The 55313-nt window shown below is 42.3% G+C and carries 59 protein-coding genes and 2 tRNA genes; 1 reads left to right on the top strand and 60 read right to left on the bottom strand.

The window, feature by feature from the left end; all coding sequences use genetic code 11:
• Positions 1 to 406: 406 nt before the first annotated feature.
• From lysS to metG, 47 genes are all read right to left on the bottom strand, one after another.
• Complete coding sequence (lysS, locus tag BTW01_RS12705) at positions 407 to 1906, bottom strand: lysine--tRNA ligase (protein WP_162103327.1); 1500 nt, start codon at positions 1904 to 1906, stop codon at positions 407 to 409.
• A 91-nt stretch (positions 1907 to 1997) separates the two neighbouring features.
• Positions 1998 to 2999 carry a tRNA dihydrouridine synthase DusB gene (gene dusB / locus BTW01_RS12700; protein ID WP_162103326.1) on the bottom strand — a complete coding sequence of 334 codons (1002 nt, stop codon included), beginning with the start codon at positions 2997 to 2999 and terminating at the stop codon, positions 1998 to 2000.
• A 13-nt stretch (positions 3000 to 3012) separates the two neighbouring features.
• The gene (locus BTW01_RS12695) at positions 3013 to 3231 is read right to left on the bottom strand and encodes a helix-turn-helix domain-containing protein (protein WP_162103325.1); all 219 of its coding nucleotides are present in this window, start codon (positions 3229 to 3231) and stop codon (positions 3013 to 3015) included.
• Positions 3183 to 3686 carry a 2-amino-4-hydroxy-6-hydroxymethyldihydropteridine diphosphokinase gene (gene folK / locus BTW01_RS12690; RefSeq protein WP_162103324.1) on the bottom strand — a complete coding sequence of 168 codons (504 nt, stop codon included), beginning with the start codon at positions 3684 to 3686 and terminating at the stop codon, positions 3183 to 3185. The genes BTW01_RS12695 and folK overlap by 49 nt, the downstream gene beginning before the upstream one ends.
• Positions 3683 to 4045 (bottom strand): dihydroneopterin aldolase, encoded by a 363-nt coding sequence (gene folB / locus BTW01_RS12685; protein WP_003242079.1) that lies wholly within the window; start codon positions 4043 to 4045, stop codon positions 3683 to 3685. Before folB ends, folK begins: the two co-directional genes overlap by 4 nt.
• Positions 4038 to 4895, bottom strand: coding sequence for a dihydropteroate synthase (folP, locus tag BTW01_RS12680; RefSeq protein ID WP_162103323.1), 858 nt, complete (start codon positions 4893 to 4895; stop codon positions 4038 to 4040). The genes folB and folP overlap by 8 nt, the downstream gene beginning before the upstream one ends.
• On the bottom strand, positions 4877 to 5758 hold the full coding sequence (gene pabC, locus BTW01_RS12675; protein ID WP_162103329.1) for an aminodeoxychorismate lyase: 882 nt from the start codon (positions 5756 to 5758) through the stop codon (positions 4877 to 4879). The genes folP and pabC overlap by 19 nt, the downstream gene beginning before the upstream one ends.
• Positions 5758 to 6342: an aminodeoxychorismate/anthranilate synthase component II gene (gene pabA / locus BTW01_RS12670; RefSeq protein WP_162103322.1), complete on the bottom strand. Its 585-nt coding sequence runs from the start codon at positions 6340 to 6342 to the stop codon at positions 5758 to 5760. Before pabA ends, pabC begins: the two co-directional genes overlap by 1 nt.
• A 13-nt stretch (positions 6343 to 6355) precedes the next feature.
• Positions 6356 to 7768, bottom strand: coding sequence for an anthranilate synthase component I family protein (locus tag BTW01_RS12665; protein ID WP_162103321.1), 1413 nt, complete (start codon positions 7766 to 7768; stop codon positions 6356 to 6358).
• Positions 7769 to 7928: 160 nt separating this feature from the next.
• Positions 7929 to 8855, bottom strand: a complete 927-nt coding sequence (gene cysK, locus BTW01_RS12660; RefSeq protein ID WP_162103320.1) for a cysteine synthase A — start codon at positions 8853 to 8855, stop codon at positions 7929 to 7931.
• Between the two features lie 75 nt (positions 8856 to 8930).
• The gene (locus tag BTW01_RS12655) at positions 8931 to 9824 is read right to left on the bottom strand and encodes a peptidyl-prolyl cis-trans isomerase (RefSeq protein ID WP_162103319.1); all 894 of its coding nucleotides are present in this window, start codon (positions 9822 to 9824) and stop codon (positions 8931 to 8933) included.
• Between the two features lie 49 nt (positions 9825 to 9873).
• Positions 9874 to 10749, bottom strand: coding sequence for a redox-regulated molecular chaperone HslO (gene hslO / locus BTW01_RS12650; RefSeq protein WP_162103318.1), 876 nt, complete (start codon positions 10747 to 10749; stop codon positions 9874 to 9876).
• Positions 10750 to 10760: 11 nt separating this feature from the next.
• A complete protein-coding gene (locus BTW01_RS12645; protein ID WP_162103317.1) occupies positions 10761 to 11537 on the bottom strand; it encodes a type III pantothenate kinase in 777 nt (258 codons plus the stop codon).
• Between the two features lie 191 nt (positions 11538 to 11728).
• Complete coding sequence (gene ftsH / locus BTW01_RS12640; RefSeq protein ID WP_162103316.1) at positions 11729 to 13642, bottom strand: ATP-dependent zinc metalloprotease FtsH; 1914 nt, start codon at positions 13640 to 13642, stop codon at positions 11729 to 11731.
• 97 nt (positions 13643 to 13739) lie between these two features.
• Complete coding sequence (gene hpt / locus BTW01_RS12635) at positions 13740 to 14282, bottom strand: hypoxanthine phosphoribosyltransferase (protein ID WP_003218388.1); 543 nt, start codon at positions 14280 to 14282, stop codon at positions 13740 to 13742.
• Complete coding sequence (tilS, locus tag BTW01_RS12630) at positions 14279 to 15697, bottom strand: tRNA lysidine(34) synthetase TilS (RefSeq protein WP_162103315.1); 1419 nt, start codon at positions 15695 to 15697, stop codon at positions 14279 to 14281. Before tilS ends, hpt begins: the two co-directional genes overlap by 4 nt.
• A 103-nt stretch (positions 15698 to 15800) precedes the next feature.
• The gene (locus BTW01_RS12625; protein ID WP_162103314.1) at positions 15801 to 16817 is read right to left on the bottom strand and encodes a protein kinase domain-containing protein; all 1017 of its coding nucleotides are present in this window, start codon (positions 16815 to 16817) and stop codon (positions 15801 to 15803) included.
• Positions 16783 to 17520, bottom strand: coding sequence for a VWA domain-containing protein (locus BTW01_RS12620; protein ID WP_162103313.1), 738 nt, complete (start codon positions 17518 to 17520; stop codon positions 16783 to 16785). Before BTW01_RS12620 ends, BTW01_RS12625 begins: the two co-directional genes overlap by 35 nt.
• An 84-nt stretch (positions 17521 to 17604) precedes the next feature.
• Positions 17605 to 20088 carry a stage II sporulation protein E gene (gene spoIIE / locus BTW01_RS12615; RefSeq protein WP_162103312.1) on the bottom strand — a complete coding sequence of 828 codons (2484 nt, stop codon included), beginning with the start codon at positions 20086 to 20088 and terminating at the stop codon, positions 17605 to 17607.
• Positions 20089 to 20287: 199 nt separating this feature from the next.
• Positions 20288 to 20359: transfer RNA gene (locus tag BTW01_RS12610), tRNA-Glu, on the bottom strand.
• A 9-nt stretch (positions 20360 to 20368) separates the two neighbouring features.
• Positions 20369 to 20445 (bottom strand) — tRNA-Met (locus tag BTW01_RS12605).
• A 168-nt stretch (positions 20446 to 20613) separates the two neighbouring features.
• Positions 20614 to 21000: a S1 domain-containing RNA-binding protein gene (locus BTW01_RS12600; protein WP_003218379.1), complete on the bottom strand. Its 387-nt coding sequence runs from the start codon at positions 20998 to 21000 to the stop codon at positions 20614 to 20616.
• Between the two features lie 80 nt (positions 21001 to 21080).
• Positions 21081 to 21458: a cell division protein DivIC gene (gene divIC / locus BTW01_RS12595; RefSeq protein WP_162103311.1), complete on the bottom strand. Its 378-nt coding sequence runs from the start codon at positions 21456 to 21458 to the stop codon at positions 21081 to 21083.
• A 17-nt stretch (positions 21459 to 21475) separates the two neighbouring features.
• Complete coding sequence (gene yabQ, locus BTW01_RS12590; protein WP_162103310.1) at positions 21476 to 22111, bottom strand: spore cortex biosynthesis protein YabQ; 636 nt, start codon at positions 22109 to 22111, stop codon at positions 21476 to 21478.
• A complete protein-coding gene (gene yabP / locus BTW01_RS12585) occupies positions 22108 to 22410 on the bottom strand; it encodes a sporulation protein YabP (RefSeq protein ID WP_162103309.1) in 303 nt (100 codons plus the stop codon). The genes yabQ and yabP overlap by 4 nt, the downstream gene beginning before the upstream one ends.
• Before the next feature lie 78 nt (positions 22411 to 22488).
• Positions 22489 to 22749, bottom strand: coding sequence for an RNA-binding S4 domain-containing protein (locus tag BTW01_RS12580; RefSeq protein ID WP_003218370.1), 261 nt, complete (start codon positions 22747 to 22749; stop codon positions 22489 to 22491).
• On the bottom strand, positions 22746 to 24221 hold the full coding sequence (gene mazG / locus BTW01_RS12575; RefSeq protein WP_162103308.1) for a nucleoside triphosphate pyrophosphohydrolase: 1476 nt from the start codon (positions 24219 to 24221) through the stop codon (positions 22746 to 22748). The genes BTW01_RS12580 and mazG overlap by 4 nt, the downstream gene beginning before the upstream one ends.
• The gene (locus tag BTW01_RS12570; RefSeq protein ID WP_162103307.1) at positions 24211 to 25809 is read right to left on the bottom strand and encodes a putative polysaccharide biosynthesis protein; all 1599 of its coding nucleotides are present in this window, start codon (positions 25807 to 25809) and stop codon (positions 24211 to 24213) included. The genes mazG and BTW01_RS12570 overlap by 11 nt, the downstream gene beginning before the upstream one ends.
• Positions 25810 to 25990: 181 nt before the next feature.
• Complete coding sequence (gene spoVT, locus BTW01_RS12565; protein ID WP_162103306.1) at positions 25991 to 26527, bottom strand: stage V sporulation protein T; 537 nt, start codon at positions 26525 to 26527, stop codon at positions 25991 to 25993.
• Between the two features lie 135 nt (positions 26528 to 26662).
• Complete coding sequence (gene mfd / locus BTW01_RS12560; protein WP_162103305.1) at positions 26663 to 30196, bottom strand: transcription-repair coupling factor; 3534 nt, start codon at positions 30194 to 30196, stop codon at positions 26663 to 26665.
• A gap of 70 nt (positions 30197 to 30266) precedes the next feature.
• Positions 30267 to 30497 carry an anti-sigma-F factor Fin gene (fin, locus tag BTW01_RS12555; RefSeq protein ID WP_162103304.1) on the bottom strand — a complete coding sequence of 77 codons (231 nt, stop codon included), beginning with the start codon at positions 30495 to 30497 and terminating at the stop codon, positions 30267 to 30269.
• A gap of 58 nt (positions 30498 to 30555) precedes the next feature.
• On the bottom strand, positions 30556 to 31122 hold the full coding sequence (gene pth / locus BTW01_RS12550; protein ID WP_162103303.1) for an aminoacyl-tRNA hydrolase: 567 nt from the start codon (positions 31120 to 31122) through the stop codon (positions 30556 to 30558).
• A 122-nt stretch (positions 31123 to 31244) separates the two neighbouring features.
• On the bottom strand, positions 31245 to 31847 hold the full coding sequence (locus BTW01_RS12545; RefSeq protein WP_162103302.1) for a 50S ribosomal protein L25/general stress protein Ctc: 603 nt from the start codon (positions 31845 to 31847) through the stop codon (positions 31245 to 31247).
• 83 nt (positions 31848 to 31930) lie between these two features.
• Positions 31931 to 32884 carry a ribose-phosphate diphosphokinase gene (locus tag BTW01_RS12540; RefSeq protein WP_162103301.1) on the bottom strand — a complete coding sequence of 318 codons (954 nt, stop codon included), beginning with the start codon at positions 32882 to 32884 and terminating at the stop codon, positions 31931 to 31933.
• A gap of 22 nt (positions 32885 to 32906) precedes the next feature.
• Positions 32907 to 34277: a bifunctional UDP-N-acetylglucosamine diphosphorylase/glucosamine-1-phosphate N-acetyltransferase GlmU gene (gene glmU, locus BTW01_RS12535; protein ID WP_162103300.1), complete on the bottom strand. Its 1371-nt coding sequence runs from the start codon at positions 34275 to 34277 to the stop codon at positions 32907 to 32909.
• Between the two features lie 192 nt (positions 34278 to 34469).
• A complete protein-coding gene (gene spoVG / locus BTW01_RS12530; protein ID WP_003218346.1) occupies positions 34470 to 34763 on the bottom strand; it encodes a septation regulator SpoVG in 294 nt (97 codons plus the stop codon).
• A 195-nt stretch (positions 34764 to 34958) separates the two neighbouring features.
• Positions 34959 to 35336 carry a 2-iminobutanoate/2-iminopropanoate deaminase gene (ridA, locus tag BTW01_RS12525; RefSeq protein ID WP_003226738.1) on the bottom strand — a complete coding sequence of 126 codons (378 nt, stop codon included), beginning with the start codon at positions 35334 to 35336 and terminating at the stop codon, positions 34959 to 34961.
• A complete protein-coding gene (purR, locus tag BTW01_RS12520) occupies positions 35333 to 36190 on the bottom strand; it encodes a pur operon repressor (RefSeq protein ID WP_162103299.1) in 858 nt (285 codons plus the stop codon). The genes ridA and purR overlap by 4 nt, the downstream gene beginning before the upstream one ends.
• A 55-nt stretch (positions 36191 to 36245) precedes the next feature.
• Positions 36246 to 37115, bottom strand: coding sequence for a 4-(cytidine 5'-diphospho)-2-C-methyl-D-erythritol kinase (gene ispE / locus BTW01_RS12515; RefSeq protein WP_162103298.1), 870 nt, complete (start codon positions 37113 to 37115; stop codon positions 36246 to 36248).
• A gap of 142 nt (positions 37116 to 37257) precedes the next feature.
• Entirely contained in the window at positions 37258 to 37443 is a 186-nt protein-coding gene (locus tag BTW01_RS12510; RefSeq protein ID WP_162103297.1) for a small, acid-soluble spore protein, alpha/beta type, read from the bottom strand.
• A 158-nt stretch (positions 37444 to 37601) separates the two neighbouring features.
• On the bottom strand, positions 37602 to 37862 hold the full coding sequence (gene veg, locus BTW01_RS12505; RefSeq protein ID WP_007615173.1) for a biofilm formation stimulator Veg: 261 nt from the start codon (positions 37860 to 37862) through the stop codon (positions 37602 to 37604).
• 211 nt (positions 37863 to 38073) lie between these two features.
• Entirely contained in the window at positions 38074 to 38946 is an 873-nt protein-coding gene (gene prtG / locus BTW01_RS12500) for a sporulation-specific protease PrtG (protein ID WP_162103296.1), read from the bottom strand.
• Positions 38947 to 39157: 211 nt separating this feature from the next.
• Positions 39158 to 40036, bottom strand: a complete 879-nt coding sequence (gene rsmA, locus BTW01_RS12495) for a 16S rRNA (adenine(1518)-N(6)/adenine(1519)-N(6))-dimethyltransferase RsmA (protein ID WP_162103295.1) — start codon at positions 40034 to 40036, stop codon at positions 39158 to 39160.
• Entirely contained in the window at positions 40029 to 40589 is a 561-nt protein-coding gene (gene rnmV / locus BTW01_RS12490; protein WP_162103294.1) for a ribonuclease M5, read from the bottom strand. The genes rsmA and rnmV overlap by 8 nt, the downstream gene beginning before the upstream one ends.
• 145 nt (positions 40590 to 40734) lie before the next feature.
• Complete coding sequence (locus BTW01_RS12485) at positions 40735 to 42048, bottom strand: ubiquitin-like domain-containing protein (RefSeq protein ID WP_162103328.1); 1314 nt, start codon at positions 42046 to 42048, stop codon at positions 40735 to 40737.
• 156 nt (positions 42049 to 42204) lie between these two features.
• Positions 42205 to 42972: a TatD family hydrolase gene (locus BTW01_RS12480; RefSeq protein ID WP_162103293.1), complete on the bottom strand. Its 768-nt coding sequence runs from the start codon at positions 42970 to 42972 to the stop codon at positions 42205 to 42207.
• Positions 42973 to 43050: 78 nt separating this feature from the next.
• Positions 43051 to 45045: a methionine--tRNA ligase gene (gene metG / locus BTW01_RS12475; RefSeq protein ID WP_162103292.1), complete on the bottom strand. Its 1995-nt coding sequence runs from the start codon at positions 45043 to 45045 to the stop codon at positions 43051 to 43053.
• A 499-nt stretch (positions 45046 to 45544) separates the two neighbouring features.
• Between metG and abrB the strand changes: the two genes are divergently transcribed.
• Positions 45545 to 45829: a transition state genes transcriptional regulator AbrB gene (gene abrB / locus BTW01_RS12470; protein WP_162103291.1), complete on the top strand. Its 285-nt coding sequence runs from the start codon at positions 45545 to 45547 to the stop codon at positions 45827 to 45829.
• Positions 45830 to 45877: 48 nt separating this feature from the next.
• On the opposite strand, the gene rsmI is transcribed toward abrB, so the two are convergent.
• The 13 genes from rsmI to csfB form a co-directional block, all read right to left on the bottom strand.
• Entirely contained in the window at positions 45878 to 46756 is an 879-nt protein-coding gene (gene rsmI / locus BTW01_RS12465; protein ID WP_162103290.1) for a 16S rRNA (cytidine(1402)-2'-O)-methyltransferase, read from the bottom strand.
• On the bottom strand, positions 46731 to 47030 hold the full coding sequence (locus BTW01_RS12460) for a GIY-YIG nuclease family protein (protein ID WP_162103289.1): 300 nt from the start codon (positions 47028 to 47030) through the stop codon (positions 46731 to 46733). The genes rsmI and BTW01_RS12460 overlap by 26 nt, the downstream gene beginning before the upstream one ends.
• Entirely contained in the window at positions 47017 to 47760 is a 744-nt protein-coding gene (locus tag BTW01_RS12455) for a tRNA1(Val) (adenine(37)-N6)-methyltransferase (protein WP_162103288.1), read from the bottom strand. Before BTW01_RS12455 ends, BTW01_RS12460 begins: the two co-directional genes overlap by 14 nt.
• 59 nt (positions 47761 to 47819) lie before the next feature.
• Entirely contained in the window at positions 47820 to 48179 is a 360-nt protein-coding gene (yabA, locus tag BTW01_RS12450; RefSeq protein WP_162103287.1) for a replication initiation-control protein YabA, read from the bottom strand.
• A gap of 14 nt (positions 48180 to 48193) precedes the next feature.
• Positions 48194 to 49021 (bottom strand): competence/sporulation regulator complex protein RicT, encoded by an 828-nt coding sequence (ricT, locus tag BTW01_RS12445; protein ID WP_162103286.1) that lies wholly within the window; start codon positions 49019 to 49021, stop codon positions 48194 to 48196.
• Positions 49022 to 49023: 2 nt separating this feature from the next.
• Positions 49024 to 50013 (bottom strand): DNA polymerase III subunit delta', encoded by a 990-nt coding sequence (holB, locus tag BTW01_RS12440; protein WP_162103285.1) that lies wholly within the window; start codon positions 50011 to 50013, stop codon positions 49024 to 49026.
• Positions 50014 to 50024: 11 nt separating this feature from the next.
• Positions 50025 to 50465: a YaaR family protein gene (locus tag BTW01_RS12435; protein WP_162103284.1), complete on the bottom strand. Its 441-nt coding sequence runs from the start codon at positions 50463 to 50465 to the stop codon at positions 50025 to 50027.
• A gap of 12 nt (positions 50466 to 50477) precedes the next feature.
• Positions 50478 to 50807: a cyclic di-AMP receptor DarA gene (darA, locus tag BTW01_RS12430; RefSeq protein WP_003218295.1), complete on the bottom strand. Its 330-nt coding sequence runs from the start codon at positions 50805 to 50807 to the stop codon at positions 50478 to 50480.
• A gap of 74 nt (positions 50808 to 50881) precedes the next feature.
• Positions 50882 to 51520, bottom strand: a complete 639-nt coding sequence (gene tmk, locus BTW01_RS12425) for a dTMP kinase (RefSeq protein ID WP_162103283.1) — start codon at positions 51518 to 51520, stop codon at positions 50882 to 50884.
• Entirely contained in the window at positions 51517 to 52959 is a 1443-nt protein-coding gene (locus BTW01_RS12420; protein WP_162103282.1) for an aminotransferase class I/II-fold pyridoxal phosphate-dependent enzyme, read from the bottom strand. Before BTW01_RS12420 ends, tmk begins: the two co-directional genes overlap by 4 nt.
• A gap of 70 nt (positions 52960 to 53029) precedes the next feature.
• Positions 53030 to 54193 (bottom strand): toxic anion resistance protein, encoded by a 1164-nt coding sequence (locus tag BTW01_RS12415; protein WP_162103281.1) that lies wholly within the window; start codon positions 54191 to 54193, stop codon positions 53030 to 53032.
• 18 nt (positions 54194 to 54211) lie between these two features.
• A complete protein-coding gene (locus BTW01_RS12410) occupies positions 54212 to 54826 on the bottom strand; it encodes a 5-bromo-4-chloroindolyl phosphate hydrolysis family protein (protein WP_162103280.1) in 615 nt (204 codons plus the stop codon).
• A 132-nt stretch (positions 54827 to 54958) separates the two neighbouring features.
• On the bottom strand, positions 54959 to 55153 hold the full coding sequence (gene csfB / locus BTW01_RS12405) for an anti-sigma-G factor (protein WP_162103279.1): 195 nt from the start codon (positions 55151 to 55153) through the stop codon (positions 54959 to 54961).
• Positions 55154 to 55313 lie beyond the last annotated feature (160 nt).

Below are 55313 nucleotides of genomic sequence, written 5' to 3'. Positions count from 1 at the left end.
GAGCCAGGATCAAACTCTCCGATAAGTGGATCACAGGTTAAGTCCACCGCATCATGCGGCGACGCCTGTGTGACCTACATCATGCAGGCCTAGTTTGACTGACTACGCACATCGCTGTGCGATTTGTTTAAAACTGAATTAACAGGTACGTTTTGTCTTGTTTAGTTTTCAAAGATCATTTTGTTTCGTTTGCCGACTTCGTTTGAGCGACTTTATTATTATAACTCGATGCCTAAGTGAAGTCAACAACTTTTTTGAATTTCTTTTTTTCGTTATCGCCTTGTTTAGCGGCAACGAATAATAATATACCACCTTATAAATAATAGTGCAATAGTTTTTCAAAAGAAACATTTAGAAATTTAAAAAGAGCGGATCCCTTCATTGAGAAAGGATCCGCTCTTCTTTATTAGCGTTGTCTCATTTGCGGGAATAACAGCACGTCGCGAATAGAAGGAGCGTTCGTCAGCAGCATAACCAGTCGGTCGATACCGATACCTAAGCCTCCTGTTGGCGGCATTCCGTATTCCAGTGCTTCAACAAAGTCTTCGTCCATTAGATGAGCTTCATCATTACCGGCTTCACGCTCTTTCAATTGCTCTTCAAAGCGTTCTCTTTGATCAATAGGATCATTTAGCTCTGTAAATGCATTTGCATGTTCACGGCCAACGATAAACAGTTCAAAACGGTCTGTAAAACGCGGGTCCTCTGGGTTTTTCTTCGCTAGAGGAGAAATTTCTACAGGGTGACCATAAATAAATGTCGGCTGAATAAGCGTTTCTTCAATTTTTTGTTCGAAGAATTCATTGATAATATGACCTACTGTCATAGAGTCTTTAATCTCGACGCCATGCTCCTTTGCATAGCCACGCGCCTGTTCAACCGTAACCTCTTCCCAGAAATCCACACCGGTTGCTTCTTTAACTGCGTCAACCATATGCATTCTTTTCCACTCAGGTTTAAGGTTGATTTGTTCTTCACCATATTGGATTGTAGTTGTTCCAAGAACTTCTTGGGCGATATGAGCAACAAGATTTTCAGTTAAGCTCATAATATCTTTATAGTCCGCATATGCTTCATATAACTCAATCATCGTGAATTCAGGGTTATGGCGTGTAGAGACACCCTCATTACGGAAAACACGGCCGATTTCATAAACTTTTTCTAAGCCGCCGACGATCAGGCGCTTTAGGTGCAATTCGATTGCAATACGCATGTAGAGCGGAATATCTAACGCATTGTGGTGCGTAATAAATGGACGCGCAGAAGCTCCCCCAGGAATGCTGTGCATAGTCGGTGTTTCTACTTCTAAGTATCCATGATCATCAAGGTATCTTCTCATAGCTTGAATAATCTTGCTTCGTGTGATGAACGTATGTTTGCTCTCCGGATTTACGATAAGATCCAGATAACGCTGACGATAGCGCTGCTCAACGTCTTTTAGACCATGGTATTTATCAGGGAGCGGACGAAGTGCTTTTGTCAGCAATTCAAAAGAAGTTGCTTTAACAGACAATTCGCCTACATTTGTTTTGAAGACTTTTCCAGTCACTCCAATAAGATCGCCGAGGTCTGAAGACTTGAAGATTTCGTATTGTTCGTCACCAACACTGTCTTTTCTTACATAGATTTGGATTTGACCCTCTAAATCTTGAAGATGCGCAAAGCCAGCTTTTCCCTTGCCGCGTTTTGTCATCATACGGCCTGCGATTGTGACTTCAATCGCTTTTTCTTCTAACTCTTCTTTTGTTAGCTCTTGATATGCTGAAATAACTTCCTGAGACTGGTGAGTTCTTTCAAAACGCGCGCCGAATGGATCGATGCCGTTATCTCTCAGCTGATTCATTTTTTCTCGTCTGACTTGCAGCTGGTCGTTTAATTCTTCATGGTTATGCTCTTCTTGACTCATTATTATCACTCCATTACAGATATTGTACATAAAAAAAGCAGAAAAACTGCCAGCGCAAAAACTGGCAGTGAGCAGCAAACAGAGATGAGTATTAACCTACTTTTGCTTCTTGAAGCTCTTTTGCCTCAGCTTCAACCACAAATGCATCTAATAGCTGTACAAGCTCTTCTCTTGTCTCGCAATGATTGATTCCATTACGAACCTCCGCATTGCCTCTAACGCCTTTCAGATACCATGCAGCATGCTTTCTCATTTCTCTTACCGCTACGTTTTCACCTTTTAAGTTAATCAGGCGGTCAAGGTGCAGTTTACATACCGCCATTTTTTCGCGTACTTGCGGCTCTTCTTTTAATTCACCTGTTTCCAGGTATTGAACCGTACGGTAAATCATCCACGGGTTGCCCAGTGCGGCGCGTCCGATCATGACACCGTCTACTCCTGTTTCATCGAGCATACGTTTAGCATCCTGCGGCGTCTTGACATCGCCGTTTCCGATAACCGGAATCGATACTGATTGTTTTACTTCTTTAATAATGTCCCAGTTTGCCGTTCCTTCGTACATCTGAACTCTTGTACGGCCGTGAAGCGCCACTGCTTTTCCGCCCGCGCGCTCTACAGCCTGTGCATTTTTCACTGCGAAAACATGGTCTTCGTCCCAACCCATTCTCATTTTCACTGTAACTGGTTTATCAACGGCATCCACTACTGCAGAAACCATTTCGTAAATTTTATCAGGATCGAGAAGCCATCTGGCACCCGCGTCACATTTTGTAATCTTCGGCACAGGACATCCCATATTAATATCAATAATATCAGCAGTTGTGTTTTGATCTACAAACTTGGCCGCTTCCACAAGGGTATCTTTCTTCCCTCCAAAAATTTGAAGGCTGAGCGGTTTTTCACGTTCATCAATGTAAAGCATGCCCATGGTTTTTGCATTGTTGTAAAGGATTGCTTTATCACTGACCATTTCAGCGCATACCAATCCGGCTCCAAATTCCTTTACAGTCAATCTGAGTGCTGAATTGCAGACACCAGCCATAGGGGCAAGCACAACCCTGTTTTTCAATTGAATATCCCCGATTTTAAACATCTTTGACCTCCCTTCATTTATTATCTTTTTCTGGCGGCGCAAATTCGTCCGCGCTTATATTTAAAACATCTGCTGCACCTTGAATGATGGCAGCTGACGGCAATCGGTTTCCGCGTTCAATTTCGCCGAGAATAGAAACTGATATACCTAACGCTTTTGCAAATCCTTCTTGAGTATAACCTTTCAGCTTTCTGAATGCACGAATTCGTCTACCCCAGATTTCTGCCTCCATACTCTTACACCTTCTTGGTTTGTTTCCGCGCTCGTTGCCTCTGCTTCAACCTGCGGGCATATCTCCGCAAGCGGCGCAAGGACAAACAAACGCTCATACATTCTCGGATGCGGAACTATTAGTTGCTCTGTTTCAATATTTTCACGATTAAACAGCAAAATGTCAAGGTCTGCCGTCCGCGGTCCCCATCTTACTTCTCTTGTTCTGCCTAGTTCATTTTCTATATGCTGGGTCAGTTCAAGAAGTTCAAAAGGGTTCAGCGATGTCTTGATTTCAACAGCCATATTTAAGAATTCATCTTGGTCTTCGTATCCGACCGGGTCAGTTTCGTAAATGGACGACACTTTAGTGACTGTCACTGCATCATGCTGATGCAGCAATGCCACCGCTTGCCTTAAATACGTTTCTCTATTTCCAATGTTGGATCCAAGTGCAATATAAGCTATGTTGTTCATGATTTTTTTCTCGTGATTTCAATTGCTACTGATTTATAGTGTCCGGGAATCGGCGGGTCTGGCTTAATCACTTTCACAGTACATTGCTGCACTGGCTGAAATTTTTTGAGCACCGTGTCTGCAATGCGTTCTGCCAGCGTTTCTACTAATTTTACAGGCTCCCCTTCTACGATATCCTTACATACGTGATAGAGCTCAGCGTAGTTAATTGTTTGTTCAAGGTCATCTGTTTGTCCGGCTTTGCTTAAATCCAGCTCAGCAGTTAAATCCACTTTAAATCGCTGCCCTAGCTTATTTTCTTCTTTGAATACACCGTGGTATCCGTAAAACTCCATGCCTTCTACGTAGACTTTATCCATGGTGCACCCCTCCCTTATTCAGCATTACGTCCATCATTTTCGCCATTCTGGCAATTTGTTTCACGTCATGGACCCTGACAATGTCGCAGCCTTTTTGAATGCCGAGACACACAGTTGCACCCGTTCCCTCAGCCCTCTCCTCGGGCGGAAGATCAAGAACATGCCCAATGAACCTTTTTCGGGAGGTTGCCAGAAGAACTGGATACCCCAGTCCGCTCAAAATCTCGAGCTTGTTCATCACTGCCAGGTTATCATGATAGGTTTTCGCAAACCCAATGCCCGGATCAAGGATAATGTTTTTCTCCTCTACTCCCGCCTCAACAGCGATTTTTACACTCTCCATTAAGTCCGACAGCATATCCGGTAATAAGTCATCGTAATTTCTTTTAGGGCGGTTATGCATGAGTACAATGGGAACATTGTGTGCGGCTGCAACGGAAGCCATTTTCGGATCATGTTTCGCACCCCAAATATCATTGATGATGGATGCGCCGGCTTTCACAGCTTCATCTGCGACAGAAGCCTTGTACGTATCTATAGAAATCGGCACGCCCAGTTCTTTTGTGATCCGCTCAATCACCGGGATGACTCTGGACATCTCTTCATCCTCAGTCACGAATTCAGCGCCAGGCCTTGTCGACTCTCCTCCAATATCAATAATATGAGCACCGTCATCGATCATCTCTTGCGCGTGCAAGACTGCCTTGTCCAAGCTGTCATATTTTCCGCCGTCCGAGAAAGAGTCAGGCGTTACGTTTAAAATCCCCATCACCAGTGTCTTCTCTTTATATGATAAAGCGCTGGGTCTTGTCTGGATTACTTGTGTTTGGTCTATCGTTTGCTGCGCCATTCTCTTCCTCCCTTTTCATAAATCATGTTCTTTATTTCTTTTTTATATAGCGTTTGAAGAGCAGAGACTGCTTCTCCGCTTTGGCCCGCATAATTTGCTTCGTCTATTTTAGTGAACGGGATGATTTCAAGAACCGAGTTCGTCACCCACGCTTCATCAGCTGCCAAAAGAGATTCTTGCTCATATCGTCCCGTTTTGAGATCGAGCCCTATCTTCTTAGCATTTCCCATAACAAAACGTCTTGTGACACCGTCCAGAATACCTGTATCAAGTGACGGGGTATAAATACAGCTGTCTTTCCGCCAGAAAACATTTGATATGATGCCCTCGGCAACAGCTCCATCCTCCGTTAAGAAAATCCCTTCAATACGAGGATCATTTCCGATTTCTCTTTTCGCATACATATTATTTAAATAATGATGAGATTTTAACCGAAATGGCCCCTCTGGTGTGTTTCTCCGTAACGATAAAATCTTTCCTTCTTTTTGCGAAGGAAGGCTTTCTGGTTTCAGCTGGTTCATAAAGCATAAAACGGTGGGCTTATCATATGTCTGGGAGACAAAGCCTTTGTCACTGATCCCGGCTGATATGTCCAGTCTTACGCGGGCATTGCCATCCTTGATATCATTCAGTCGAAGCAGCTTGTCCAGCATCTCATGAATCTCATGCTTCGAAACAGTATATTCAATTTGCAGATCGTTAAGCGCCCGCTCAAGCCTTTTTATATGCCAATCAAATAAAAATGGACAGCCCTCGTAGAGCCTGAAGGTTTCGAAAACACCGATCCCATATAAAAATCCATGGTCAAAAGGAGAAAGAACTGCATCTTTCTCCTCTATATACCGGCCGTTCATATATATCATCACGCAATAACATCCTTGCGGTATGTCTCAATGAAATTTCTGAGCATTTCTTTCCCAAAAGAAGTCATAATAGACTCCGGGTGAAATTGCACACCCTCAATCGGGAGATCATTGTGGCGAATCGCCATAATTTCTCCTTCTTTCGTTTCGGCTGTTACTGTAAAGCAGCTTGGCAGGGTCTCAGGTTTTACGATCAGCGAGTGATAGCGAGTCGCGACAAGAGGGTTTTTTAAACCTTCAAAAATCGTCTTGCCATCATGCTTAATATCAGAGGTTTTCCCGTGCATAAGCCGTTCTGCCCTAATCACGTCACCGCCAAACACTTGGGCGATGGACTGATGTCCGAGGCATACACCAAAAACGGGAATTTTCCCTGCAAAGTGTTTAATAGCTTCAAGGCTGATCCCCGCCTCATCAGGACTGCACGGACCAGGTGAAATCATTAGAAAGTCCGGAGACAGTTCTTCAATTTCTTCGATTGTGATTTCGTCATTGCGTTTCACAATCAATTCTTCCCCGAGCTCGCCCAAATACTGTACCAAGTTGTACGTGAATGAATCGTAGTTATCAATCATTAAAATCATTTCTCCGCTCACCTCATCTAATTTTTGTCTCTTCTTTGCTCAGCTCTAACGCCTTTTGCATCGCAAAAGCTTTTTTGAACGATTCTCTGTATTCATGCTTTGGAACGGAATCAATCACTACTCCTGCGCCGGACTGCATAAAAGCCTTTCCTCCGGTTGCGTAAATGGTTCGAATGACGATATTAAACTGCAAATCATGATTATATCCGAACCACCCTATAGATCCAGTATAAAGCCCTCGGCGTGTCGGCTCAAGTTCTTCTATAATTTCCATCGTTCTTACTTTGGGAGCACCTGTAATGGTCCCGCCGGGAAATACGGCGTGAATAATGTCTACAGCATCGTATCCGTCCTGCAGTTCGCCTTGGACGTTAGATACAATGTGCATCACATGCGAATATTTTTCAATCGCCATGAACTCGTTCACACGCACAGACCCGTAACGTGATACTCGTCCCAAATCATTTCGCTCAAGATCAACCAGCATGACATGTTCAGCACGTTCTTTTTCATTATGAATTAATTCATTTGCCAGTGCTTCATCTTCTTCATCCGTTACCCCTCTGGAACGGGTGCCTGCAATCGGCCTCGTCTCTAATAGCTTGTCTTTTTTGCTGACAAGCAGTTCAGGCGATCCGCAAATAATTTGGAAATCAGGTGTTTCTAAATAGGCCATGTAAGGAGAAGGGTTTACTGCTCGCAGGGTCTTGTAAATTTGATATGGATGGGCAGACAGTGACTGGGACTGCCTTATTGATAAATTGACTTGAAAGACATCTCCGCTGGCAATGTACTGTTTGATTTTCTCTACAGCTTGTGAAAATCCTTCCTCAGTAAATGGCGCTGCAAAGGAGCCATCTATTTCATTGTTCCTCTCTCGCGAAGAGACAGCAGGAATCTCAGACAGCCACATTCGTTCCAACTCGTTTAACTTCACATCAGCAGAGTTGTTATCAGTGCCATTCATATGAGTAATCAGCCATAGAGTCTCTTCTTGATGGTCATAAACTGCTATATCATCAAAAACAAGAAAATAAATATCGGGTGTTTCAAGATCATCTAATGAAAGCATTTTAAAATTTTCAATGTAACGCGCGTAATCATAGCTGAGAAACCCGATTGCCCCGCCTTGAAAATCCGGAAGCTCGTGATCTGTTTCTGTTTCCAGCGTTTGAAACCATTTGTGGAAGGCGCGTAATGGATCACCTTCTTCAAAAAGCACTTCGCCTCCATGCTTAATAGTGGTCATTCCATCTTTACCTTTTACAGTTGCAATTGGATCAAGACCGGCTATGCTGTATCTGCCGCCTCTTGCGCTTTCAAGAAGCACATGCTGTTTTCTGGATTGTGCAAGTTTTTCAAATTGTTGTAAGAATGAGTCTTTTTGAAAGGTAATTTTTTTACCTGCCGGTCTGCGTTGTGCCATTTATATCATTCCTCTATTTTCTTTTTTCTTGTTTTTTATTGTAAAGCAATCTTGTTAGTGAAAAAAGTGAATTTCTCTTCCAAGAATAACATTCGTCGCAAACAGGACATATTTGATGCACAAATATAAAAAAACTCCCGGCGGGCCGGGAGTTTGCTTTTTAATCGAATTGATACAGCGGCGTGCTTAGATAACGTTCGCCGTTACTTGGAAGGATGGCTAAAACCTTTTTGCCTTTTCCGAGTTTTTTCGCTACTTGAAGAGCCGCATAAATTGCTGCACCTGATGAGATGCCTCCGAGAATTCCTTCTTCACGTGCAGCTCTGCGTGCATACTCGAATGCTTCTTCATTTTTCACAGGGAAGATTTCATCATATACTTCAGTGTTTAAGATGTCCGGCACAAATCCAGCTCCGATTCCCTGAATTTTATGAGGGCCCGGCTTTCCTCCTGAAAGCACTGGCGAGTCTGACGGTTCAACAGCGTAAATTTTGATGGAAGGATATGCTTCCTTGAGAACTTCGCCCGCTCCCGTAATCGTTCCGCCTGTGCCGATACCGGCCACAAATGCGTCAAGCTGGTCATCACCGAATTGCTCAACGATTTCTTTACCTGTGGTTTGGCGGTGAACTTCTGGGTTAGAAGGGTTATTAAACTGCTGAGGCACAAAGTATCCGTGCTTTTCAGCAAGCTCTTCAGCTTTCTGAATCGCGCCTTTCATGCCTTCCGCTCCAGGAGTCAGCACAAGCTCGGCACCGTATGCGCGAAGAAGGTTGCGGCGCTCCATGCTCATTGTATCAGGCATAACCAAAATGGCTTTTAATCCTTTAGCAGCAGCAACCATCGCAAGCCCAATTCCTGTATTTCCGCTTGTCGGTTCAATGATTGTATCACCGGCTTTTAATTTTCCTTCTTTTTCAGCGGCTTCAATCATAGCTAATCCGATACGGTCTTTTACGCTGCTTCCAGGGTTCATGTATTCAAGCTTTAGGTATACATCCGCACTGTTTTCGTCTGCTAGGCGATTTAATTTAACGATTGGTGTATTCCCAATTAATTCAGTAATGGAGTTTGCTACACGTACCATTCTCGACACCTCAATTTCCGACTATTTGTATTGGTATTATGTATATAATCTATCAATTTCAAAATTTTTTGTCAATCACTTAGTACTTTTTTCCCCATAAAACCATGATACATCGGCTTCTTTCCAAAGAGTTTTGACGGTCGCCTTATCGCCTAGCTGATCCATTGCGATTTGCCTTCTAATCTGATCCTTTACTTCATCATATGAGAATGTTCTTGCCTTTAGTTTTTCTTTCAGCTGAATCACAGCATATCCGTTACTGACTTTTATCGGTTTTTCGGACCATTCATCCGCTTTGAGTGTTTTTGCTTCTTCAATATATGCTGATGGAATGTTGTCTGATGCTTCTGTGACAAAGCCTAAGTCTCCGCCGTATGATGAGGTATACCTATCTGTAGACCTTTCTGCCGCGATAGCTTCAAAGCTTGATCCGCCTTTCAGCTCTTTCAAAACCTCACTCGCTTCTTCTTCATTTTTCACAACAATATGCCGAATTCGATACGAATCATCAAACTGATACAGTTCTTTATTTTTATTATAGAATGATTTCAATTCTTTGTTTGAGATATCAATATCCCTTGTTAACAATTCTTCAAGGAGGATATTATAACGAATTTGGTCTTTCCACTCTTTTCCGGTTGTGTGTTCGTCTTCGTAAAAGGAATTGTTGACTGCTTTAACCAACAAAAACTCACGATCAATTTCATTTTTAGATACTTTAAGGTTGTTCTTTTTGGCTAGCTGCTCAACGACTCGGACATTAATCATATCTTCAAGCGTCGACTTTCCATATTGGTCTTCCATTTCTTTCAGCCATTCTTCTCTTGTCACACTTTTGTCTCCGATCATCGCAATAGACTCACCGGACGGCGATGCGCCAGCTTGGGATTTCGTCAGCGTGTATGCAACTGAAATACAGCAAACTAACAGCACCCCTAAAATAATGGTCCAGATTGTTCTTGATTTCAAACCTGCTCTCAGCCCCTTCTCTTCATTTCAAAAAAACCCGCTAATGAGCTTAGCGGGTAGTTTGGTCACAAAGCCCTTCCAGCTCTTCTTTTGTAAATAAGTACTTTTCATTACAAAAATGGCATACTGCTTCGGCTTGTCCATCTTCTTCTATCATATCTTGAATTTCTTTTTTGCCTAGTCCTAAAATGGCTGTTTCGAAACGTTCTTTTGAACAAGGACAATGGAATGAAACAGGCATCGTTTCCAAAATCTCAGGCTTCTCGCCTAGAACCTCTTCTAAAATTTCTTCCGGTGTCAGCCCTTTTTGGATGAGCTTTGAAATTGGCTCTACTTGAGATAGGCGCTGTTCAATTCTTGTGATGGTTTCATCGTCAGTTCCCGGCATAAGCTGAATAATAAAGCCTCCTGCCGCAAGAATCGAGTTATCAGGATTTACGAGCACACCTACACCCACTGATGAAGGAACCTGTTCAGATGACACAAGATAGTAAGTGAAATCATCTCCTAGTTCTCCTGAAACGATTTCTACCTGTCCTGTGAAGAACTCGCGCAAGCCTAAATCTTTTACAACGCTTAATGTGCCGCTAGTTCCAACTGCACGTCTGACATCAAGCTTACCCTGTTCATTTAAATCAAAATGAACTTGCGGGTTAGAGACGTATGCTCTGACTTCCCCTTTTGCATTGGCATCAGCTACAATGGCTCCGATCGGTCCTCCGCCCTCGATTTTCACTGTCAGCTTATCTTCGCCCTTCAGCATAGCACCGAGCATAAGTGAAGCTGTCATTGTCCGTCCCAAAGCAGCGGATGCTGTCGGCCACGTACCGTGGCGTCTTTGTCCCTCATTTACCATATCTGTTGTTTTCGCTGCATAAGCGCGGATTTTTCCGTCATACGCAAGTGCTTTTACTAAATAATCCATTACAAAACCTCCTATACACTTCCTACGCGGTTTCGTTCGTAAATCAATTCCAGCCCTTTTAGGGTTAAGAAAGGATCCACGATGTCTATACAATCTGATTCGTTTGAAATAAGCGGCGCAAGTCCTCCCGTCGCAATAACCTTTGGTTCCTGCTTTACCTGCCATTTCATCCGCTTGACGATTCCTTCTACTTGACCGACATAGCCAAATAAAATCCCAGATTGCATCGCGCTTACAGTGTTTTTTCCGATAATATTGTCAGGCCGGGTGATTTCGATGCGCGGAAGCTTTGCCGCACGTGAATAAAGCGCCTCTGTCGAAATCGTAATCCCAGGAGCAATCGCCCCGCCCATGTATTGTTTGTTTTCATCAATATAGCAGTACGTTGTGGCAGTTCCGAAATCGACAACAATTAACGGATTGCCGTATAAGTGTATCGCCGCAACTGCATTTACGATTCTGTCCGCTCCCACTTCTTTGGGATTATCATATTTTATGTTTAAACCTGTTTTCACACCCGGACCGACAATTTGCGGTTCGATATGAAAGTATTTTGTGCACATTCTTTCTAAAGCAAACATAATCGGCGGCACTACTGATGAAATGATAATGCCATCTATCTGTTCAAACATAAGTCCGGAATGCTCAAATAAGGAGCGCAAAACCATTCCAAACTCGTCCTCTGTTTTATGCCTGCTTGTTTCTATACGCCAGTGATATTCTAATTTTCCATCATGATATACACCAAGTACAGTATTGGTGTTCCCCACATCGATAACCAGCAACAATCTCTATCACCACTTTTGAATAGTTTCTCTCTTTACTTTTTACAAACATTCTACAATACAATACACGATCAGCGGCTCTTTTGTAAACAAATCGATACCAGAATTGGATGATTGTAAAAGGCGCAGCCAAACGCATAATTCGCATAAAAAAACTGCCAGCGTCAGCCGGCAGTTTTTACAAGGAAAACAGATTACTCTTTTGTATCTTCTTTCTTTTCTTCTGTTTTTGTCAGAATGTTTACTTTTACCTCATCGTTCTTTTCATCATCAGAGAAATTGCGTTCAGGCAATGCTCCATGATCGACAAGGTGTTTGATTTGTTCAGCGTCAAGCGTTTCAACTTTTAGTAGCGTTTGAGCAATCAATTCAAGCTTATCACGATTTTCAGTCAGAATTTGTTTCGCACGCACATAACATTCTTTAATGATACGCTGAATTTCCTGATCAATTTCGTAAGCGATTTGATCACTGTAATTTTGCTCGTTGTTGAAATCACGGCCTAAGAATACCTGACCGCCCTGAGACTGTCCAAATTGAAGAGGTCCCAGTTTTTCTGACATACCGAATTCTGTAACCATTCGTCTAGCAATATTCGTCGCACGCTGGAAGTCATTGTGCGCTCCTGTGCTGACTTCACCAAAGATAATTTCTTCAGCGACACGTCCGCCCAAGAGACCGACAATTTTATCAAGCAGCTCCGGCTTTGTCTGGAAGTAACGATCTTCTCTTGGAAGCATAACCGCATAACCGCCAGCTTGACCCCGAGGAACAATCGTCACTTTATGAACCATATCAGCCTCATCTAAAACGAGTCCGATCACGGTGTGTCCGCCTTCGTGATAAGCCACGATATTGCGTTCTTTCTTGGAGATGACACGGCTCTTCTTAGCAGGTCCGGCAATGACACGGTCCGTCGCTTCGTCAATATCACGCGCATCGATTTTTTTCTTGTTTTGACGAGCCGCCACAAGTGCAGCTTCATTCAATAGATTTTCTAAATCTGCGCCTGAGAAACCTGGTGTTCTCATAGCAATTGATTTCAAGTTAACCGTTTCATCCAGCGGTTTATTTCTCGCATGGACTTTCAATACAGCTTCACGGCCAATAACATCTGGTCGATCTACTGTAATCTGACGGTCAAAACGTCCCGGACGGAGTAAGGCTGGGTCCAAGATGTCCGCACGGTTCGTCGCGGCAATGATGATGATTCCTTCATTGGCGCTGAATCCGTCCATCTCAACAAGCAATTGGTTAAGCGTTTGTTCACGTTCATCGTGTCCTCCGCCAAGGCCCGCGCCACGTTGGCGTCCGACCGCGTCAATTTCATCGATGAAAATCAAACAAGGCGCATTCTTCTTCGCATTTTCAAACAAATCACGCACACGGGAAGCACCGACACCTACAAACATTTCAACGAAATCAGATCCGCTGATGCTGAAGAAAGGTACGCCAGCTTCACCCGCACAAGCTTTTGCAAGCAATGTTTTACCGGTACCCGGAGGTCCGACTAAAAGTACACCTTTTGGAATTCTTGCACCAAGCTCAGCAAACTTGCGAGGGTCTTTTAGAAAATCAACAACTTCAACGAGCTCTTGTTTTTCTTCGTCAGCCCCTGCAACGTCTTTAAATTTGACGCGTTTCTTTTCCTCTGTATACAGCTTCGCCTTGCTCTTACCAAAGTTCATGACACGGCTGCCGCCGCCTTGAGCCTGATTAAGCAGGAAGAAAAACAGAATGAAGATAATGACAAACGGGATAATGGTCGTCAGGAATGTCACCCATCCGCTTGTTTCTTGAGCGGGCTCAACCTTTACGTCTGTCTTTTTCAAAGCATCAAAAATCTGGTCTGACCCCTTTCCTTCAGGAACATGAGTCAAAAAGTATTGATCTTTGTCGTATTTTTTCAGCTGTCCTTTTACCTCATAAACACCTCTGACAGGCTGAACCGATACGCTATCAACTTTCCCGTCATCCAGGTTTTTGATAAACGTACTGTACGACATATTTTCTGTTTTCGGATTTGAGGTCTGGAAGTAGCTCACAACCCCGATTACTACTAATAAAATAAGTAAATAAAAAATGGTATTACGGAAGACCCGATTCATTCCTTACCTCCTCCCACAGTAAGCACAACTATGTTCAATAGTACCATAGAAAATCATTCCAATACAAACAATAACCATCTCGGAAGCAGGTTGCCGATCAGCTTTCATAAACTGCCGGTTTTAACACTCCGATGTAAGGCAGATTGCGATAGCGCTCAGCATAATCAAGTCCGTAACCCACTACAAACGCGTCGGGAACTTCAAAACCTACAAAGTCTGCTTTGATGTCCGCTTTTCTTCCGCTCGGTTTATCCAAAAGGGTAACAATCTTAATTGATTTTGCTTTACGGTATCGGAAGAGCTCTACTAGATAACTTAAGGTTAACCCACTGTCGATAATATCTTCAATAATTAAGATGTCCCGGCCCTCTACAGATGTATCCAAATCTTTAATGATTTTTACTTCTCCAGAAGAAACCGTAGAATTTCCGTAGCTTGATACATCCATGAAATCCATTTCCAAATATGTATCAATATGCTTGATAAGATCCGCCATAAAAGGAAGCGCTCCTTTTAACACACCGATTGCCAACGGAAATGTATCTTGATACTCGCTCGTTAACTCTGTGCCTAACTCTTTTACTTTCTCCTGTATCTCTTCCTCTGAGATCAGTACTTTCTCGATATCATGTTTCATCATGATTTTGCTTGCCCCCTACACTTTTCATGCTGTCTATATTGTAATACAATGCGGTCGCTGTTTGGAATCACAAGATCTTCAAAAATTGATTTTTTCAAGCCCGGTATCCAGATAATTTCACCGCTTGCATCCGTTACAATCGGCCAGTTGTCTCTTTCTCGGAGAGGCACTTTCTTATCAATAAATATATCCTTTACCTTTTTTGAGCCGTTCATCCCTTTTAGTTTGATCCGGTCTCCAGCTTTTCTCTTCCGGATCGTTAAGGGAAATCGCACCTTTTTTTCACTTGTAATAAAAACAGCATTCCCATGTTCTTCAGGCGGATCCGCATAACGCTTAGCCTCTATAAGAAATCCATTGGGGAGCACTGCCGTTTCATCAGCAGCTCCGCTTAATTGGTATTCAAAGGGAACATTTTCACACTGCCATTGTTCAAATGTAAACAAACATGTCTGATATGATTTGACCACCTTCAGTCCTTTCGGAAAGTCTAATACTCCTGAAGGACCGCCTTTTTCCGCCCAATCGAGAAACTGCTGAATGTGATGAGCCGAAAAGGATGATGGAATGTTTTCATAAAGATAGTTTAATATTAGTTGAACTCCTCTTCTTTGTAAAGGCATCGGGAGGGCAAGCAATTGAGAGGAATTGATTTCAACTGATGTATTAGACTGGCTTGTGATTACTTTATTCATTTCATCTTTCGTTAATGACTGTAAGAATTGCTCATCTTCCGTCAGTGCTTCACTCACTTTTTGAAACCTTTTATGCACATCCGGCGATTCCTGTTTTAAAAACGGGAGCACGGTTTTTCTGAATCTGTTTCTTGTGTAGTCATCTTTGGCGTTGCTTTCGTCTGTCCGGTAGCTCAAGCCGTTAACACGGCAGTAGTGGAGGATTTCTTCTTTTGTAATGGTTAAGAACGGCCTCATGATCTGCCCCGGCCCAAAACGTCTGACAGGCTGCATTCCCGCAAGCCCTGCTCCAAGCGTGCCCTTAGCCACTCTCATAAGCATCGTTTCAACCTGGTCATCACCATGATGCGCAAGCGCCAGATAGTCGGCTTGATGCATCAACATGATGTCCTCAAAAAACTGATAGCGGCAATCACGTGCCGCCGCCTGCTTATTGAGGCCTTTTTCCCGCGCGTATTCGGTTACATTGATTTGAGCCGTTTCGCACTTGAGCTGTTCAGCCTTACAATAAGCTTGTACGAAACGCATGTCTTCCTCGGATTCTGCGCCCCTGAACCGGTGGTCGACATGAGCCGCAATGATATTTGTTGAATCGCCGCATAACGTATGCAGTACGTGAAGAAGAGCCATGGAGTCCGGACCGCCGGAAACGCCTACAATAATTGTCGCCCCTTTTAACGTAAGATTGTGTTTGTTTAAAAAATCTTTGACACTTTTCACAATGTCCTCCTCACAATGAGCAGGTTTTTTAAAGATATTCATATCCTATCACTTTCAATCCTTCCAAGCAAAGAAGAAGCATAGGTCTTGCAGATTGCGCGATTCAGATTAAGAAAAAGATAATATAGGCAAAATAAAGCGCCAAAACGCTGATTACGATAAGTGTTGTTTCAAATAATCCCCCCGATTTAACCTGCTTCTGTTTAGGGATGTATCGCGTCTTCGCTGCTTTCCCTTGGCGCGGCTTTTGCGGCCTGTGTCTTGTGACGGACTGCGGGGCTGCTTTTACACCTTGTTTTCTCCGTGCTGGCATTTGTCCCGCATCAAGCATATCCTTCTTCATTTCATCCGCGGATTGATAATCTCCCTTCAGTGCTAAAAAAAGCACTTTTTTATACTTTTTCAGAAGCGGGTGTCCTTCGATTAGGGAGCTAAGTTGTTCCTTAGGCTGGTTTGTTTTCTTGAATTCTTTTTTATACACACTGTTAATCATAATCATGGCAACTGCAAACAGATCGTAGGAAGGCGCTGCTTTTCTTGTTCCATACCCCCAATAGCCTCTGTCGTAAAACTCGGTGTACTCTTTTATCGCTCGGCCTTCCTTTGTCGTCCCGCCTACATCAACACAGCGAATTCTTGCGGGCGGCCCGGTTACGATCAGATTATCAGGTTTAAGATCACCAAATATCCATCCTTGCTGGTGAAGCACCGATAAGCTGGACAACAGCTGAACCATCAATACCGGTATCCATTCTGCTCCTTTCTCATTCACATAATCCAAAAGCAGCGGTCCTTTTATGTATTCCATTGCATAAAATGAAACTTTTATATTGGCACTCGGGATATAAGCATCATCCGTATCAAAAAAAGAAGGCCCCATCGTGACAGACTGGGCCTTCGAGAAAGATTTCAAGACATTCACTTCAGACGTAATAGACAAGCTGTCATCACTCACCTTTAAGGCAACATGTCCATCTGATGCTTCTGCCAAATACACAATTCCATTGGCCCCTTTTCCAAGCTGTTTACGCAATGTATATGTGTTACCGTTCCATTTGCCTTTGAGTGTCACACCCGGCTTGAGGCTATATGCCAAACTCGTCAAAGCTTCGTTCATCATCTGCCAGCATGCTCCTTCTTGAGCGAATTTTTTCAAATTGCATTGTCGCTTCACGTATCGCCGGACCTGTTGGTGTGATGCCGCCTGTCGAAAGCTTTGCAAAGAGTGTGGAAAGAGATTGCAGCTTCGGTGTCCAGTTCAGCACAAGTTCAACTTCTTGTTTTTTCCCGGGAAATATACACATCGCAAATTCGTTATTCCCGATTCGGGAATTGAGACTGACAGACAAATCAATCAGTGCCTCTTTTACTGTAGGAAGCTTAGGCGCCATACTTGCACTTGTATCAACAAGAACTAAAACCTGAAGATGCACCGTTTCTCCAAGCTCATCTACCACTTCCATGACTTCACCGCGTTTTTCTGGAGAAAGCTCTTCCATTTCCACATTCTTTCCAAGAATTTGTTTCAGTTCTTGATTGACTACACCTTGCAAGGTTTGCGTCATCGCTTTTTTTGTTACCATTTGAACGGTTTGCGAGAGCTGAGATGCATACACGACCTGATGCACGCCGCCTCCTGCCAGGGCAATCCCTTCGACTTCCTTGATTGCTTCAGAGTCAATTTGGTTTTCTTCCATTATCCCTATGACATTTACCGTAATCCCCTGCTCTTTAGCAAAAGCAGCCATTGCAAGAGGGTCTTCCCCATGGTTCGAGCAGCCATCCGTTATCAGTAAAATTTGATTTAAATGTCCGTTATTCACATTCATTCCTCCTGGAGAATACGAGGATTCTCAGATTCATATATTCCCATCTTCGCCAGAAGGAATTTGATTTATACGAATGCGTTATGAAATTTCTTGTTTGTTTTGAAAGATGGCTGGAACAGGAATGGATGCCCACTTTGGTGTATTATGGTCAATCCGGACGGCAACCACTGTCATATCATCCTCAATTTGGCCCGATCTTGTGCGAATGACTTCCTCCATGAGCAAATCAGCAATCTCCTGCGGGTCATTTGTTTTTAACCCTTTCATTTTGCGTTTCATCCATAAATCATGATTTTCTACATGCTTAGGACCCTCAAAAATGCCGTCACTCATCATAATCAAAAGATCGCCCGCTTTCAGCTGCTCGCTCACAACCTCCACATCAAACTCATTAATAATACCGATCGGCAGATTGCTCGCCTGAACTTTCATTATCTGATCGCCCCGCTTGATAAAGCTTGGCGTCGATCCGACCTTCAAAAATTTACAGCTGGCATCTTGAAGATCGATAATAGATAGGTCAAGTGTGGAATATATCTCGTCAGTTGTCCTCAAGGACAGTATGCTGTTGATCGTTTTAATAGCTATTTTTTCATCAATGCCGGATTCAAGGATTTTTTCAAGAAGCTTGATCGTTTCATTGCTTTCAAAATGCGCTCTTGCGCCATTACCCATTCCGTCACTGATTGCCGCTGCATATTTTCTGGCTCCTAGCTCCATCATGCTGTAGCTGTCGCCGGAGACAAGGCCGCCGCCCTTCGCAGCGTGGGCCGCACCTGTAGATACCCTGTATGATTTTGTTGATCCAAAAGCGACATGACTGTATCCATTCGGATGCGGAGAGTGCTGTTCGGCTTTCACAAGAATTTGCTCCTCCAAAATATCAGAAAGCATAGGCGCAATGATTTTTTCACTTTCTCCATGTCCGCTAAATGGTATGGTCATTTCGATATCGATATTTCCTTGTTCAAGACTATAGATCTCCACGTGCTGAATCTCGATTCCAAAATGCTGAAGCGCCTCTATGATTTGTTCTTCTTGAAGAAAGTGCTGTTCACGCTCTCTTTTTATTTCCCGAGAAAAGTCTGCCATGACCTCAGAAACACCTAAAAGCTGTTCAGCTACCAGACGCCTGCTGTCCTGCACTTTTTTCTTAAGCGTCAAATGGGCATGGTGATGCGCGAGTTCATCCTCAATCAGCTCTTCAACCTGCTTTGATTTAGAGCAATGCTGATGAAACTCTTTTTTCAGCCTTCGGTTTGATGCATATCCTTTTTCTTCTGTTTCAAGCATAACTTGTTTCATTAAGTCATATGTTTTATCAAAGTTCTGTACCCAGCACTTGTTTTTCTTGTAGCACGTCTGACAGGAGTGCTCCGTGATCTTGCTTAAAAACAAATCAACTTCACTATCACCTGTCTGTTCGTCTGATGCTTGATAAAAGGTTGCAAAGCTTTCAGACAACGCGTGGAATACATTGGAGAACTGATCTACCTTTTGAGCAGTAACGTCTCTGATTTTTCTAGCATATTGCTGCTGCTCTTGAAGATGTTCCACAGTTCCCGGGATATATCTCGCCACTTTTTTTGTGATTGATTGAGGTGTAAGCAAAAACAGGCCGACTGCGATTAATGACTCATAAAGTGTGGTCATCAAACCGGCAGAGCCTTCACCATATAAGGAAATAAGAAGTGATCCAACGATCAGCCCGATTGCCGCGCCCGCTTTTTTCCCTTCCTTCAGCAATCCGCCTAATAAACCGGAGAAAGCAAGGAGGCTCATTTGATAGAGGTTTCCGATATTTGCCAAACCAAGAATTAGACCAGTCACGACACCAACCGTACAGCCAATGCTCGCTCCGCCAATAAAGGAAAAACTCAATACAACATAACGCGCCAGTATGTGTTCTGCCTGCATTCCTTGGTAGGACAAGCCGGCAAGCCCTGTCAAAACGGAAGCAATAAGGATCATAAAGCAAATGATTTCTTCTATTTTTAATGACTGTTTTACCTTTTTGACAGTGAAAATCGGAAGACTCTGAAGAAAAATAAGCGTTAAAATAAAGGATAATCCAGCTTCAACGACAGCCATCACATAGTCATATGTAGTAAACGCGCCATTTTGAGCGTAAACAAACCCAGCTCTTGCTGCTGTCATGGAGAAGAATACGACAATCGGAAGTGCCTTCACGCGATCGTCGGTGATGAAGGCGGCTACTTTGGAAAATATGAAGAATGCCAACAATGCCGCTAATATGAGCAATGAGTGTTTAGGAGAAATAGTAAGTGCACCTGTAAGCACAGCCAGCACTGCATAAAGCGCCTTATCTCTTCTGATTAGAAGCATCGCGCCAAAGAAAGGCAGCGCAAAAGGAAGCACCTCGGATAGTATGAATGCCCGTCCAAGCAAAAAACCGATGACAACATAAATGAACCCTTTATAGAAAAACAGCGAATGCGAATATTGAGTCACCAGCTTCGCGCTCCTGTTGAAAAACGATTGGAGTTTTTCCAAAGCTTGTCCCGCCATTGGCCCGTTCACTCTTCTTTCTGCTTTTTCCATTCCTCTCATCTCCTACCTGTTATATTCGTTGCCTGTCATTATAGCGAAAGTACAGATAGGATTTTGTCAAAAGAAGGTAACAATACTAAAGAAATCTTCGACGGTTTCTGCCTAGATATTCATTTATCAAAAGAATTTCTGGAATACTGTCTAAAAATGAAAAAATCGGTTTCTGCAAGAGAAACCGATTTTTTCTAGATGACCCGTACGGGATTCGAACCCGTGTTACCGCCGTGAAAGGGCGGTGTCTTAACCGCTTGACCAACGGGCCAAACAAATATGGTAGCGGCGGAGGGGATCGAACCCCCGACCTCACGGGTATGAACCGTACGCTCTAGCCAGCTGAGCTACACCGCCATAATGTTTGGTGCTTTTAAGCACAAGATATATAATACAAAGGTTTGTCCCTTTCGTCAACAGAAACTTAAATGTTATAATATTCTGATTTTTTAACTGGGTGAGGATAATAAAAAAAGCACCCGTCGGGATGAGCGGATGCTTCATTTATTTATAGAAAGCAGCAAGTTATCCTCTTCTTGCTCCGCGCCCTCCACGTTTTGATTCCGTATTGCGTTTTAAAGATGACAAGCGATCTTCGCTGTCTTTTAAAAACTTATTCATTTTCTGTTCAAAAGATTCTTTCGGACGGAAATCATTTCTAGGTCTGGCTTGCGGACGGTCTTTAGCTTTTTTAATTGATAAACCAATTTTCCCGTCTTTTTCAACGTTGATGACTTTCACTTCAACTTGGTCGCCGACTTTTAAGTGATCGTTAATGTCTTTGACATAGTTATCAGCTACCTCACTGATGTGAACGAGACCGGTTGAGCCTCCAGGCAATTCAACAAATGCTCCAAAATTTGTAATACCTGTAATTTTCCCTTGCAACTTGCTGCCAACTTCAATCGACATAAAAAAAGTGCTCCTCCTTAGGCTTATAAAAAGATCGTTTGCTTAATTATACCTAAATAAAAATTTAAGTGTCAACAAGGCTACTTGCTCTTCTTCTCCACATTGAAGATAATTTCCCCATCTCCAGACATGAATAAGTCTCTTCTGGCAAGCTCTGTGACGTAATCTTCATCTTTCAATTTGGATATTTCTTCTTTTAAATCTATTTGTTTTGTCTTTACATTTTTCAGCTCTTTTTCAAGCTTTTCTTTCTTTTCTTCTTTTGCGCTAAGGGAAGATGTTTGGGACCATACAGAGCTTGCGAGCACAATTGCCGTCAGGAATACTAGAGCGCCGAATACGGTCAACCGTCTGTACAGCCCTTTTCGTCTTCTTTTCTTCAGCTGATTCTGCCGCTCTACTTGTTCTTTATAGTCGTTTTGTATTTCAGTTATCGTTCGTTCTCTGGAAAAATTCAAACTAGACGGTCCTCCTTTCATCTCTTCAAAAAACGTGTAATGGTCGTTCTTATGGTTACCAATACTTTCTTCTTCTTTTTGAGAAATCCTGCACCTTTTTCAAAATAACGTCTGAATATTAGACGCAATCTCACAGGAAGAAGTTTCAGACACTGTTTTACGATAAACAGAATTGGAAAACACAGAATCTTGGCTATTTTATATAGACACAACAGGAGAAAAACGATTAGGCGGTTTGTTTTCTTTAATACAAATAACGTCAGCCACATGATCACTCCGCATGTCCACACAATAGGACGAAATAACACGTGCTGAATGAGTTTTTTAAAGAATTGATAAACAGAAACAGCAAGGTAAATGACGAATTTAAGTATTTTTATATAGATTCGTTTGCAAAGACTCTGATACGTCGCAACGCCCAGCAGAACTGCCAAAAAGATATACAGCCTAAATTCTCCCTCATTTACATGAAGCAAGACATAAAAGAAAAGCAGCCCCTGCACAATCCAGAAAAGAATATCATGAATGAATAATAGCCATCTGGCTGTCTTGGCACGAATGACAAAGAGCCGGTATGTATCCAGCGATGCCCCAAGCCAGAGGCCCATACCGGACATCGCCAGCATTGTATAGAATTGTGTCGTCAGCGTCATTTAAACAACTTGCTAAAAAACCCTTTAGCTTTATCCCCTTGTTGTTCGTCTAAGTACACTAAATCAAATACCCTGCCTTTAATAGAAACATGCCCTTTTTCTACATCTAGATTTTTCATCTGAAGATTTTGGCCTCTGACTGAGAGCATTCCCATCACCGTTTCGAGCAGGAATTCTTCATTATCAAAGCTCTCCACATGCTTCACTCCAGAAATATCTAAATGCTTCCGGCCTTTCATTGTCACATCATGCTGTTCCGGAACAGACGAAGAACCTTTTTGATCATAGTTTGAATTCATCTATTCAGCCCCCATATCCTCGATACTTTTAGCATTATTACTGCATTGTATGAGGCGGGGGATTTTTTTAGAACAAGCCTATTCGCCGAGTTTCTCTTCTTTTAGGATTGTATACATATTTGCTGCTTCTTCTTTTTTTGTCGTGTCTTTCAACTCATTTACTTGAACCGTTACAAGCTTTTGGCCGAAACGGACCGTTAATTCATCACCCGGTTTTACGTCAGAGCTTGCTTTTGCCTGGTTACCGTTAATAGCGATGCGTCCCTGATCAGCTACTTCTTTTGCTAGTGTACGTCTCTTAATCAGCCGTGATACTTTCAAAAATTTATCTAATCTCATATTGATGATCTCCTCTCAGTTTCTTTTGCTTCATTCCACAGGTTGTCCATGTCCTCAAGAGACATATCAGCCAGCTCGATTCCCTTTTCCTTCGCTGTTTCCTCAATGTATGAGAAGCGCCTCCGGAATTTGTCATTGGTCATGGTCAGCGCTTCCTCAGGTTCTATTTTATAGAAGCGGGCCACATTAACCAATGCGAACAAAATGTCGCCAAACTCAGCCTTGAGATTGTGTCCATGAGGATCTTCAGAAATCTCAGATGAAAACTCCTTCATTTCCTCGCTTACCTTTTCCCAAATATCGCTGACGTCTTCCCAATCAAAACCAACCTTTGCGGCTTTTTTCTGCAGTTTAGCAGCTTTTGAAAGAGCTGGGAGGGTTTTCGGCACGCTGTCTAACAAGGATGCTTCGGATGTGTTTTTTTCGGTCTTTTTTATATCTTCCCAATTCGTCAAAACATCGTTTTCATCCTGAACCTTAACATCTTTAAACACATGGGGATGTCTTCGGACCATTTTTTCACTGATTCCTTTTATGACATCATCGATTGTGAAATAACCTTCATCTTCACCGATTTGCGCGTGAAGCAAGACCTGAAGCAAAACGTCACCAAGCTCTTCGATCACATGATCTGTGTCTTCTTCGTCAATTGCTTCGAGAAGTTCGTAACATTCTTCAATCATGTATTGTTTTAATGATTGATGTGTCTGCTTTTTATCCCACGGACATCCATTAGGCCCGCGAAGCTCTCTAATGATGCTTCGGAACGCGGAAAATTCGTGATAAAGCAGCTTCTCTTCTTTAATCGGCGGAATATACACACTTGTTAAGTTATTCAAGGCGACATTGCGGTCCAGCTCAAATAAAGGCACTGTCCGGATGTCCTCGTCACGGCTTCCGGCCGCAGTTACAATCACAACTTCATACTCATCAGGCAGCTTCTCCATCAACGTCAGCTTGACTTCAGAGGCGGTCATTTGGTCGTAAACCTGACAAATGATCAGATGATGTCTGAGCTCAAGCTCATCCACGGTCAAAGTGCCGGCATCCACAAATTGAAAACCTTCTATCGGATCGATTTGCAAGGCATTAAATGTGGCATCAAGAAAGCTTTGGCCTCCCACAACTTTTACGTGAATGTTTTTCTCTTTCTGCCGCTCCGTCAGCAGCTGTACTGTTTTTTCCGCGACAAAAGGGTGTCCCGGCACAGCATAAACCACGTCCTCATGCTGCGCCTCTTCAAAGAGAATCTCAGCAATTTCTTCATATACGGCGTCAAACTGGTCATGCTTTTCATATATATCGTCAAAGAAACGGATAGCCTTCGTCTCTTTCTCAAGCTCTTGAATTAAAGGATGATCCTTTGTTCTGACGTACAACATATCTGCTTTTGTCAGCAGCTTGTGTATACCGATTGTCAACTGGTCCATGTCTCCGGCACCAAGTCCCACGACTGTAATATTACCCGCCATTTTTTTCTCCCCTTCTCATGATTTTGCTTAATTTGCTGCCAAATGGCACACTGTCCAGCTCCTCGTCTGTAAATATCTCCAATTTTATCACACAATAAATAAACACAGCACCGCCAATGGCGACTGCGGAAAGACTTTCAATCGCAGCCGCTCCTCTTCCTGTTTCAGGAAACAAGAAAGTCCAGAGACGCATATACGCAAACAAGACAGCTGACATTAAAAGAGAAGATCCAATAATTGGAGCCAAAATGACACTCAGCTTATCGAGCCAATTCTTTTTCCAAAGCCGATAAAAGTTAAGCCCGGCGACAGCCGCAAAAGAAGCAGCTGTTGCAAGCGATGCACCTTCAATTCCATAGCGCGGAACCAAAAGAGTATTTAACACCCATTTCATCACAACACCGGCGCCTACCGCTATCGCAGGAAAAATGGTGTATCCCGCGCCCTGCAAAACTGCAGCTGCTGTAACTGCCAAGGATACAAACAAAATGGAGCAGCTGAATACTTGTAAAGCAGCTGTCCCTTCGCCATTTTGGAACAGCATGATATTGACCGGCTCAAGAATGCAAATCAACCCAGTCGACGCCCCCGCCCCTAATACAAGGCATAGTTTTAAAGAAGATGTGACTTTTTCTTTCATGATCTTCAGCTCATTATTTTTTACGGCCTTAGAAATATACGGAACGAGTGACGTCGCAATGCTTACCGCGAAAACTGAACCGAGCTGCAGCAAGGGCTGTCCTCGATCATAAATCCCCTTTAGGCGTTTCGCTTCTTCGCTTGCCTCACCGTCTGAAAGCAAAGCATATAAATTCAAAGCATCAACAAGCTGCATAAACAAAAGCAGCAAACTGCTTACACAAATGGTAACCGAATAGAGAAGCAGTTTTTTCATCAATTCTTTTATTGTAATGACATTTTCATTTTTCCAGTCTGTTTGATTGCCTCTTTTCACTTTGAACCAAAAAAACCCGAGTATCATCAACGCAGCGAAGCCCCCGGCAAGAGACCCAGAAGCGGCTGCAGCACCTGCAGTATAAAGTGAGGCTCCCTTTTTGACGAGCCAAAGCGATAAGCCCAAGAGGACTGCAACACGCAGAAGCTGCTCTGTCATCTGTGATAAGGCTGACGGGAGCATATTTTGCCGCCCTTGAAAACCGCCTCTAAGCAACGCGATAAACGGGAACAGCAGAAATGCAAACGCAGTCACTTGAATTAACACAGAGAGGTGAGAATCCCCCATAAAAAGTGCGATTGGAGCAGCACCCACGTATAAAGAAAGAAATAAAAAAACACCGATCAAAGATAAGAACAACGCTGATATTTTTAATATGGTATGATGGCTTTTTTCACTATAATCATTCATCAGTTTTGAAATAATGACCGGAAATCCCGATGTGGACAGCATGACGGCAATACCTAGAAAGGGATACACCTGCTGATATATATAAAATCCAACATCGCCAACAATGTTTTGAAACGGGACCCTGTAAACGGCGCTTAATATTTTAGAGATGATGCCTGCCAGGATTAAAACAAAAGCCCCCTGCCAAGCCCAATGCCGTTTAACGCCTATTGAATCATCCATCCAAGAGCTCCTTCCGAACGCTAGAGGCAATACAGTTCGTATTACCGCGGCACAAATAAAAACGAGGTTATTATACCACATCCCAGCCCTTGGATTCCTTTTTGGGCATGCATGAAAAAAGAACAGCATCCCAAGGAGAGCTGTTCTTTTTCGCACCTATTTTCAATAAAAGAAATAAGACCTATTGTTCCATTTGACGAGCCAAAAATCCAGCTGCTGTCTCAACGGCTTTATGCTCTACTTCGCCCATTGTCTGATCCTTAGAAAAAATCACCACAGCGCCTATCGGATCGCCATTCGCCACAATCGGCCCTACAGTATAAGAATTCATGTCCTCATCTATGCCATTCACAAGCTGTACTGATTTCACATCACTCTCAAGCGCGGAGCTGCGTTGATCCATTGTTTTTTCAAGCATTTCGCTGATCGGCTTGTTTAAGTAGTCTTTTTTCGAACTGCCAGATACGGCGATATATACATCACGATCACAAATCAGAACGGAATGACCGAGACTGTCGTAAAGCGCGTCTGCATACTCCTTTGCAAAGTCTCCAAGCTCACTGATCGGAGAGTACTTTTTCAAAATCACTTCTCCGTCACGATCCACAAAAATCTCAAGCGGATCGCCTTCCCTGATTCTAAGAGTTCTGCGAATTTCTTTAGGAATTACGACCCGACCTAAGTCATCAATACGACGTACGATACCGGTTGCTTTCATCTCTGGTGCCTCTCTTTCATTTGATGGTATATACATGTAGGAAAGACCTAAAGCAGTTACTTTATGTACCTTCCGCCTCGCTTGAAATTAGTATCCGTCACATCAAATGTAATATACACCAGAGAGTAACAAAAATTAGGTTGATGAAATGGTTTGCTTTTTCACATCTTTTAAGCCCTTCAGCATGCCCAGCACGGTGTCGAGCCATTCATCAGCACTGCGGCCTTTCGTCTGTATGGAAATTTTGAGCTTTTTCCCTTCCATTCCCAGTCCGATTTGTCTGCCGTATTTATTGCCAAGCTCAAATAGCTTTTGGCCGTCAATTTCTGCACTTGCTTCTTCAGAAATTGTTAATCTGACCGCATCTTTATCCTGTTTAATCAGCTCAACACGCTCATGTTTCGCATAAACTTTCATTTCAGCAACAATAAATAAGTACTCAACTTCTTTTGGATAGTTTCCAAATCGGTCAATCATTTCGTCTTGAAGTTCATTCTTTTCTTCGATTGTAGCCACAGACCTGAAGCGTTTATACATATCAATTTTCTGTTTGCCGTCTTGAATATAGGTTTCAGGAATATACGCATCAAGCTCGACATCAATTTCTGTTTCAAACTGGACTGTCGTCGCTGTATCTCCTTTACGCTCTTCAATGGCCTCCTTCAGCATTTGTGAATAGAGGTCAAACCCGACCGAATCGATGAAGCCGTGTTGCTGGGCGCCAAGAAGATTCCCAGCCCCGCGAATCGTTAAGTCGCGCATTGCGATTTTAAACCCGGAACCAAGCTCTGTGAACTCTTTAATAGCCTGCAGCCTTTTTTCAGCCACTTCTGTCAGCACTTTATCCCGGCGATACGAAAAGTATGCATACGCTACACGGTTAGAACGGCCGACACGCCCCCGAAGCTGGTAAAGCTGTGATAGACCCATCTTGTCGGCGTCAAATACAATCAGCGTATTGACGTTCGGAATGTCTACGCCTGTTTCAATAATGGTTGTACTGACGAGAACGTCTGATTCTCCTTCAAGGAAATTCAGCATGACGGATTCTAATTCATTTTCTGTCATTTTCCCGTGCGCATACGCTACCTTCGCGTCAGGGACAAGCATTGAGATCTCATCCGCTTTTCTCTCGATATCCTCTACCCGGTTGTACAAGAAATAGACCTGTCCTCCGCGTGCAAGCTCACGTTCAATCGCCTCCCTGACAAGGGCGCCGTTGTATTCCACCACATACGTCTGTACGGGGAAGCGATTTTCCGGCGGAGTCTCGATAACTGAAAGATCCCTTACGCCAAGCATGGACATGTGCAGCGTACGCGGAATAGGTGTTGCTGTTAATGTTAATACATCAACATTGGCTTTGATTTGCTTGATCTTTTCTTTATGAGTGACACCAAAACGCTGCTCTTCATCAATGATAAGAAGTCCTAAGTCTTTATATACGACATCTTTTGATAGCAGCCTGTGCGTTCCGATGACGATATCAACAGTGCCGTTTTTCAACCCTTTGATCGTTTCGTTCGCTTCTTTTCTCGTTCTGAATCTGCTAAGAAGTCCGATATTAATCGGATAGTCTTGAAAGCGTTCGGTAATGGTTTCATAGTGCTGCTGTGCCAAAATAGTTGTCGGTACGAGCAGCGCTACCTGCTTTCCGTCACCGATCGCCTTAAATGCGGCACGTATGGCAACCTCTGTTTTCCCATAGCCTACATCTCCGCACAGTAAGCGGTCCATCGGTCGTTCTCTTTCCATGTCCTTTTTGATTTCGTGAATGGAACGGAGCTGATCCTCAGTCTCTTGATACGGGAACGCCGACTCGAATTCACGCTGCATCTCATGGTCAGGAGAAAACGCATAGCCCTTGCTTGCTTCCCTTTCGGCATACAGCTTAATCAAATCATCAGCAATATCCTGAACGGATGTTTCTACTTTTTTCTTGACCCGCTTCCATTCGCTTCCGCCTAATTTATACAGCTTCGGCTCTTTTCCTTCGGAGCCGACATATTTTTGCACCTGATCAATTTGTTCTACAGGGACGTACAGCTTGTCGCTTCCCTGATAATGAATATTTAAATAGTCTTTATGGATTCCATTGATTTCAAGAGTTTCGATCCCTAAGTACTTCCCGATCCCGTGATTAATATGAACGACATAATCACCGATTTGAAGCTCGGAATAGCTCTTAATACGCTCTGCATTCGTAAGCTTCTGTTTTCGAGGCTTCTTTTTCACACGATTTTTGAACAACTCTTCTTCCGTAATAACGGCGATCTTCATTAACGGAAGCTCGAATCCCGATTGAAGTTCACCTTCCATGATGTAGACCTGTCCTTGCACAAGCGCTTTTTTGCTGTCTGTCATGGCGGCTTCAATTTCATAATCAGCCAGAACTGAAGACAGTCTCTGCGTGCGTTCCTTATTTGCTCCTAAGAATACAACGGTGAAGTTGGATTTTTTAAAACGCTCTATTTCACCTGCAAGTACATTCATTTGGCCATGGAAACTTTGCATTTGTCTGCTTGATACATTAACGATATTTTGCGGGCTCGTATGGTGTACATGCCGCAAAAATAAAGAATAGTACAGCAGAGGACGTTTTTGTTCAACCACTATTTTTTGGAAGCTGAATGACAAACTGATGTCATGCAAAATCTTCCCTTCCTCAAGAAGGTTTGTTATGAACTCCGCTTCTTCTTTTTGAAGCTGTTCTTCCATCTCATGAATTCGGCTCACTTCGTCCAAAATCAGAAGTGTATCCTCAGGTGTATAATCTAGTAAACTAGCAGGTTTTTCATAGAAATAGGAGAGGTACTTCACCAGCTCCTGATCTGTTTGACCTTCAGACAAGCGTTCTTTATCGTGAGAAATATTCGCATGCAGAATTTCTTTTTGCTTATCAGCCTTTAATTTCTTCAGGCTTGCGGCAAGACCTTTGTCGATTTTCTCCATCGCCCGCGCTTTTTCTTCAGGTCTGATAATTAATTCTTTTGCAGGACCGATATTAATCGATGTAAGTGTCTCAATTGACCGCTGATCATCTGAGTTAAAGCTGCGGATTGAATCCACTTCAGTATCAAAAAGCTCAATTCTCACCGGATGCTCTGAAGTCAGCGGATAAACGTCAATGATTCCTCCGCGAATGCTGAATTCCCCGGGTGATGAAACCATATCAGTCCGCTCATAGCCTACCTCTACCAGCCGTGATGCAAGCTGGTCAGGTTCGATGTCATGGCCTACTTGAATGGACATTTGGCTGTTTTTCCAGATCGCTACGGGCGGCAGCATTCTTCTGATTGCCGCTACTGGAGCAACAACAATTGGTGCTTCTCCATTCGTTAATCTATTAATGACATCTAATCGCTGCGCCCTCAACTCCGGGCTTGCGACTGCGATTTCTGATGAAATGAGTTCATTGACGGGGTACAAAAGGACAGACCGATCCTCAAGAAGTGAAGTCAGGTCATCCGTTACTTTTTGGGCTTGATATAAGTTATGGGTGATGAGAAAGATTGGCTTATTCGTTTCATTAGCCAGGGCAGAAGTAAAAACAGAACGTGCAGAACCCGACAGACCCGCAAGCAGCTGTTCCTTCAGTCCCTCGTGTAAACCATTGATGATGGATTTAAAGTCATCACTTTCTTTTATAAAGGTTTGAATGTTGTCCATACGGCCCCCTCCTCTCTGTTTCCTGTAAGAACAGAAAAACGCTTTGGTCTAGTCTCTACACCAAAGCTTTTTATTGAATAAATGTGTGATGTTCGTGGTAATGCGGATTTCGGTCAAGCGCCTCTTGGCAATCTTCACATATCGTCGAAACATGGACATCTCCATTTTCTTTATAAGAAATCATATCGTTTCTTTCCTCGTTTGTTAAGTGCTGAAATCCAAGTGAACCAGTCGATACCGCAGAAGATTCGAGACTGCCTACTTTCACTCCGCAATGACGACAATAATAATGTAAAGCCATACAAGGGACCTCCTGATGAAAAAGTCTTTTGGTGTAGTATGGACTTTGTTGATTCATTTTATACCTTCGCGTTAAATTCGTTCATGACTTCTAAAAACGGCTTGCTCAGAGAAGCTTCACAAGCTTTCACAGATTTATCGATCGCTCCGCTAATGTCTGGCGCTTCCTCCTTGGTGAATGAACCCAGTACATAATCAACGACCTTCATGCCGTTTACAGGCCGGCCGATTCCGATGCGGATGCGGTCAAACTCGGATGTTCCAAGATGCTGAATCAGCGATTTGATGCCATTATGCCCTCCAGCGCTTCCTTTCGTTCTTAAACGGATCTTTCCAGTCGGAAGATCAAGATCGTCGTAAATGACGGTTAAATCTTCGTTATCGATATCATAATAGTCCATTAAAGGCCGCAAACATTCTCCTGATAAATTCATATATGTAAGCGGTTTAACTAGTAGAACCTTTTTGCCGGAAACAAATCCGGTTCCGTATAATCCGTTAAATTTATTTTGGTTCAGCTCAATATTCCATTCCTTTGCAAGCTGATCTATCACCATAAACCCGACATTATGCCGTGTATTTTCATAGTTCTTCCCCGGGTTTCCGAGACCGGCGATCACAAGCATGGCGAATCCTCCCTTAGTTACAATAACTCCCGCCTGCGTATGCGGGCTATAATTCTTCTCATTCTAGCACAAAAGACGTAACCGCGGGAGGGTTACGTCTTAAGCTATTATCGTTCTTTGTTTTAACCTTCAGGCTGAGCATCGGCAGATTCTTCTTCATCCACCTCAGCTTCTTTCTGCTGCTGCGGAGGAAGGATAGAAGCTACGACCTCATCTGACTCATGATTAAAGGAGTAGTCACCGCCAGCAGGCAAATCCGCAATCGTCAGCACTTCATTTACATCAAGGTTTGATATATCTGCCTCAATCGTTTGCGGAATGGCTTTTGGCTTAGCCTTTACAGTAAGTTCATACAGCGGCTGCTGCAATACGCCTCCGTTTTTCACTCCTATGGCTTCTCCGGTCAGATGAATCGGAACTTCCGCTTCAATGTCTTCGCTCATATTGACTACTTGAAAGTCAGCATGAGTGATTTCATTTTTCAGCGGATCCGTTTGCAGGTCCGTTACCATGACAGAATGCTGCTCCCCGCCAATATCAAGCGTGAGGACTGTATTTTTCCCTTCGTCTCTCAGCGTTTTGATCAGCTCCACACTGTCTAATGATACAGGTTTATTTTCCGTGTCTTTCCCATAAATGATACCTGGAACATGTCCTGAAGTACGGATATTCCGAAGAGACGAACGAGTAAAGTCCGTTCTTTCTTTTGCCGTTAAAGTTGCCATATTCAGCACCATCCTATTATCGTTTTATCGTCCTATTACAAACAATACCCATAACGATAAGGATTTAAACCTCAAAAATCGATTTAGCTGAACAAATAGCTGACTGATTGCTGCTCATGAACGCGAATAATCGCTTCAGCCAAAAGCGGTCCGACAGAAAGCTGCTTGAACCGATCAATTTTCTTTTCTTCAGGAAGCTTGATGCTGTTTGTCACAACAAGCTCTTTAATTTTAGAATTATTAATACGATCAACTGCTGGTCCTGAAAGCACAGGATGTGTACAGCATGCATATACTTCTTTCGCTCCATTTTCAACTAGCGCATTAGCAGCAAGAGTAATGGTGCCTGCAGTATCGATAATGTCATCGATAAGGATAGCGGTCTTCCCTTCAATATTACCTACAATATTCATGACTTCCGCCACGTTTGGACGCGGACGGCGTTTGTCGATAATGGCAATCGGTGCTTTTAGTCGGTCAGCCAATTTGCGGGCGCGTGTTACACCGCCGTGGTCTGGCGAAACAATGACGATATCTTCAAGGTTTTTGCCTTCAAAATATTCTCCTAAAATCGGAACACCCATTAAATGGTCAATCGGTATATCAAAGAATCCTTGAATTTGAGGCGCATGCAGATCAAGCGCAATCACACGAGTTGCACCGGCTGTTTCAAGCAGGTTAGCGAAGAGCTTTGCTGTAATCGGCTCACGGGATCTTGCTTTTCTGTCTTGCCGCGCATAACCGTAATAAGGAATCACAATGTTAATCGTTTTTGCAGAAGCGCGTTTTAACGCATCTACCATAATCAGCAGCTCCATAATATGCTCGTTAACAGGATCACTTGTAGACTGGATGATATAACAGTCACATCCGCGAATACTTTCTTCGATATTAATTTGGACTTCCCCGTCACTAAACCTTGTGACTGAACATTTCCCTAATTGAACTCCAACTATATCTGCGATTTCTTTTGCAAGCTCTGGATTCGAATTCAAAGAAAAAATCTTTAAATTCTTATCTCCGTATTGATTAGACATGGATAAACCTCCGAATTTAGGATTATTTTTTATGAATGTTTTTCACATAATCGTCTTTATTTACTTGTCTCGCTCTGGCAATAGCAAGCGCTTTTCCAGGTACATCTTCTGTAACAGTTGAACCTGCAGCTACATAAGCGCCTTCTCCGACTGTGACAGGCGCAACCAAGTTGGAATTGCAGCCGATAAACGCACCGTCTTCAATTTTCGTCAAATATTTATTCTTTCCATCATAATTGACAGTTATTGAACCGCAGCCCAGGTTTACATCTGTACCTACCTCAGCATCACCGACATAGCTTAAATGAGAAGCCTTGCTTCGGTCTCCGAATTGAGTCTTTTTGATTTCAACAAAATTTCCGATCTTCACTTCATTCCCGATGACAGAATCAGGTCTGATGTGAGCAAAAGGTCCTATGTTTACATCATTCCCCACTTCACTGTGATTGACTACCGATTGTTTAATAACCGTACGGCTGCCAATGGAACTATTCATAATCTCTGTATGAGGGCCGATAATCGTATCTTCTCCGATTTGCACCTCACCTTTCAACACAGTTCCAGGATAAATCACAGTATCGCTTCCGATAACAGCGTCAGGAGATATATATGTGTTCATCGGATCAATCAGCGTTACGCCATTTTGCATATGCCGTTTATTAATACGCTCCTTCATAAATCGTTCTGCCTGAGAAAGAGCAACTCTATCATTAACTCCGAGCGTTTCTTGGAAATTACCAGTCTGGTAAGCGGCAACAGTTTCGCCTTCGTTTTTAAGTATTTCTATGACATCCGGCAAATAATACTCGCCCTGCACATTATCATTGGACACCTGATCAATAGCCCGGAACAGCGCTTCGTTGTCAAAACAATACGTGCCGGTATTAATTTCAGTTACAAGACGTTCTTCTTCCGAGGCGTCCTTATGCTCAACGATTTTTTGAACCGCTCCGTTACCGCCGCGAATAATACGGCCGTATCCGGTTGGATCTTCTGCAACCGCAGTTAAAATCGTAGCTTTCGCTTCTCTCTGTGTATGTTCTTTCAGCATCTGTTCCATTGTCTCTGCTGTTAAAAGCGGCGTATCTCCGCAAATGACGATTGTGACACCTTTTTCGTCAGCAAGAAATGGCTGTGCTTGTTTTACAGCATGAGCAGTGCCAAGCTGTTCAGCTTGAAGCGCGTACTCACTTTTATCACCAAGTTGCTTTTTCACTTCTTCCGCACCATGTCCGACAATCGTGACAAGCTTTGATAAAGTTAACTTTAAGGCTTCGTCTACGACGTGCTCTACCATAGGCTTACCGCAAACTGGATGAAGGACTTTATAAAGCTTTGATTTCATTCTCGTTCCTTGTCCAGCTGCTAAAACAACTGCAAACCGCTTATCCATTTATTGGCCTCCAATATCCCTTTTATCCATAGAAAAATATATCCTAAATATCTTCTGATTTCAAGGAGACTTGATCAAGTGCAAGAATTTTCTATTGAGTACAATTAAGTTTGAAAAATCAGAATTAAAAAAGGACTGCCGGCAAAAGGCTTGTGTCAGCCCTTCCAGCAGTCCTTGCTCTTTGGTTATTTTTTAAGAAGCCCCAGCTTCTTCAAATTCTAATGCTTCAGTGTCACCCAAACGATGATACTCATTTAACACGGCATCTTGAATCTTTCCTCGTGTGCTTGAATTAATCGGATGAGCAATATCGCGGAACTCTCCATCAGGGGTGCGCTTACTCGGCATCGCAACGAAAAGACCATTGTTTCCATCAATCACACGAATATCATGAACAACAAATTCGTGATCCAGCGTGATGGATGCAATCGCTCTCATGCGACCATCGGTATTCACGCGGCGTAATCTTACGTCAGTAACTTCCACAGTAGTTCACCACCTTTTCCCTATATAAAAGCATTAGTGTATCAATTCCACGATTTTCTCTGGAATCCTGCTCGTTTTCAAAATATTTTTTGAAAAAATAGGATATAGTTACACAATTAGGTCATAATGCTTTTGTTTCAGGCATAAGGTAAATAAAAAAGTGATTCCGATTTCTCCCAGAATCACTTTTTCTTATTATTTTACTAATGCAATTACTTCGATCTCGACTAGCGCATCCTTCGGGAGTCTCGCGACTTCCACACAAGATCTCGCTGGTTTATGAGTGTCGAAATATTGTCCGTACACTTCATTCACTTCCGCAAACTGCTCCATATCCGCAATAAATACAGTTGCTTTTACAACTGTTTCAAAAGAAGCGCCCGCTTCTTCCAGCACCGCTTTTAAGTTACTGAATACTTGATGAGTCTGCTCCTTGATATCACCATTCACCATTTCGCCTGAAGGAGTCAAAGGAATTTGGCCTGAGCTGTAAAACATATTGTTTACGATAATCCCTTGTGAATAAGGCCCAATTGCCGCTGGCGCATGTTTTGTGTGAACCGCTTTTGTCATGATTCCATCTCTCCATTCTTTAAAAGATCGTCTTTAAAAAAACGCAGAAAATTGCCGTTCTGAATTTCAATGGACTTCTCTTTCATGTTGATGGTTGAAAGAGTAAGCAGTGACATATATTCATCAACAAGACGTTCATCTACTCCTTCGGCTTCAACCAAGACGCCGATTCCTGCCACATTTGCGTTAAACTCATCCAACAGGTTAATCATACCATTAATTGTGCCGCCCGCTTTCATAAAATCATCAATAATGAGTACATTTGAACCCGTTTTCATGCTTCTTTTCGCAAGTGACATCGTTTGGATGCGGTTTGAGGAGCCTGAGACGTAATTAATACTGACTGTAGAGCCTTCTGTTACCTTGTTATCTTTTCGAACGATGACGACAGGCACATCCAGATAGCTCGCAGCTGCGTACGCCAAAGGAATTCCTTTCGTAGCAACGGTCATGACAACATCAATTTCGCGCTCTGCAAACACAGAAGCAAACAGCTTCCCTACCTTGGAGAGTACAGATGGCTTTCCTATGATATCCGTTAAGTATACATAACCGCCCGGGAGGATACGCTCCGGATTTGCCAACGACTGTCCAAGTGTCTGCACAAACTCTTCAGCTTCAGCCTGCTTCATTTTCGGAATATATTTGACGCCTCCGGCAGCTCCGGGAACAGTTAACAAAGTGCCGATCCCCTGCTGCTCAAAGGTTTGTTTAATAATTGTTAAATCTTCACTGATCGATGATTTTGCAGATTCATACCGCTCAGAAAAAAAGGTTAGCGGTATCAACTCGTGCGGATGGGTTAACAAGTAATTTGTTAAGTCCACCAATCTGCCGCTGCGACGAAACTTCATGAACTTACCCCCAAAATCCGAATATTTTAAGATCAATATAACTTAACATACGGATTTAATCAAGGATGTTCTGTTCGCCGATCATTCTCACTGCATAAACCTGATCACAGAAGCCTCTCAACCCGTTATAAATTCTCTGCACCTTCGACTCATATTGAACCAATCCAAACACGGTCGGGCCGCTCCCGCTCATTAACACGGCATCTGCGCCAAAGCGTTTCATCTGGTTTTTGATCATTGCGACTTCAGGATGCATATCAAGCGTTACAGATTCAAGCACATTGCCTAAGCGGCTGCACATCTTTTGAAAACTCTTTTCCTCTATAGCTTCAATCATGCCATGAACGTCAGGATGCTCTACATCATTCACCTTCAGCTGTCTATACACTTCAGCAGTTGAAACGCCGATTGTCGGTTTTGCTAAAATGACCCAGCAATGCGGAGGCGTGCTAATATGTTTAATTTTCTCGCCGCGTCCTGTTGCTAATGCAGTTCCGCCATAGACACAAAATGAAACGTCAGAGCCAATTTCTGCTCCAAGCTCAGCAAGCGTTTCTGCAGAAAGATTTAAATTCCACAGTCTGTTCAGCCCTCTAAGAGTCGCCGCCGCATCACTGCTTCCGCCAGCGAGACCGGCAGCCACCGGAATCACCTTCGTAATCATGATGGAAACTCCCTTTTTCACATTGTATCTGTCTTTGATCAGCTTAGCCGCCTGATAAGCTAAGTTTCTTTGGTCATCAGGCACAAAACGATTGTGGGAGGAAACCCTCACTTCATCCTTTGCCAGTTCCGTCAGCTCAATCCGATCCGCTAAATCAATCGTCGTCATGATCATTTCGACTTCATGATAGCCATCTGGGCGTTTTCGGGTGACGTCAAGTGACAGATTGATCTTTGCTGGCGCTTTTTCTAAAATACGCATAGCTTCACCTACTTCTCCATCTAAACATAAGTATGAACATTGTATCACATTTGAAGTACAGGATGAACATATCCATATTGCAGCCCATTATGTATTTATATCCAACACAAAAACCGGGGAACGGCATGTCCCCCGGGTCACATTATCGGTTATTCTGATTCTGAGCTATCTGCTGTTCGGCGATTTCAATGGCGCGCTTCACCATGTTACCGGCATCGCGGGCCCGAATTTCACCCCAGCCGCCATATTTGACCGTGTCATAAAAACCAAGGTCTTTAGCGAGCTCATATTTAAACTCATCTGACATAACTCCACGACGTCTGCCCAAACGAAACAACCCCTTTTTAGAAGTGATAGCCATTCGTGCACGTCACGATAAGATGTGACCGTTTTATCTTTTGTTAAATCAGATGGAACTTTCGTTAAAATTACTGGAAACCAAAAAAAGGCAAAACAAAAAGCAGTAAACAAAAGGTTCACTGCCCGTTAAAACGCTACTGAGCTTGCGGTGTCATCATTAAATGTCAGTTCAACAGTCTCAGTCAAAATATCAGCATAACTGTATGAAACTCTTTCAAACGAGTTCTCGTCTTGATCTAGTTGTATCACAAAAACAGAAGGGTACGTCTCAGCTAAAATGCCCGAACGCTCAATCGTTTTTCGGCGGCCACCGTTTGCTTTTAACGTCAGCCTTTTACCTAAATTCCCATCAAGCGATCTTTTAATATCGGACAACGTCTTCGCCATTGCATCCACCTCACTACATTTATTGTACAACACGAGCCCATTTTTGTCAAATAAAATTTAAATTATATCAACGTTAATCAGACGTTGTCAACAAAATTATTTTGACAAAATTCTACGATTCCTCAATTATTTTCTTCATGTTTCGGTAAATTATGTATCATTATGCAAAAATAAAAAACCTGCATAGGTCTTCTATGCAGGTTTTCAGCCGTTAATTAGACTTATAAGGCATTCCAATTCTCAGCACCCCTCTTGTTTCAATACCGCCAAGCCCTTTCTCTCTTGTCAGCGTATTACGGAGCACTTCCCACACATTGATTCGTTCCATAAACGGCGTGAAGCTGATTTTCGCTACGATATATACCGGATCAAGCGCATGAATATTGACTCTTGATGGTGAGCTCGCGAAATTTGCTCCTGCTCTTATGAGTGATTCAAAATGAGATTGGCAGGCCCCTGCAAAAATAACAAGCTGATCTAAGTGAGGGGTTTTTTTTCGAGCATTTTGAACTGTTTCTACAAAGTGCTTTGAATGTCTGTACGCGTTCAAATCATCAACGTTTCCCTTTTGCTTCGAATATGCATCATGCCCCGTTATCACTAGAATATCGGGTCGATATTTGTCGAGCAATTCTTCGATTGAAGCAGACATTTTCTTTTCATGGCAATGAATCCCGTAGACAGGCACTCCGATTTTTTTATAGACATTCAGGCATTTTTTGAGATATGCTTCATCACCATCCAGATGAAGCACCTTGCCTGGCATATGAAAATAATGCTCCTCATGCTGATATTGGCTAGTCGCATAGTATTCCTGCTTTTCTCTGAGCAATTTATAATCCTGGCGAAGCAGTTCAAGCGATTCGTTCATTCTGCTCTCATCTTTCTTTTTTCTCATCATCTGCTCATCTTTTTTCACTGCTACCAGATCAGAAAAATCCGAATCAGCAATCAGCCTGACTGCATCACCATGCAAAATAGCGATTGTATTTCCTTTGCTTGTTTGCTCTATTCCTATAATGCGAAACAAAACATCCATTTGATAGGATTTCCTGGCTACCATATCCCCTATTTGAAATTGCACGTTCCTCACTCCACACATAGACTAAGCCTCATCATGAAAGAAAGAGCCTTGAGAAAGCGCCTTTTTTCGCTGAGTCCAAGTTTTTCTTATCATTGAATGAAAGGTCCTTTTCTAGCCTATGTAGCGGCAGTCCAAGTGGTGCGCAAAACAAAAAGCCCTTTTCAAAAAGGGCTTTCCGATTGTTAAAAAAGTGATAACGCCGATTTTATTTTTAGAAAAGAGTTTTATACAATCCGTTAGACAGCGTTGCAAACTCCTCGATTGACAGGGATTCACCCCGGCGCTTGCCGTCAATATTTGTTTCTTCCAGCACTTGCTCAATTTTTGGCTTTCGCGCTTTTCCTTCAGGCAGGTTGTTGACTAAGTTATTAAGCAGTGTTTTCCGGCGCTGAGCAAAGCTTGCCTTAATTAACTGAAAGAAAAAGGCTTCGTTCTCTACGTCCACTGCTGGGCCGTCGCGAAGCATCAGCCGAATGACTGCGGAGTCTACATTAGGCTGAGGAACAAACACGGTTTTCGGAACAATCATTACTGTTTTCGCTTCTGTATAAAATTGCACCGCGATTGAAAGCGAACCGTATTCCTTAGATGATGGATCTGCCGCCATACGCTCAGCCACTTCCTTTTGCAGCATGACCACAATCCCTTTCAGCGGAAGGTGTTCTTCAAGCAGTTTCATGATAATCGGGGTTGTCACGTAATAAGGAAGGTTAGCTACAACCATGATCTCATCACAATCTTGAAATTGTTCTTCAATAACCGATTTGACATCCGCTTTTAATACATCCTGATGAATGACAGCGACATTATCGTAAGGAGACAGCGTATCATTCAGGATCGGCAATAATCGCTGATCAATTTCAAATGCCACGACCTTTTTTGCCCGTTTGGCAAGCTGTTCAGTCAACGCCCCGATTCCCGGGCCGATTTCAATGACACCTGTTTTCTCCGTCACTTCCGCATGATCAACGATTCTGTTTAAAATGTTCGTATCAATTAAGAAATTCTGCCCTAAACTCTTCTTAAAAGAAAAACCGTATTTCTTCAGTATCTCTTTCGTTCTAATCGGTGTCGCAATATCTTTATTCATTCTGTTCCTCCCGCATAACGGTATCGAGTGCGCTCATAAAATCACTTTTTTTAATTTGAAACATTTGAAGCCGTTTTTGAAGCTGCTTACCGTTTGTATAGCCGATTTTCAATAGATCACCCAACCGTTCGCGGCGGCGTTTGGCCGCAGGTCCGCCGATCAGTCCGGCATAAATCAGATCATCAGCGGAGATGTCACTCGGCTGCGCTTCCATCTCTTCATGTATGTTTTCTAAACATGCCCTAATGCTTTCAATTGATGCGTGCTCTACACCAATTCCCCGTTTGTTTTTAGGTTTGGCAAGATGCTTTGGCAAAAATGCATGCTTACACCCGGGTACAGCCTCTGAAATGGTTTTGCGGATCTTCTCTCCCGGGAAGTCCGGATCCGTTAAAATGATAACCCCTCTGGTTTTCTGTGCTAAACGGATTTGATCAATCACATGATTATCGATGGCTGAACCATTTGTTTCGATTGTGTCTGCATCAACAGCCAATTTGATGCGGGCCGTATCGTCACGTCCCTCGACCACAATGATCTCTTTAATTTTCATTATTTCCTCCAAGACAAAATAAAAACTTTTGCATATTTAAGAAACTTTTTTCTTATGTCGAGCGTCTAATAAGCAGAAAATACACTTTGTTTATTATAACGAAAAAAACAGAGGGCGCAAAACCCTCTGAATACTTAAGCATATATTAATTTAGAATTTTAATTTTAACTGTCTTATTTCCCCATCGGTACGCTGATGACTTTTCCGGGAAAAAGACGTCTATTTTGTTCCCTTTAATCGCTGAACCAGTATCTGCAGCAACGGCATATCCATAGCCCTCAACATGGACTTTGGAGCCTAGCGGAATAACATTTGGATCTACAGCGATCACTTTGGCATTCGGATTACTTTTCAAGTTAACGCCAGTAGCTGTATGTCCTGAACAACCGCTGCAGCTTGCTGTATAAGCCGTAGAGGCTACAGTCATGGCTTTTCCTGTTGATTCATTGCTGCGGGACACAACTGTTTTTGAATCACCGGATGCACTGACTTTTTCAATCTTTGGACTGCTTTGCTTTGTGCCGACAGCAACCACTTTGTTTTTGCTTTGTTCAGATGTTTCTTCTTTCACAAGCTCTCTGGCCACTTCTTTGCCGTTTTCTTTAATAACCTTGAAGTGTTTTTTAAGCTTGCCTTCTTTACCTTTTTGGACGACCTTTTCCTTCCCTTCTTCAAGAGAAGCGTCTTCTTGCTTTTTCACATCGAACGCAATTTTCTCTTCAACTACATCGGTGACCTTTTCGATACGAGTAATTCTAATATCAGCCTTTCCTTTCGTCAGCTTTGCATCTAACGCAGGCTTGATTTTATCATCGTCTTTTATGTTTATCTTTTGCTGTTTTAAAAAGTCAGCGACCGTAGTCGAAGTCGTCCAGGTCTTCTTTTGTTTTCCTGCATCCTTCACAGTAACCTGAAACGCGGGTTCTATGTTAATCTTCATGTCTTTCGAAATATCTGTATCTATTGCGGGATCAATTTGATCGTGTTCTTTCACATCAACATCTTGTTCGTCCAGTAATGCACCGACTGTTTTTGCTGTTGACCATAATGTCTTTTCTTTCCCGTTTATTGTAAGCTTCACAGGTTTCGCAGCCTCATACACAACGTCCATATCTGCTGTTATATTTGTCTGCTTAGCAGGTGTGATCTTGTCTTCGCCTCTTGTTTTTATATCAAGCGTATCTAAAAGATCACCGACTGTTTTGGCATGTGTGCGTATATGTTTCTTTTCGCCATTGATAGAAACTGAGACTGATTGTTTTGTCAGCTCATGAGCTGCGTACGCGGTCCCGCTTCCTGCCAAAAGCAAACAAGCAGCAATCAGAATGACTTTGCTTTTGCTAAGCTTTACGGAAAACAGCTTTTTCATTTTTTGTGTGATGAAAAACGCCTCCTTCTCCTCGGAGAGATTATATAGAGTATATAAAAGGCTGTCAACCCTCCCCTCTTTTTCTCTCAAAAGCGCAGTGTCTTTCTTCATTATCCTGAATTACACTGGGAAACGGAAGAAAGACTTGTCGACAAACCTATCCTATGAGGAGAAGAAAGCATGTAGAACTTTTAAAGAAAAACGCTATAAGGGACAAGCTCTTACAAAACCCGCCAGCATTTTTTGTCAGTTTATACGGAAAAGTCTTTTTGCATTTTCGGTCGTGATTGATGCAATCTCTTCAAAAGTCATTTCTTTTAATTCAGCGATTTGCTCTGCCACATATTTCACATAGCTTGGTTCATTTCTTTTCCCGCGATAAGGATGAGGTGTGAGAAACGGGCAGTCCGTTTCAATCAGCAAACGGTCATTCGGGATTTCCTTTACAACTTCCTTCGGCTTCTTCGCATTTTTGAATGTCACCGGTCCGCCAAATGATAAATAAAAATTCATTTTCATGCATTCTCTTGCCACTTCCGCACTTCCTGTAAAGCAGTGCATTATTCCGCCCACAGCTTCTGCGCCTTCCTCCTTTAAAATTGTCACAACATCCTCCGTTGCATCACGATTGTGAATAATAATAGGAAGATTGACCTCTTTTGCTAAGGCGATTTGTTTTCTAAATACCTCTTTTTGAATATCTTTAGGAGATTTATCCCAATGATAATCCAATCCCATTTCACCTATTGCTACCACTTTTTCATGGGCAGAAAGCTCTTTAATCCACGCTAAATCTTCCTCTGTCATATCAATTGCATCAACAGGATGCCAGCCAATGGCTGCATAAATAAATTCATATTCCTCAATCATTTCCATCGCACGGGTAATGGTTGGACGGTCAAATCCAACTACGACAATTCGCTCTACCTTTTCAGCTTTTGCCCGTTCAATCACCTCTTCTAAATCAGTATCATATTGTTCTGCATTTAAATGTGCATGTGTGTCAAATAACATATGTGAAAAACTCCCTTCTTGTCGAAACACAAAAGGTGTTCGACGAATTGTTACACGTGAAACACCTTTTGTCTGTAATTATTTAATTCTTGTTCCTTTTGGTAATGACTGATCGATAGACACGACTTTTAATACACCGTCTGCTTCTCCGGCAAGAATCATTCCTTGAGAAAGCTCGCCTCTCAGTTTAACCGGTTTTAAATTTGTTACACAAACGAGTTTTTTCCCAACAAGCTCTTCTGTCGTGTAATGCTTCGCAATACCGGATACGACTTGGCGTTTTTCGAAACCAAGATCCAGCTGCAGCTTCAATAAGCGGTCCGCTTTTTTTACAGGCTCTGCTTTAATAACTTCCGCCACCCGAAGTTCTACATCCATGAACTGATCAATCATAATTTCAGGCAAACGATCAACCTCTTGCGGCTCTGCTTCTTTTGTTTCTTCTTTAGCCGGTGCTGAACCCTGCATCTTGCCTTTGATGTAAGCAATTTCTTCTTCTGCTTCTAAACGTGGGAATAGCGGCTCACCTTTTTGTACGTTAGTATCTTTCAGCTGGCCGAAAGCTGTAATACTCTCCCATGCTTTTAGCGCTTCATCAGTAATGCCCAGCTGCTCGAACATTTTTTCTGGTGTCTTTGTTAAGAACGGCTGAAGAAGCACAGCTGAAATACGCAATGATTCAGCAAGGTGGTACATAACGGAACGCAGCTCTTCTTCTTTTTCCGGATCTTTGGCAAGCACCCATGGAGCTGTCTCGTCAATATATTTATTTGTGCGGCTGATCAGCTGCCACAATGTCGAAAGAGCTACCGAAAATTCCATGTTTTCCATCGCTTTCTCGTAAGCCTTCACGGTTTCTTCAGCGACTGAAGTGAGTGGCTGGTCAAATTCAGTTACAGAACCTTTGTAAGAACTGATTTGTCCGTCAAAATACTTATTGATCATCGCAACCGTACGATTCAATAGGTTTCCTAAATCATTAGCCAAATCATAGTTAACCCGCTCAACAAACCCTTCAGGCGTGAATACCCCGTCAGATCCGAACGGCACTTCGCGGAGCAGGTAATAACGAAGCGCGTCTAAACCGTAACGTTCAATTAAAGTAACCGGATCTACAACGTTTCCTTTTGATTTCGACATTTTTCCGTCTTTCATCAAAAGCCAGCCATGTGCAAATACTTGCTTCGGCAGCGGAAGATCCAGCGCCATCAGCATAATCGGCCAGTAGATGGTATGGAAACGCACAATCTCCTTACCGACTAAATGAACATCGGCAGGCCAATATTTTTGATAAAGCTTATCATTTTCTGTATCATAACCGAGTGCTGTTAAATAGTTAAATAGCGCGTCAATCCAAACATATACAACATGCTTTGGGTTTTCCGGCACCTTTACACCCCAATCAAACGTGGTGCGTGATACAGCCAAATCTTCAAGTCCAGGCTTGATAAAGTTATTAATCATTTCGTTTTTGCGTGATTCCGGCTGGATGAATGTCGGGTTCTCTTCATAGTATTTCAGAAGACGATCTGCGTATTTCCCCATGCGGAAGAAATAAGATTCCTCTTTTATCAATTCAACCGGGTGACCGCTGTCAGGGCTTTTTCCGCCGATGACCTCTCCCTTTTCATTCCGCTCGATATCAACCAGCTGCGTTTCCGTGTAGAATGTTTCATCCGGGATACTGTACCAGCCTTCATACTCATCAAGATAGATGTCCCCGTTATCAAGAAGTTTTTGGAACACCTTTTCAATCACAACTTTATGTCGCTTTTCTGTCGTACGGATAAAGTCATCGTTTGAGATTTCAAGCTGTTTCCATAGCTTCTGAATATCTGCGGCTGCACGATCCACATACGCCTGAGGTGTAATGTTTTCCTGTTCAGCTTTTTGCTGGATCTTTTGTCCATGCTCGTCCGTTCCTGTTAAGTAGCGAACATCGTACCCTTTTAATCTTTTGTAGCGTGCCATTGCATCTCCCGCGACTGTCGTGTATGCATGGCCGATATGTAATTTTCCGCTCGGATAATAAATCGGTGTTGTAATATAAAACGTATTGTTTTCTTGCGGCATCTTGAAACCTCCCAATCAGAATGTCAAAAAGCTCCCGCCCAAAGGACGAGAGCGGCGATAAGTGCGAATCATATATGAATATTATTTATATTTATCCTTTATCTATGATACCATCTTAGCCTTTAAGATCAAGAATATATACGTATACCCTGCAAAAGAATAAACAAATTAAAAATATTTAATGAAAGTAAAAAAAGTCTGTTCATGTCGAATTTTGTCGTATATAATCAAATAAAATTAAAAACCTTAGTTCGAAAGTCTTGATTTAAAAGGATTTTTAATAGGATAATAGCTTTATTGTTTATTTATAAAATGCTGTTATCTCAGTAGTTTCTAAGGCTTTACTGACTATAAGAACTAATTCTTACAATCAATAGTAAACAAAAGGATTGACGATTATTGGAAACCTTGTTATGCTAGGAAGGTAAGGATTTTGTCGAATAATGACGAAGAAAAATATAATTCAAACAAATAATTATCTCTCGGGAGGAGAAAGTTTATGAAATCTACTGGTATTGTACGTAAAGTTGATGAATTAGGACGTGTAGTTATTCCTATCGAATTGCGTCGTACTCTTGGAATCGCAGAGAAAGATGCTCTTGAAATTTATGTTGATGATGAAAAAATCATCCTTAAAAAATATAAACCAAACATGACTTGTCAAGTAACTGGTGAGGTTTCTGATGATAACCTTAAACTTGCAGGCGGCAAATTGGTTCTTAGTAAAGAAGGCGCTGAGCTAATCATCAACGAAATCCAAAGCCAGCTTCAAAACAATAAATAATCATTTCATGCACAAAAAACGTTCTTGTTATGACACAAGAACGTTTTTTTATTGCTGAATATGGTAAGCATCGTACACTTCACGTTTTGGAACATTACGATCGACAGCTGCTTTTTTTATGGCTTCTTTAGAAGTAGCGCCTTTCGAGATGTAAAGCTCGACATGTTCTTTCGCAGTGAGAGTTTCCCACCATTGTGCTTCTTCATCTGATTCTTCATTTTTACTGCCTTCTACAACGAGGCAAAACTCACCGCGTATCTGATCCTCGTTTGCCCATTCAATGACCTCGGATATCGTGCCTCTGATGAATTCTTCATATTTCTTAGTCAGTTCACGTGTAACAGCAATTTCCCGATCTCCTAATATCTCTGCCATCACTGACAAAGTTTCCTTCAATCTGTGTGGCGCTTCATAAAAAATGATCGTTTCCTTCCGTTTTTTAAGATCTTCAAGTTCCTTCTTCTTTTCTTTTTTCTGTCTGTTGAGAAAACCGTAAAAGAAGAAGGGCTGTGGTACAAGCCCGGAAGCGATCAAAGCTGTTAATGCGGCATTGGCTCCCGGCAGCGGAACAACATAACCGCCTATCGCTGTAAAGTCTTTCACAATTTCTGCCCCAGGATCGGAAATCGTCGGCAAGCCGGCATCACTGACAAGAGCGATGTTTTTTCCCGATTTCAGCCATTCAATGATTTTGTGCCCGCTGCTTTCTTTATTATGTTCGTGATAACTAACGAGCGGTGTGTCAATTTCATATACATGGCAAAGTTTTTTCGTTTGTCTCGTATCTTCCGCAGCAATCGAATCCACTGATTTCAACGTTTCAATCGCCCGGAATGTCATATCCTCTAAATTTCCGATTGGGGTTGGGACCAAATAAAGAATCCCCATGTCCGACTTTCCATTAAAACTCTTTTGGCGCCTTAACATATACAGCCTCCTCGCTGTTCCGCTTTTCTTCTATATAAAGCTCTTTTTTCTTTCGAGTCAGTTTCTTGAAATAATATTCTGCCTGCATGGCTTCTCGTTTTGTAGTGAAAGCTTCAGCAAAAATTAATTCAACCGGACGTCTTACTTTAGTATACTTTGCGCCCTTTCCATCATTGTGTGTTTTTACCCGTTTTTGCAAATCGTTAGTATACCCGGCATACCAGCTGTTGTCCTTACATTGAACGACGTAAAAAAAATGGTTATTTGTCTCCATATAAAATGGTCCTGATCTCTTTTGTATATTCATTTTGTTCGTCATAAACGAACAGCGGGGGAAGAACTTTTAAATCTGGACGACCGCCTTTCATGCCTTCAACCAGAATGGTATTAGCTTCTTTCCCTTGTTTCGGATAAACGAATTGCACACGCTTTGGCTCAATTTGATGTGCTTTCATCAGTTCGAAAATCTCCAAAAGACGTCCCGGCCGGTGAACAAGAACTGCCTTACCTCCTTGCTTAAGCAACTTGCTGCTGACTGAAATGACATCTTCCAATGTGCAGTGGATTTCATGTCTTGCGATTCTGAGGTGTTCATTCATGTTTTGTTCAGTTTGTTTCGGCGTTTTAAAATAGGGCGGATTGCAGGTGACAACATCGTATCGATTATGTCCCAGCTTTTCTGGCATATTTTTCAGATCATCATGTATGATCTGAATCTGATCCTGCAGTTCATTATACTCAACACTGCGAACAGCCATATCATGAAGTCTTTCTTGAATTTCGACTCCAAGAATATCTGCTTTTGATCTTGTAGTAAGCAGCAGCGGCACAATGCCGTTGCCAGTGCACAGATCAACAATTTTTCCTTTTTGAATTGGAACGTATGCAAATTTGGACAGAAGCACAGCGTCCAACGAAAAAGCAAATACCGTTGGGCTTTGTATAATTTTCATATCCTCTGCCAGCAAATAATCTAATCTTTCGTCATCACGTAATGAAACCATCTTCTTATCCTTTCAGCACCTTTGAAAAAGGCTCCCGTCGTATGCGGAAGCCTTTTTCCTTATTTTTTATTTAAGAAGGACAGACAGAAAAGACAATCTTCTTTTCGAACACTTCCATAGTGGACATTGCAGATATGAAATCCTTCTTGGTACAGGCGTGCCAGATTATCATACCCTTCTCCTATATCAGTTTGCTCTGTCTTCTGTGTTTTTGATTCTTTTTTATCAGCCTTGAACTTTTCAATCTGCTCCGTCGTATTGTCGAGCCGTTTGCGCAAATGTTTGTTTTCAAGCTGTAAATGATGATTTTCCTCAATCATCTCACCGATATGCTGCTTCAGATCTCCCAGCTGCCGGTACAGTGAGCCAATTTGTTCTTCTAAGTTAATGACTGTATCAAATAACTCTTTTTTATCCAAGGTTCCACACCTCGTTAATCTGTGGTTTGTGCGGATACGACGCCCTCTTCCAAGAGCTCTTCCCAAGTATATTCTATCACTTTTTCACGGTTTATCAGTTCCACCTGAAGCACCCGTTCCAGAATATTAAGTCCAACGACTTTTGCAGGACCGCTTGCTGTCGTAATCATTTCTCCAATGTCCGGGAGCTGTTCTTTTGCCGTCTCATATTCATCGTTCTCATATTTTAGACAGCACATCAAGCGTCCGCAAAGACCTGAAATCTTCGTAGGATTTAAAGACAAGTTTTGATCCTTGGCCATTTTAATGGAAACGGGTTCAAAATCTCCAAGGAACGTTGAACAGCAAAGCATTCTTCCGCAAGGACCGATTCCTCCGAGCATTTTTGCTTCATCCCTTACGCCGATTTGGCGCAGTTCAATTCTTGTTTTAAAGATAGAAGCCAAATCCTTTACAAGCTCTCTAAAGTCTACTCGGCCGTCAGCAGTGAAGTAAAAAATGACTTTATTGCGGTCAAACGTAAATTCAACGTCGACCAGCTTCATATCCAAGCCATGTTCAACTACTTTCTTTTGGCAGACGTCAAATGCTGATAAAGCTTCCTGTTTATTTTCTTCTACGATGAGAAGATCGCGCTCGTCAGCCACACGTATCACTTTTCGAAGGGGCAGCACAACATCATGCTCATCCACCTGTTTATTTACAATCACGACCTGACCGTACTCAACGCCTCTGACAGTTTCTACAATTACGCAGCTGTCATGTTCTATATGAAATCCATTCGGATCAAAATAATATATTTTACCCGCTTTCTTAAAGCGGACACCAATTACATTGTACAAGCTTATCCCTCCTGCAACATTAACACCAAGTGCTCCATTAATCCTTGTACATTCACATTGGAATGAAGCCGTTTCTTTGCTTCTAAAACAGCAAGTATCTGATTCGTAACGCTTTGTTGTGTTGATTGTAGCGCATGCTGTTTTATTGATTGGAATAAGTCTTGATAAATCAATTTATCTTCATTTCCTATTTGGATGGACAACACATCGCGATATATCAATAAGAGCATATCAAGACCCATTTCTTGATGGGTTTTTTCTTTGAAAAAGGGCATCCATTGATCTTGAATAAAGAAAAAAGCATGTCCTTTCCGCTGGTGTAGGACTTCATATAATTTTATCACTTTCGCTCTAGACTCTGCAAACTCATCATTTCGACTTAATTCGACTGCTTCTGATACATTGTTAGTCATGTTGGCCAGAAGTCTTGCCATATGAGCCGAAACGTCCTGTTCGATCAATCTGTCTTCAATTGCTTTCGGCTGCAACGGCTGGAAAGGAAGGGTTTGGCATCTTGAAATGATGGTGTCCAATAACCTTTGAGGCTGCTCTGTGATGAGGATGGCCATTGTATCTTTATTCGGTTCTTCTAAAAATTTCAGCAGGCTGTTCGCCGCATTTGCTGTCATTTGATCTGCATGCGAAATGATATACAGCTTTTTATGCGATTCAAGCCCTGTCTTAGAAAACTCCTCTTGCAACGCTTGAATTTGCGCCTTTTTAATCGATAAACCATCAGGCTGAACAAGATGGAGATCAGGATGGTTCCCCGACTCTATCCGTTTGCAATTTCGGCAGCGCTCACAAGGCTCCGCGCCGTCCTCCAGGCAAAAAAAACTTTTCGCAAGAAGCAGCGCGGCATCAAGCTTACCTGTCCCTTTTTTCCCCTCAAACAAATACGCGTGTGATAGTCTGTCCTTCTCAATACTATTATATAGAAGCTTCATCACTCTTGGTTGAAGCTCATTCATTTCCTTCCAGGATATTGCCATTGTATCACTCTCTATGTGTAAAGGTTAATCAATAAACCTTTTATTTCGCCAATACGCTCCAGCAAATTAATTGCCGGTTTTTCCTGATCCATCATATCTTCGGTAAGCTGTAGCAATTTGTCATCTATTTCTTTAACAAGCCCCAGTGTTTTGCTGTTTCCATACAGGTCAAAAGTTTGCGACGTTTCATGTGAAAGACCGCTGTCTACAGCTTCCTTCACAAACCGTTTCACAAGTCCTTTAAATCTCGCTAAGTCCTTAAAATTCCGAGATTTTGTCAGTCTTTTTCCAAACGCTTCTATGTCCGATAACAGCCTTGTAAGCTGATCAAATTTCAATTTGCTGCTTTGATGTTCCATTGACGATTTAAACGACGCTGTGGTCTCAGACGTTTTCACAGCAGGAAGCTGTTTATTATCTATAAATGTACGTATATCTTTATTAATTTTCACAGTTTCAAATCCTTAAAATTGATGAAATTCATCGACTGGAAGGACAAATACTGTCGCTCCGCCAACTTCAACTTCGACTGGATAAGGGACATATGAATCGGCATTTCCGCCCATTGGAGATACAGGGGCGATCATCTGATCCCGTTTCTGTCCGTTTTCTTTAATAAGGCTCAATGCTTTATCAACGCGTATATCCTCGACACCAATCATAAACGTTGTATTGCCTGATTTAAGAAATCCTCCCGTCGTCGCAAGCTTTGTCACTCTAAAGTTATGATCTGTTAAAGTTTTCAAAAGTCGGTTGCTGTCCTGATCTTGTACAACTGCCACTATCAATTTCATGTGTGTAGGCCTCCTTTAGATTGGAAACAACAATGATCTCGTTTACATTATTATATCAATTATTGGGAAACTGGTCACAATTGAATTTTTTTCAACGCTTCATTGACCACTTTTAGGACATTATGAACAACTATGTCTTTGGATTGGCTGGCATCAACCGAGTGAAATCTTTTTGGGAACCGCTTCATCAGCTCTTGATACCCTTCCTGTACCTTTGAATGGAAGTCTAATTTTTCTAAATCGAGCCTATTTTTTTCCCGTGAGCCATTTGCGTAAATACGTTTCAGCCCTTCTTCCGGATCAATTGAAAAATAAATCGTTACATGGGGCATCAAATCTCCGATGGCAAACTCATTAATTGACAAAACCTCATCAATCCCAAGCCCTCTTGCGTATCCTTGGTATGCAAGCGAACTGTCTATGAATCTGTCACAAAGAACAACTTGCCCCTGTTCTAAGGCTGGTTTTACTTTTTCGACTAAATGCTGGCGCCTTGCAGCCGCATATAAGAGAGCTTCTGTTTTTGGGTCCATTAATGTGTTGTTCTCATTCAGAATAACCTTTCGAATTTGTTCAGCAATATCTATACCGCCTGGCTCTCGGGTTGCCGTAACTTGAAGACCCTCTGCTGCCAATATGTTTTTGATTTCCTGGAGAACAGTCGTTTTTCCCGCACCTTCTGGGCCTTCGAATGTAATAAATAAACCGCTCATGATTTCTCCTCTTCTATATAAACAAGTAATTGTTTCTGTTTGATTTTCATATTCCCTTGAACATGCGTTTTCATGCTGATCAAGCGGCTGAGCTTTTGCACACTTTCTGCCGTTATTCTTTCACCCGCCATAATCAACGGGATACCCGGGGGATAAGGAATGATATCCTCTGCGTTCACCCGGCCTGCTGCTGCGTCAAAGTCCACATATTCTTTCTTAAACGTTTGTAAAACCTTTTTTCGAAATGGTAAGACAGTAACAGGCTGCGCACTCCATTCTGCAGAAGTAAACATCCGATCCGGAGGTGTTTTTTCAATCTCTTCATCAATGCTTTTTATCGTTTCAATATTAATGCCACGTTTTCCTCCCAGCGGAAGAACGAGCAGCACTTGATTTTCATCAGCAAGCTCAGTGAATACGTTGACACGCTCTAGTATGTTTTGCAGCGTATACCCAGAATGTCCACGTTTTGATCGAATACAGAGTTTCAGCGGATCCATTATCATCCGCGGGTCGTCCGGTTTTACAGCTTCAACATGTAAAAGTGAATCAAACGTTTGTTTAAGTGATTGTATTCGTCTCAGAATGTCAGAAAGCTTTTGTTCTTCTATAATATGCTGTATATAAGCGCGGGCAATGTCTAAGGAAGCCATAATAGGATAAGACGGGCTGCTGCTCTGTAATCGATTTAAATACTCTGCCACCAGATTCCGTTCAATTCTGCAACTGCTGTTAAGATGCAAATAAGAGCCCATCGTCATGGCAGGCAGCGTTTTGTGAGCCGACTGAACAACAATATCTGCTCCCATTTCTAAAGCTGAGACCGGAAAAGGCTTCCCTAAAACAAAATGGGCCCCGTGCGCTTCATCCACCAAAACAGGGATCCCATAATGATGAGCCTCTGAAATGATTTCAGTCAAATCAGCACTATGTCCGTAATACGTCGGATTGGTCAGCACTAAGCCTTTTGCATCTGGATAAGCTGCCAAGGCTTTTTTAATAGTATCAAGCGGAACATGCGTAGGCACGTGCATCGCTTTATCAATGTCAGGTGTGAGATAAACCGGCTCTGCTCCAGCCAAATCAACAGCATGAAATACAGATTTATGACAGTTTCTTTGAACCAGGATTGTTTCACCCTGTTCACAAACAGATAAAATCATCGCTAAGTTTCCTACAGTCGTTCCATTCACCAGAAAAAAACTGTCCGCTGATCCATATAATTGACTGACAAGCTCTTGGGCTTCTTTAATCACCCCTGAAGGATGATGGAGATCATCCAATCCTGCCAGTTCAGTAACATCAATGGTGAGAAGTGGATCAAATATCGACTTAGCGTCATCAAAAAAGACATCTCCATTGTGATGTCCCGGAACATGAAATGAATGAGAATTTCTTTTCGCGTGTTGAATCAATGCTTTATATAAAGGTGTGTTCATGAAAACAATCCTTTGAATGTGGCTTCTTACCTTTATTATATCGTGCATCTGACAGAACTTAAAGCGCGACTTACTGGTAACTATCCTTTATGGTGAGCAGTTTCTGCTTCAGATCGCCTTCCATTGCCATAAGCTCTTCTTCTGCCTGACGGCGTTTGATTCGGCCTTCTTCTTGTATGGTCAGCGTTTCTTCGAGCGTGCTGATTAAGCTTTCCTGCACCTTTTTTAACGTATCGATATCAACGAGACCTCGTTCATTTGCCCGCACTGTCTCAATTGTATTGGTTTTCAAAAGCTCCGCATTTTTCAATAATAGCTCGTTGGTGGTATCAGATACTTTCTGTTGTGCATCCACTGCATTGCGTTGCCTTAAAAGCGTTAGCGCAATCGCCACTTGGTTTTTCCAAAGCGGAATCGCTGTCACAATAGATGACTGGATTTTTTCAGCTAATGCTTGGTTTGTATTCTGAATCAGCCTGATTTGCGGAGCGCTTTGAATGGTAATTTGCCTGCTCAGCAGCAAATCGTGCACCCTTTTATCTAAACGATCAGCAAATTGAACCAGATCGTTCACTTCTTGAACGGCCATTTGGTTATGTTCACTTGATTCGGCCTGCTGCTTCAGTTCAGGAATCGTTTTTGTTTTCAATTCCTCTAGTTTCAGTTCTCCTGCAGCAATATATATATTCAGCGCTTCGAAATACTCTTTGTTTTTTTCATATAATTGCTCTAATAGCTTATTATCACTGATTAAAGCATTTTTGGCATGCTCCAGCTTCAAGCTGATTCTGTCTATCTGCACACTGGTCTTTTGATATTTAGACAGCACCTCCTGAAGAGAATTCGCTACTCTTCCAAACACGCGTGCCAAAAAACCCTTTTTCTTAGAATGCAGCTCATCGGGGTTTATCTGATCAAGCTTTTTCATCAGCTCTCCAAGAATTTCCCCGATCTCACCGACATCCTTCTTTTGAACATGATCAATCATCGTATGAGAGAAATTTAACAATTTAGACTGAGCTTGCGAACCATATAAAACAATACTTTGCATACTTTTATGATCAATCTGTCCAGCAAGCTGAATGGCTTTTTCCTTGTTGTCCTCAGGAAGAACATCAACAAGACGTACTTGCTTCTTCTCTTCTTTTACAGCCCCCGCCCTGGGTATCTCTATATCACCAAAAGGGTCAGCCAATAAATCATCTATATGAAGATCGCTTTGATCTCGGTTCATCGCTCGTCCCCTCTTCCGTTATTTCTTTAATGAATGCTTTACTGCATCCAATTCAAAGTTCAATTCATTAATTTCATTACCCATAGCTTGAGTTAAGTCTTCCTCTAAACGCTTAGTTAATTCAGCAAGCGTAATACGAGCCTCACTCAGCGACATCGATAGTTCTTTGCTTTTTTTCGGATGGGATGATAGGAAGGCATACTTCTCTGACAATTCAACGACCGAATCGAGAGTTTGATAAAAAAAACGCTCGGCCTGATAAAAACGCTTTGGCTCTTTTTTGGTGAGGATATAAATCCTTCTGATTAATCTCAGCATTTCTGCATTTTGTTTGAACATTTCTATGCTTTTTGCCTGAAACAAAGCTTTCCGAAGACGAATGATTTTCTGCCTTGCTTCCTCGAGATTTTTCTTAATGTAAGCATATTCTCTTCCTGTCAGTGCATGCCTTTTAAGAAATAACCGTCTGGTATTCCAAATGCCGGCTGTATATACCGTTGCTCCTGAAGCAAGCCCATAAACCAAAGACATGAAAAACGACTGATTTAAACCGAAAAAGCTCAATACCCCTATAAAAACAAAAGCCGAACTGCTTGTAAAACTCCATATTAAATAGTGAAGAAATTTCTGCATGAGAAAATCGACTCCTGTGTATATACTCAGTTTTAATATTATTATCTCCTACGTTCAATTCCTAAACAAGTTTCATCTTCTTTTCCTTACCATATTCCTTATGAAAACATATAAAAAAAGACCTTTTCAGGTCTAAGAATATAATGGCGGTGTATGAATGCTCTTTAGCTTTTTTACATAAAAGGCATAGTCAGGGTCAGATGTTGATGTAGAAATTACTTTTCTCTCACAATCTAAGCATATGAATTTTTTATAAAGATGAATGCCTCTATTTTTCTCTTGATCACAAATCACACATGTATGATTAGGTTTAACAGTTACGTCCATTATCCCCACCTCCGTACAATTAGCCTTCCCTTAAACCAGATATTGTATACACTATTTAGATCTTTTCGAAACTTGGAATCAGTATATGGGCTATATAAGCTATCGGTGTTTGTATTTATTTGATTTCAACGACTTTGGATAAACAAAAAACCCAGCTCAA

Origin of the sequence: Bacillus sp. SKDU12 (assembly GCF_010093085.1) — a bacterium.
In the GTDB taxonomy this organism is placed as follows: Bacteria; Bacillota; Bacilli; order Bacillales; family Bacillaceae; genus Bacillus; species Bacillus mexicanus.
Note: the sequence above shows the minus strand (reverse complement) of the source record. Positions and strands in the feature narration are given on the sequence as shown.

Coding starts and splice junctions, on each gene's coding strand:
- lysS (WP_162103327.1), bottom strand. CDS start 1,906: ATGAGTCAAGAAGAGCATAACCATGAAGAATTAAACGACCAGCTGCAA.
- dusB (WP_162103326.1), bottom strand. CDS start 2,999: ATGTTTAAAATCGGGGATATTCAATTGAAAAACAGGGTTGTGCTTGCC.
- BTW01_RS12695 (WP_162103325.1), bottom strand. CDS start 3,231: ATGGAGGCAGAAATCTGGGGTAGACGAATTCGTGCATTCAGAAAGCTG.
- folK (WP_162103324.1), bottom strand. CDS start 3,686: ATGAACAACATAGCTTATATTGCACTTGGATCCAACATTGGAAATAGA.
- folB (WP_003242079.1), bottom strand. CDS start 4,045: ATGGATAAAGTCTACGTAGAAGGCATGGAGTTTTACGGATACCACGGT.
- folP (WP_162103323.1), bottom strand. CDS start 4,895: ATGGCGCAGCAAACGATAGACCAAACACAAGTAATCCAGACAAGACCC.
- pabC (WP_162103329.1), bottom strand. CDS start 5,758: ATGATATATATGAACGGCCGGTATATAGAGGAGAAAGATGCAGTTCTT.
- pabA (WP_162103322.1), bottom strand. CDS start 6,342: ATGATTTTAATGATTGATAACTACGATTCATTCACGTACAACTTGGTA.
- BTW01_RS12665 (WP_162103321.1), bottom strand. CDS start 7,768: ATGGCACAACGCAGACCGGCAGGTAAAAAAATTACCTTTCAAAAAGAC.
- cysK (WP_162103320.1), bottom strand. CDS start 8,855: ATGGTACGTGTAGCAAACTCCATTACTGAATTAATTGGGAATACACCA.
- hslO (WP_162103318.1), bottom strand. CDS start 10,749: ATGGATTATTTAGTAAAAGCACTTGCGTATGACGGAAAAATCCGCGCT.
- ftsH (WP_162103316.1), bottom strand. CDS start 13,642: ATGAATCGGGTCTTCCGTAATACCATTTTTTATTTACTTATTTTATTA.
- hpt (WP_003218388.1), bottom strand. CDS start 14,282: ATGATGAAACATGATATCGAGAAAGTACTGATCTCAGAGGAAGAGATA.
- BTW01_RS12625 (WP_162103314.1), bottom strand. CDS start 16,817: ATGATGAACGAAGCTTTGACGAGTTTGGCATATAGCCTCAAGCCGGGT.
- spoIIE (WP_162103312.1), bottom strand. CDS start 20,088: ATGGAAAAAGCAGAAAGAAGAGTGAACGGGCCAATGGCGGGACAAGCT.
- BTW01_RS12600 (WP_003218379.1), bottom strand. CDS start 21,000: ATGTCGATTGAAGTTGGCAGCAAGTTGCAAGGGAAAATTACAGGTATT.
- yabQ (WP_162103310.1), bottom strand. CDS start 22,111: ATGACGCTGACGACACAATTCTATACAATGCTGGCGATGTCCGGTATG.
- yabP (WP_162103309.1), bottom strand. CDS start 22,410: ATGAATTCAAACTATGATCAAAAAGGTTCTTCGTCTGTTCCGGAACAG.
- BTW01_RS12580 (WP_003218370.1), bottom strand. CDS start 22,749: ATGAGATTAGATAAATTTTTGAAAGTATCACGGCTGATTAAGAGACGT.
- mazG (WP_162103308.1), bottom strand. CDS start 24,221: ATGGCGGGTAATATTACAGTCGTGGGACTTGGTGCCGGAGACATGGAC.
- BTW01_RS12570 (WP_162103307.1), bottom strand. CDS start 25,809: ATGGATGATTCAATAGGCGTTAAACGGCATTGGGCTTGGCAGGGGGCT.
- spoVT (WP_162103306.1), bottom strand. CDS start 26,527: ATGAAAGCAACCGGTATCGTACGTCGTATTGATGACTTAGGTCGGGTC.
- mfd (WP_162103305.1), bottom strand. CDS start 30,196: ATGGACAACATTCAAACCTTTATAAAAGAAAGTGATGACTTTAAATCC.
- fin (WP_162103304.1), bottom strand. CDS start 30,497: ATGGCTTTACATTATTATTGTCGTCATTGCGGAGTGAAAGTAGGCAGT.
- pth (WP_162103303.1), bottom strand. CDS start 31,122: ATGCTTGTGATCGCCGGTCTCGGAAACCCGGGGAAGAACTATGAAAAT.
- BTW01_RS12545 (WP_162103302.1), bottom strand. CDS start 31,847: ATGGCAACTTTAACGGCAAAAGAAAGAACGGACTTTACTCGTTCGTCT.
- BTW01_RS12540 (WP_162103301.1), bottom strand. CDS start 32,884: ATGTCTAATCAATACGGAGATAAGAATTTAAAGATTTTTTCTTTGAAT.
- glmU (WP_162103300.1), bottom strand. CDS start 34,277: ATGGATAAGCGGTTTGCAGTTGTTTTAGCAGCTGGACAAGGAACGAGA.
- ridA (WP_003226738.1), bottom strand. CDS start 35,336: ATGACAAAAGCGGTTCACACAAAACATGCGCCAGCGGCAATTGGGCCT.
- purR (WP_162103299.1), bottom strand. CDS start 36,190: ATGAAGTTTCGTCGCAGCGGCAGATTGGTGGACTTAACAAATTACTTG.
- ispE (WP_162103298.1), bottom strand. CDS start 37,115: ATGCGTATTTTAGAAAAAGCGCCAGCAAAGATCAATCTGTCACTTGAC.
- veg (WP_007615173.1), bottom strand. CDS start 37,862: ATGGCGAAGACGTTGTCCGATATTAAAAGATCGCTTGATGGGAATTTA.
- rsmA (WP_162103295.1), bottom strand. CDS start 40,036: ATGAATAAAGATATTGCGACACCGATTAGAACGAAAGAGATACTGAAG.
- rnmV (WP_162103294.1), bottom strand. CDS start 40,589: ATGAAAATTAAAGAGATCATTGTGGTCGAGGGACGTGACGATACGGCC.
- BTW01_RS12480 (WP_162103293.1), bottom strand. CDS start 42,972: ATGTTATTTGACACACATGCACATTTAAATGCAGAACAATATGATACT.
- metG (WP_162103292.1), bottom strand. CDS start 45,045: ATGCCGCAAGAAAACAATACGTTTTATATTACAACACCGATTTATTAT.
- abrB (WP_162103291.1), top strand. CDS start 45,545: ATGAAATCTACTGGTATTGTACGTAAAGTTGATGAATTAGGACGTGTA.
- rsmI (WP_162103290.1), bottom strand. CDS start 46,756: ATGTTAAGGCGCCAAAAGAGTTTTAATGGAAAGTCGGACATGGGGATT.
- BTW01_RS12460 (WP_162103289.1), bottom strand. CDS start 47,030: ATGGAGACAAATAACCATTTTTTTTACGTCGTTCAATGTAAGGACAAC.
- BTW01_RS12455 (WP_162103288.1), bottom strand. CDS start 47,760: ATGGTTTCATTACGTGATGACGAAAGATTAGATTATTTGCTGGCAGAG.
- holB (WP_162103285.1), bottom strand. CDS start 50,013: ATGGCAATATCCTGGAAGGAAATGAATGAGCTTCAACCAAGAGTGATG.
- darA (WP_003218295.1), bottom strand. CDS start 50,807: ATGAAATTGATAGTGGCAGTTGTACAAGATCAGGACAGCAACCGACTT.
- tmk (WP_162103283.1), bottom strand. CDS start 51,520: ATGAGCGGTTTATTTATTACATTCGAAGGCCCAGAAGGTGCGGGAAAA.
- BTW01_RS12420 (WP_162103282.1), bottom strand. CDS start 52,959: ATGAACACACCTTTATATAAAGCATTGATTCAACACGCGAAAAGAAAT.
- BTW01_RS12415 (WP_162103281.1), bottom strand. CDS start 54,193: ATGAACCGAGATCAAAGCGATCTTCATATAGATGATTTATTGGCTGAC.
- BTW01_RS12410 (WP_162103280.1), bottom strand. CDS start 54,826: ATGCAGAAATTTCTTCACTATTTAATATGGAGTTTTACAAGCAGTTCG.
- csfB (WP_162103279.1), bottom strand. CDS start 55,153: ATGGACGTAACTGTTAAACCTAATCATACATGTGTGATTTGTGATCAA.